51 protein-coding genes and 1 pseudogene (1 of these 52 only partly in view) are annotated in these 57671 nt (G+C 45.7%); 23 read left to right on the top strand and 29 right to left on the bottom strand.

All coding sequences use genetic code 11. From position 1 onward, the window contains the following. Positions 1-13 precede the first annotated feature (13 nt). From MKX30_RS23885 to MKX30_RS23860, 6 genes are all read left to right on the top strand, one after another. Positions 14-1609, top strand: a complete 1596-nt coding sequence (locus tag MKX30_RS23885) for a spore germination protein (protein ID WP_076295736.1) — start codon at positions 14-16, stop codon at positions 1607-1609. A 36-nt stretch (positions 1610-1645) separates the two neighbouring features. Then, a complete protein-coding gene (locus MKX30_RS23880; protein WP_023986603.1) occupies positions 1646-2851 on the top strand; it encodes a Ger(x)C family spore germination protein in 1206 nt (401 codons plus the stop codon). Between the two features lie 74 nt (positions 2852-2925). Beyond that, positions 2926-3177 carry a hypothetical protein gene (locus MKX30_RS23875; RefSeq protein WP_023986602.1) on the top strand — a complete coding sequence of 84 codons (252 nt, stop codon included), beginning with the start codon at positions 2926-2928 and terminating at the stop codon, positions 3175-3177. Positions 3178-3192: 15 nt separating this feature from the next. Beyond that, positions 3193-4344: a GerAB/ArcD/ProY family transporter gene (locus MKX30_RS23870; RefSeq protein ID WP_338533122.1), complete on the top strand. Its 1152-nt coding sequence runs from the start codon at positions 3193-3195 to the stop codon at positions 4342-4344. Beyond that, positions 4316-5455 carry a GerAB/ArcD/ProY family transporter gene (locus tag MKX30_RS23865; protein ID WP_308457640.1) on the top strand — a complete coding sequence of 380 codons (1140 nt, stop codon included), beginning with the start codon at positions 4316-4318 and terminating at the stop codon, positions 5453-5455. The genes MKX30_RS23870 and MKX30_RS23865 overlap by 29 nt, the downstream gene beginning before the upstream one ends. A 256-nt stretch (positions 5456-5711) precedes the next feature. Next, positions 5712-6110, top strand: coding sequence for a hypothetical protein (locus tag MKX30_RS23860; protein WP_023986599.1), 399 nt, complete (start codon positions 5712-5714; stop codon positions 6108-6110). Between the two features lie 129 nt (positions 6111-6239). Here MKX30_RS23860 and pyk read toward each other — a convergent pair whose 3' ends face one another. Beyond that, positions 6240-7655 carry a pyruvate kinase gene (gene pyk, locus MKX30_RS23855; protein ID WP_023986598.1) on the bottom strand — a complete coding sequence of 472 codons (1416 nt, stop codon included), beginning with the start codon at positions 7653-7655 and terminating at the stop codon, positions 6240-6242. Positions 7656-7834: 179 nt separating this feature from the next. Here pyk and MKX30_RS23850 point away from each other — a divergent pair, with 179 nt between their 5' ends. Then, positions 7835-8623, top strand: coding sequence for a helix-turn-helix domain-containing protein (locus tag MKX30_RS23850; RefSeq protein WP_028541943.1), 789 nt, complete (start codon positions 7835-7837; stop codon positions 8621-8623). A 98-nt stretch (positions 8624-8721) separates the two neighbouring features. Here the strand turns inward: MKX30_RS23850 and MKX30_RS23845 are convergent, their stop codons facing one another. The 7 genes from MKX30_RS23845 to MKX30_RS23815 all read right to left on the bottom strand — a co-directional run bounded on the left by MKX30_RS23845 (position 8722) and on the right by MKX30_RS23815 (position 16661). After that, positions 8722-9126, bottom strand: coding sequence for a hypothetical protein (locus tag MKX30_RS23845; protein WP_076295734.1), 405 nt, complete (start codon positions 9124-9126; stop codon positions 8722-8724). Positions 9127-9319: 193 nt separating this feature from the next. Next, positions 9320-9784, bottom strand: coding sequence for a hypothetical protein (locus tag MKX30_RS23840; protein WP_341063645.1), 465 nt, complete (start codon positions 9782-9784; stop codon positions 9320-9322). A gap of 467 nt (positions 9785-10251) precedes the next feature. Further along, positions 10252-11670: a sucrose-specific PTS transporter subunit IIBC gene (locus MKX30_RS23835; RefSeq protein WP_341063642.1), complete on the bottom strand. Its 1419-nt coding sequence runs from the start codon at positions 11668-11670 to the stop codon at positions 10252-10254. 67 nt (positions 11671-11737) lie between these two features. After that, on the bottom strand, positions 11738-13213 hold the full coding sequence (locus MKX30_RS23830; RefSeq protein ID WP_341063641.1) for a glycoside hydrolase family 32 protein: 1476 nt from the start codon (positions 13211-13213) through the stop codon (positions 11738-11740). A gap of 184 nt (positions 13214-13397) precedes the next feature. Then, positions 13398-14420 (bottom strand): LacI family DNA-binding transcriptional regulator, encoded by a 1023-nt coding sequence (locus MKX30_RS23825; RefSeq protein ID WP_023986592.1) that lies wholly within the window; start codon positions 14418-14420, stop codon positions 13398-13400. A gap of 170 nt (positions 14421-14590) precedes the next feature. Beyond that, the gene (locus MKX30_RS23820) at positions 14591-15433 is read right to left on the bottom strand and encodes an aldo/keto reductase (protein ID WP_053324431.1); all 843 of its coding nucleotides are present in this window, start codon (positions 15431-15433) and stop codon (positions 14591-14593) included. Between the two features lie 31 nt (positions 15434-15464). After that, positions 15465-16661, bottom strand: coding sequence for an MFS transporter (locus MKX30_RS23815; RefSeq protein WP_023986590.1), 1197 nt, complete (start codon positions 16659-16661; stop codon positions 15465-15467). Positions 16662-16848: 187 nt separating this feature from the next. Here MKX30_RS23815 and MKX30_RS23810 point away from each other — a divergent pair, with 187 nt between their 5' ends. Continuing rightward, on the top strand, positions 16849-17214 hold the full coding sequence (locus MKX30_RS23810) for a winged helix-turn-helix transcriptional regulator (RefSeq protein ID WP_028541937.1): 366 nt from the start codon (positions 16849-16851) through the stop codon (positions 17212-17214). A gap of 76 nt (positions 17215-17290) precedes the next feature. Here MKX30_RS23810 and adhP read toward each other — a convergent pair whose 3' ends face one another. After that, complete coding sequence (adhP, locus tag MKX30_RS23805; protein WP_023986589.1) at positions 17291-18307, bottom strand: alcohol dehydrogenase AdhP; 1017 nt, start codon at positions 18305-18307, stop codon at positions 17291-17293. A 217-nt stretch (positions 18308-18524) separates the two neighbouring features. On the opposite strand from adhP, the gene MKX30_RS23800 reads away from it, so the two are divergent. Then, positions 18525-19361 (top strand): carbonic anhydrase, encoded by an 837-nt coding sequence (locus MKX30_RS23800; RefSeq protein ID WP_023986588.1) that lies wholly within the window; start codon positions 18525-18527, stop codon positions 19359-19361. A gap of 111 nt (positions 19362-19472) precedes the next feature. Here MKX30_RS23800 and MKX30_RS23795 read toward each other — a convergent pair whose 3' ends face one another. After that, complete coding sequence (locus MKX30_RS23795; protein WP_341063639.1) at positions 19473-20759, bottom strand: Gfo/Idh/MocA family protein; 1287 nt, start codon at positions 20757-20759, stop codon at positions 19473-19475. 137 nt (positions 20760-20896) lie between these two features. Between MKX30_RS23795 and MKX30_RS23790 the strand changes: the two genes are divergently transcribed. Beyond that, the gene (locus MKX30_RS23790) at positions 20897-21733 is read left to right on the top strand and encodes a helix-turn-helix transcriptional regulator (protein ID WP_068938343.1); all 837 of its coding nucleotides are present in this window, start codon (positions 20897-20899) and stop codon (positions 21731-21733) included. Between the two features lie 79 nt (positions 21734-21812). On the opposite strand, the gene MKX30_RS23785 is transcribed toward MKX30_RS23790, so the two are convergent. From MKX30_RS23785 to MKX30_RS23760, 6 genes are all read right to left on the bottom strand, one after another. Next, complete coding sequence (locus MKX30_RS23785; RefSeq protein WP_023986585.1) at positions 21813-22916, bottom strand: hypothetical protein; 1104 nt, start codon at positions 22914-22916, stop codon at positions 21813-21815. A gap of 433 nt (positions 22917-23349) precedes the next feature. Next, entirely contained in the window at positions 23350-24078 is a 729-nt protein-coding gene (locus MKX30_RS23780) for a LytR/AlgR family response regulator transcription factor (RefSeq protein WP_023986584.1), read from the bottom strand. Positions 24079-24492: 414 nt separating this feature from the next. Beyond that, positions 24493-25791: an ABC transporter substrate-binding protein gene (locus tag MKX30_RS23775; protein WP_103744747.1), complete on the bottom strand. Its 1299-nt coding sequence runs from the start codon at positions 25789-25791 to the stop codon at positions 24493-24495. Positions 25792-26009: 218 nt separating this feature from the next. After that, positions 26010-28682: a pyruvate, phosphate dikinase gene (gene ppdK, locus MKX30_RS23770; RefSeq protein ID WP_053324425.1), complete on the bottom strand. Its 2673-nt coding sequence runs from the start codon at positions 28680-28682 to the stop codon at positions 26010-26012. Positions 28683-28953: 271 nt separating this feature from the next. Beyond that, complete coding sequence (locus MKX30_RS23765) at positions 28954-29511, bottom strand: GNAT family N-acetyltransferase (protein ID WP_053324424.1); 558 nt, start codon at positions 29509-29511, stop codon at positions 28954-28956. A 135-nt stretch (positions 29512-29646) separates the two neighbouring features. Further along, positions 29647-30675 (bottom strand): iron ABC transporter permease, encoded by a 1029-nt coding sequence (locus MKX30_RS23760; protein WP_068938346.1) that lies wholly within the window; start codon positions 30673-30675, stop codon positions 29647-29649. Positions 30676-30793: 118 nt separating this feature from the next. Between MKX30_RS23760 and MKX30_RS23755 the strand changes: the two genes are divergently transcribed. Both MKX30_RS23755 and MKX30_RS23750 read left to right on the top strand, forming a co-directional pair. Further along, positions 30794-31669, top strand: a complete 876-nt coding sequence (locus MKX30_RS23755) for a hypothetical protein (protein ID WP_231517208.1) — start codon at positions 30794-30796, stop codon at positions 31667-31669. Next, positions 31662-32276: a hypothetical protein gene (locus MKX30_RS23750; RefSeq protein WP_068938347.1), complete on the top strand. Its 615-nt coding sequence runs from the start codon at positions 31662-31664 to the stop codon at positions 32274-32276. The genes MKX30_RS23755 and MKX30_RS23750 overlap by 8 nt, the downstream gene beginning before the upstream one ends. Before the next feature lie 70 nt (positions 32277-32346). Here MKX30_RS23750 and MKX30_RS23745 read toward each other — a convergent pair whose 3' ends face one another. From MKX30_RS23745 to MKX30_RS23705, 9 genes are all read right to left on the bottom strand, one after another. Continuing rightward, positions 32347-32802: a hypothetical protein gene (locus MKX30_RS23745; RefSeq protein WP_076265107.1), complete on the bottom strand. Its 456-nt coding sequence runs from the start codon at positions 32800-32802 to the stop codon at positions 32347-32349. A 49-nt stretch (positions 32803-32851) separates the two neighbouring features. Then, a complete protein-coding gene (locus MKX30_RS23740; RefSeq protein WP_316243178.1) occupies positions 32852-33814 on the bottom strand; it encodes an ABC transporter ATP-binding protein in 963 nt (320 codons plus the stop codon). After that, positions 33807-34844, bottom strand: coding sequence for an ABC transporter ATP-binding protein (locus MKX30_RS23735; RefSeq protein ID WP_053324419.1), 1038 nt, complete (start codon positions 34842-34844; stop codon positions 33807-33809). Before MKX30_RS23735 ends, MKX30_RS23740 begins: the two co-directional genes overlap by 8 nt. Before the next feature lie 58 nt (positions 34845-34902). Next, positions 34903-35748 (bottom strand): ABC transporter permease, encoded by an 846-nt coding sequence (locus MKX30_RS23730; protein ID WP_013308329.1) that lies wholly within the window; start codon positions 35746-35748, stop codon positions 34903-34905. Positions 35749-35752: 4 nt separating this feature from the next. After that, positions 35753-36703, bottom strand: a complete 951-nt coding sequence (locus MKX30_RS23725) for an ABC transporter permease (protein ID WP_023986565.1) — start codon at positions 36701-36703, stop codon at positions 35753-35755. Positions 36704-36775: 72 nt separating this feature from the next. Further along, positions 36776-38395, bottom strand: coding sequence for an ABC transporter substrate-binding protein (locus MKX30_RS23720; RefSeq protein WP_023986564.1), 1620 nt, complete (start codon positions 38393-38395; stop codon positions 36776-36778). A 156-nt stretch (positions 38396-38551) separates the two neighbouring features. Beyond that, positions 38552-38914 (bottom strand): DUF1304 domain-containing protein, encoded by a 363-nt coding sequence (locus tag MKX30_RS23715; protein WP_023986563.1) that lies wholly within the window; start codon positions 38912-38914, stop codon positions 38552-38554. Between the two features lie 130 nt (positions 38915-39044). Beyond that, on the bottom strand, positions 39045-40556 hold the full coding sequence (locus MKX30_RS23710; protein WP_341063636.1) for a methyl-accepting chemotaxis protein: 1512 nt from the start codon (positions 40554-40556) through the stop codon (positions 39045-39047). A 257-nt stretch (positions 40557-40813) separates the two neighbouring features. Next, a complete protein-coding gene (locus MKX30_RS23705; protein ID WP_023986561.1) occupies positions 40814-42067 on the bottom strand; it encodes a cation:dicarboxylate symporter family transporter in 1254 nt (417 codons plus the stop codon). Positions 42068-42278: 211 nt separating this feature from the next. Here MKX30_RS23705 and MKX30_RS23700 point away from each other — a divergent pair, with 211 nt between their 5' ends. Together MKX30_RS23700 and MKX30_RS23695 are read left to right on the top strand one after the other, a co-directional pair. Further along, positions 42279-43583 (top strand): sensor histidine kinase, encoded by a 1305-nt coding sequence (locus MKX30_RS23700; protein ID WP_264454286.1) that lies wholly within the window; start codon positions 42279-42281, stop codon positions 43581-43583. Between the two features lie 5 nt (positions 43584-43588). Beyond that, positions 43589-44518: a response regulator gene (locus tag MKX30_RS23695; RefSeq protein WP_023986559.1), complete on the top strand. Its 930-nt coding sequence runs from the start codon at positions 43589-43591 to the stop codon at positions 44516-44518. Between the two features lie 203 nt (positions 44519-44721). Here MKX30_RS23695 and MKX30_RS23690 read toward each other — a convergent pair whose 3' ends face one another. Next, positions 44722-45225 (bottom strand): MarR family transcriptional regulator, encoded by a 504-nt coding sequence (locus MKX30_RS23690; RefSeq protein WP_076265112.1) that lies wholly within the window; start codon positions 45223-45225, stop codon positions 44722-44724. Between the two features lie 319 nt (positions 45226-45544). Between MKX30_RS23690 and MKX30_RS23685 the strand changes: the two genes are divergently transcribed. Then, the gene (locus MKX30_RS23685) at positions 45545-46042 is read left to right on the top strand and encodes a DinB family protein (protein WP_023986557.1); all 498 of its coding nucleotides are present in this window, start codon (positions 45545-45547) and stop codon (positions 46040-46042) included. A 203-nt stretch (positions 46043-46245) separates the two neighbouring features. Next, positions 46246-47445 (top strand): MFS transporter, encoded by a 1200-nt coding sequence (locus MKX30_RS23680; protein ID WP_341063635.1) that lies wholly within the window; start codon positions 46246-46248, stop codon positions 47443-47445. 23 nt (positions 47446-47468) lie between these two features. On the opposite strand, the gene MKX30_RS23675 is transcribed toward MKX30_RS23680, so the two are convergent. Then, entirely contained in the window at positions 47469-48290 is an 822-nt protein-coding gene (locus MKX30_RS23675; RefSeq protein WP_023986555.1) for an endonuclease/exonuclease/phosphatase family protein, read from the bottom strand. A 5-nt stretch (positions 48291-48295) separates the two neighbouring features. Next, positions 48296-49960 (bottom strand): PTS transporter subunit IIBC, encoded by a 1665-nt coding sequence (locus tag MKX30_RS23670; protein WP_023986554.1) that lies wholly within the window; start codon positions 49958-49960, stop codon positions 48296-48298. 242 nt (positions 49961-50202) lie between these two features. On the opposite strand from MKX30_RS23670, the gene MKX30_RS23665 reads away from it, so the two are divergent. The 3 genes from MKX30_RS23665 to pgmB all read left to right on the top strand — a co-directional run bounded on the left by MKX30_RS23665 (position 50203) and on the right by pgmB (position 54331). Further along, on the top strand, positions 50203-51210 hold the full coding sequence (locus MKX30_RS23665) for a LacI family DNA-binding transcriptional regulator (RefSeq protein ID WP_028541915.1): 1008 nt from the start codon (positions 50203-50205) through the stop codon (positions 51208-51210). 154 nt (positions 51211-51364) lie between these two features. Beyond that, positions 51365-53647, top strand: a complete 2283-nt coding sequence (locus tag MKX30_RS23660; protein ID WP_053324414.1) for a glycoside hydrolase family 65 protein — start codon at positions 51365-51367, stop codon at positions 53645-53647. A 24-nt stretch (positions 53648-53671) separates the two neighbouring features. Further along, positions 53672-54331 carry a beta-phosphoglucomutase gene (gene pgmB / locus MKX30_RS23655; protein ID WP_023986551.1) on the top strand — a complete coding sequence of 220 codons (660 nt, stop codon included), beginning with the start codon at positions 53672-53674 and terminating at the stop codon, positions 54329-54331. A 235-nt stretch (positions 54332-54566) separates the two neighbouring features. On the opposite strand, the gene MKX30_RS23650 is transcribed toward pgmB, so the two are convergent. After that, entirely contained in the window at positions 54567-55355 is a 789-nt protein-coding gene (locus MKX30_RS23650) for a DNA/RNA nuclease SfsA (protein WP_053324412.1), read from the bottom strand. 137 nt (positions 55356-55492) lie between these two features. Here MKX30_RS23650 and MKX30_RS23645 point away from each other — a divergent pair. The 4 genes and pseudogenes from MKX30_RS23645 to MKX30_RS23630 all read left to right on the top strand — a co-directional run. Further along, positions 55493-55570 (top strand): annotated as a pseudogene (locus MKX30_RS23645) (hypothetical protein); the annotation flags it as partial. A 157-nt stretch (positions 55571-55727) separates the two neighbouring features. Next, a complete protein-coding gene (locus tag MKX30_RS23640) occupies positions 55728-56678 on the top strand; it encodes a helix-turn-helix transcriptional regulator (protein WP_341063633.1) in 951 nt (316 codons plus the stop codon). A 64-nt stretch (positions 56679-56742) separates the two neighbouring features. Continuing rightward, positions 56743-57123: a nuclear transport factor 2 family protein gene (locus MKX30_RS23635; RefSeq protein WP_028541911.1), complete on the top strand. Its 381-nt coding sequence runs from the start codon at positions 56743-56745 to the stop codon at positions 57121-57123. A gap of 54 nt (positions 57124-57177) precedes the next feature. Next, a protein-coding gene (locus tag MKX30_RS23630) for a nitroreductase family protein (RefSeq protein WP_264454287.1) crosses the window boundary here: on the top strand, positions 57178-57671 show its 5' portion. It continues 157 nt past the right edge of the window; the window shows 494 of its 651 coding nt (coding positions 1-494); its start codon is at positions 57178-57180; its stop codon lies off the right edge, out of view.

Here is a 57671-nt window from a genome sequence, read left to right as displayed (position 1 = left end):
AGGGAGAACGTTCATGCGTTTTCGGAAAAGAACCCCCCCTAACAAAGTTAAAAAGCCGCCAGTCCAGCACAGCGAAAGTAAGTCTGAGCATTCAGGAGAGCAGCTCAGTGCGAATATCGGAAGCAATCTTCAGCAAATCAGACAAGCACTCGGTAACAGCACTGACATCATCATAAGAGAAGTTCGTATCGGCAAAGATGGTGACCAGCTCATTGCAATTCTCTATACGGACGGTTTGGCGGACAAAAATATAGTCTCCGACTTCATTATGGAATCGATGATGCTGGATAGTAGCTTGTCCAGAGACGTAGAGTGCAGGCTCCAGAACTCCTCTAGTGTCATGCAAGTATTGAAAGATTATGCCCTAACCATTGGAAGCATCCGGGAGATTATCGACTTTGAAACCTTATATAACGCGCTGTTGTCCGGGGATGCTGTCATTTTGATTGACGGTGAGACACAGGGAATAGTAGCCAGCGCACGTGGATGGAAGGATCGCGGTGTCACCGAGCCTGCCTCGGAAAATGTCGTCCGTGGGCCGCGGGAAGGATTTTCTGAGACACTGCGCACGAATACGGCATTGATTCGGCGTAAGATTAAAGATCCGAATTTGTGGCTGGAAACCAAACAAATCGGTCGTGTAACCCAGACCGAAGTCGCTGTCATGTATATCAAAGGGATCGTGAACCCTAAATTGGTCGAGGAAGTGCATGAGCGATTGAATCGCATTGATGTAGACGGCATTCTCGAAAGCGGTTATATCGAGGAGTTAATCCAGGACGAAACTTTCACCCCTTTTCCAACAGTATATAACTCCGAACGTCCAGACGTCATCGCCGCCGAGCTGTTGGAAGGAAAAATCGCGATCCTGGTGGATGGGACCCCGTTTGTGCTTGTCGTACCTGCGCTGTTTGTTTCCTTCCTGCATGCGGCGGAGGATTATTATCAGCGTGCGGACATCAGCAGCTTCATCCGGGTTCTTCGTTACACCGGAGTTTTTATCTCCCTGTTAGGTCCGTCCCTATATATTGCCATCACTACGTTTCATCAGGAAATGCTGCCGACCTCACTGCTGATCGGTCTGGCAGCACAGCGGGAGGCCGTTCCCTTCCCCGCCTTTATCGAAGCACTCATGATGGAATTAACTTTTGAAATATTGCGGGAAGCTGGAGTTCGTATGCCGAAGTACATCGGGGCAGCCGTCTCTATCGTAGGCACACTCGTCATCGGGCAAGCTGCCGTCGAGGCGGGCATCATATCTGCAGCAATGGTTATTGTCGTATCGATTACGGCGATTTCAAGCTTTGTTCTCCCTGCCTATAATATGTCCATCGCTTTTCGTATGCTGCGGTTCCCCTTGATGGGACTTGCCGCTTCCTTTGGGCTGTTCGGGATTATCGTTGGAGGCATTGCCCTGGTCCTGCATATGTGCAGCCTTCGTTCGTTCGGTGTTCCCTATATGACTCCTTTTGCACCTCTAATACCGACGGACACCAAAGACACCATATTTCGGTTTCCTCACTGGATGATGACTTCACGTCCACGGTTAGTCGATCAGAAGAATGTCAAACGTCGAAACAGCGCTCCACCTCGCAAATCAAGGGAATAAAAGAAAAGAGAAACAGTCGGAAAGGAGTGGATAATCATGAAGCGGAAGATAGCGATTCTGTGCCTGATTCTTGCACTCGTTTTACTTCTGACGGGCTGTTGGAATCGCAGGGAGTTGAATGAACTTGCCATCGCCGTTGGTATGGGGATTGATAAACAAGGAGATCAATTCCGGGTCTCTCTCCAAGTGGTGGACCCTGGAAAAGCATCGGCCAAAAAAGGAGCAGGCGGTGGTGCTCCAGCCACCTTGTATACAGAAGAAGCGGATACCATATTTGAAGCGATCCGAAAAATAACAACGATTAGCCCCCGGAGAATGTATTTTTCTCATCTGCGTATATGTGTAATCGGTGAATCGATGGCCACCGAAGGAATGGCGAAATCTTTAGATTTACTCTCCAGATATCATCAGTTCCGAACCGATTTTTATATTGTAGTGTCCAAGGGCACTAGTGCGGAGGATACGTTAAAAATCATGACACCTTTAGATCCGATTCCCGCAAACGACCTTTTCTCCTCTCTGGAAACATCACAAAAAAACTGGTCACCCAGTACGACAGTAACTTTGGATGAATTGGTATCAGCACTCACCAGTGAAGGAATGCAGCCTGTCTTGACAGGACTCCGAATCGTTGGCAATAAAGAAACGGGAGAAACAAGCGGCAATGTGCAAGAGATCGCCCCATCCGCCCGATTACAGTATTCCGGACTTGCTGTATTTAGAAAAGATCGATTAATCGGGTGGTTAAATGAAACTGAAAGTAGAGGCTACAATTTCATCCGCGGCAAAGTGCAGAGCTCTGTCGGCTTTGTAGCTTGCCCCAGAGGCGGCAAAGTCGTTTCGGAAATCATTCGTACCCAAACAACTATAAAAGGGAACGTTTATAGGGGGGAGCCCCAGGTCAATATAAAAATGCAGGTTGAGGCCAACGTGGGAGAAGTCGAGTGTAATGACCTGGATCTGACCCAGGTGGGGACGATTTATGACATTGAGAAGAAAGAGGAAGAAAAGATAGAAGAGATTATGAAAATGGCTGTCAGAAAAGCTCAAAAATCATACAAAGCTGACATTTTCGGATTCGGTGAAGCCATTCACCGCGCTGACCCGAGAACCTGGAAATCCATTAAAAAAAATTGGGATTATGAGCACTTTGCAGAATTACCCGTAAATATCAAGGTCAATTTCAAGATTCGGCGCTTGGGCACGATTGGCAGCTCATTTTTGAATGATATTAAGGAGTAAATCCCTTGTCAGATACGGCGGGGGATCTGGCTCCTGTATAGAACCTTACCCTACAAAAGAAGGTGTTTCCCAAGATGCTATCTCATATGGTGAAAGTTCTGGGCATATTACTAACCGCTGCTGCAATCAGCTTGATCGAGGTCCCCTACATGTGGAAAAAGGGGTTAAAAAAAGAGCTTTGGTTATTCTCCATCCTTCTCCTTTTTGCCGTCGGAATTTGCTGCGCCAAGGCATTAAACTGGCTTATTCCAACTCCTCTGGATTGGATAACAGCGGTATATAGACCTTTCAGTGATTTCCTGACCCATATCGGTCTAATAAAATAAGACGAGGTGAAATAGGTGCCCGGACAGATCAAAATCTCAGCACGCCAAATTATGATATTAACGGCTCTATTTACGATCGGGAGTGCAATCCTCATCATTCCTTCAGGCATGGCGTTGGTAGCCAAACAAGATGCGTGGATTGCCGCGCTCGTCGGGGTCGGGGCCGGGCTCCTTGTCTTGTATTTGTACAGCAAGATTGCAGCTCTGTATCCAGAGATGACTCTGATTGGGATTATGGAAACCCTGCTCGGAAAATGGTTAGGCAAAGCCGTCGGTCTTCTGTTTTTCACCACACTTTTCATCAATGCTCCCGCTCCCGTTTTATTTTATTTAGGGAATTTTATGACTACTCAAATGATACCAGAAACACCAATTCTAGCGGTAAATATCCTTTTTGCGCTTATTATATTGTTGGCTGTTCGGCTGGGGCTGGAAGTGCTGGTCCGTTCTGCCGAACTGATGTTTCCGTTATTTACTCTTCTTTATATTTCTTTTACAGGTTTAGTGGTGTCCAATATTAAATTAGAAAACATTCAACCTGTATTAGAGGCGGGATTGGGACCTATTTGGCCTGCTGCCCTGTCCTTTGTTAGCACTGTGTTTATACCTCATATTATTCTGCTCATGATCTTCCCGGCTTCTGTAAATCGTTCCGATCAAACCCGTAAAGCTTTTTTCATAGGCAGCCTGATTGGCGGATTAATGTTGGTCGTGGTGGTTGCACTGGCAGTTTTTGTATTAGGTCCTGATTTAACGGCAAGAAATATTTATCCTAGCTATGCGTTAGCCAAAAAAATTAGCATCGGCAATTTTTTACAGCGTATCGAAGCAATTATGGCTACCATGTGGTTTATTTCACTCTTTTTCAGAATCACGCTGTACATGCACACTACTGTGACAGCAATAGCCCAAATCTTTCGTTTGAAAAACGACCGGCAACTGGTGCTTCCTCTCGGGATGATTTTAGTCATCATGTCCGTCATCGTGTATCCCAATGTCCCATATCAACAAATCTATGATACAAAGACGTGGGTTCCTTATTCACTATCAATCGGGTTGTTTCTTCCCTTACTGCTGCTCAGTATACATGCCCTGAAAAGGTTGGGGACAAAGAAGAATAACAAGCCGGATGATAAACGTGAAGATAGAGGTGAAGATGGTGCCTAAGCAAGTTAAAATCTCCACACGGCAATTGTTGATCTTAACGATATTATTTACAATCGGCACTGCAATCCTCGTCATCCCTTCCGTTATGGCCGCCACTGCTAAACAGGATGCATGGATCGCAGCACTCGTCGGAGTGGGCTCCGGGCTGCTGTTGATATGGCTGTACAACACGATTACCATCCTGTATCCACAGATGACCCTGATTGAAATCATGGAGACCCTTTTGGGCAAGTGGTTGGGGAAGTCTGTTGCTCTGCTGTTTATGGTTATGTTTTTTCTGGGGGGTCCTGCTGCGGTGTTGTATGATTCGGGGAATTTTTTGACTACTCAAATGATGCCGGAAACGCCGATGCAAGCGGTCAACATCCTCTTTGCGCTCATTGTATTGATGGGCGTGCGCCTGGGACTGGAAACGGTAGCCCGTTCTGCTGAACTATTGTTTCCCTTGTTCATTTTGCTGTATACAGCTTTTGTCATTTTAGTCGTATCCAATATCAAACTGGAGAACGCCCAACCGATGCTGGAGAAGGGAGGCGGACCTGTTTGGTCTGCCGCCTTGTCCTTTATTAGTATTGCGTTTCTGACCCATATTGTTTTTCTCATGATTTTTCCGTTTGTCGATCAGCCCGATCAAGCGCGCAGGGCTTTTTTAACAGGGGGACTGATTGGCGGGTTGATTTTGGTTGTGGTCATTGTATTGGCCGTTTTGGTTTTCGGCCATGAATTAACAGCAAGAAGTATGTATCCGAGCTATTCATTAGCCCAAAAAATAAACATTGGAAATTTTCTTCAGCGTATTGAAGCGATCATGGCCGCTATGTGGTTTATTTCGCTCTTTTTCAGGCTGGCTCTGTATATGCAATCGATTATGATAGCCATTAGCCAAATCTTTAATCTAAAAGATGATCGTCCGCTGATCTTCCCTATCGGAATGATCCTGATCGTCATGTCGGTGATCATATACCCAAATGTCCCATACCAGCAATCCTGGGATGCAAAAATATGGACACCTTTTTCCTTATCTATGGGCCTTTTTCTGCCTCTGCTGCTGCTCTGTATGCATGGGATACGAAAAATCTGGTCAAAGAAAAAAATAGGGACCGAAGGATAGATCACATCCATCGTACGAGCCCTCCTACGAGCATCGATGAATTTTTTTTGCTGTTACCTGTTTACATCCTCCTCTTTTAGTTTATTTTAAACGAGTATTAAGCTGGCGCTAAGATTGGGTGTGTATGATGTATATTAGAATCTGGTAATTACATAAAGCCGGATCGGCTAAAGGCATAAACATTACTCCCGTTGGATATCCATATAAGGCTCCACCCTGGCAGAAATTGAATGAAACACAAAGGAGATTTACACTTATGAATCGAAAACGAATTATGGTCATTTGTACACTGTTGCTGGCGTTATCTATTGGGCAGTCTTCTACTTGGGGAAGTCGGGCTAATGCTGCTACACTGGCTCCAGAGAGAGCCCCTCAGGTACAGGATAATGAAGCTTCCAAGGATGATGAACTTTTGAAAACACTGGGCGCATCCTCGGATGAGCAATTGTATGATGCGCTATATAACGGTCAAACCTTGGCAGATATTGCACAATCCAATAAACAGGACGCACAGGCTGTTGTTGATTTACAGGTAGCTCAGTTAACGGAGCAGTTGGATCAACGACTGGCCAATAAGAGCATTACGCCTGAGCAATACGAAGCCCATAAGGCAGAATTGACACAGGTCGTTGCTAAAAGTGTGTTCGGGCTGTAAGCAGTGACACACTTGGCCCGCTTTACGCCGTAGTCCATGACCCCTCAGAGATGCTTCCGAATTCATGTCAAAAAGGCGCTGAACCCATGGAGGGCCAGCGCCTTTTGGCTTGTCTATATTTTTTTTAACTTACACTTGATATACTCGGATCAAGTTCGTAGTACCTGCCTCAGCGACAGGAACACCTGCCGACAGAACTACAGTATCCCCTTTATGGATATATCCTGCATTCAGGGCGTTACGGATGGAGGATTCAAACATTTCATCCGTTGTAGCTACTTTATCCCCTTTGATCGGGAATACACCGGATAACAGGCAAATTTTAGCGAATACCGTATTATTCGGAGTAACCGCAATAATAGGTGCCTTCGGACGATATTTGGATACCATACGTGCCGTGAATCCGCTGGCAGTCGACGTAATAATCGCTTTCGCATCCAGTTCCAGGGACGAACTCACCGCTCCCTGACTAATCACTTCCGTAATGTTGGTGCTTTGACGTGCTCTGCGCTTATCGAACTGCTCCTGATAATCGAATTGTGATTCTGCTCTGGCAGCTACAGCGGCCATAGTCCGTACAGACTCGACAGGATATTTACCTGCAGCAGATTCGCCCGACAGCATAACAACATCGGCTCCTTGCATAACAGCATTAAACACGTCACTAACTTCAGCTCTCGTCGGACGCGGGTTCACCTGCATGGATTCCAGCATGTGGGTAGCTACGATAACGGGCTTGCCGACCAGATTACACTTGTCTATCATTTCTTTTTGCATCACAGGCACATCTTGAATCGGCACTTCGACGCCCAGATCGCCACGGGCTACCATAATGCCATCGGAAGCTTCGATAATATCATCGAGGTTTTCCATGCCTTCAGCATTTTCAATTTTGGAATAAATTTGTACATGCTCAGCATGATGCCCCTTCAAAATCTCACGGATTTCACGGATATCGTCGCCTTTACGCACAAAAGAAGCCGCAATAAGCTCAACGCGCTGCTCCACCCCAAATTGGATGTGCCTCACATCTCGCTCCGTCACGCCTGGAAGGGTTGTATGAATCCCTGGCAGGTTTACACCTTTTCTCGGCTTCAAAATACCGCCGCTTACAATATTACAAATCATTTCCGTACCCTCGATGGAGGTTACAGTCAGATCAACCAAACCGTCGTCAATGAGAATGCGGTCGCCTGGTTTGATGTCCTTCGGCATATCCGGGTAATTCACTGAAATACGATGCTCGTCCCCTAGAATCTCTTCTGTGGTCAGAATGAGCTGGCTACCTGGTTTCAACAGACAAGATGCCTCTCTCAGCTTGCCAATCCGTATTTCTGGTCCTTTAATATCCATCATGACAGGTATAAAGGTATTCATTTCCTTCGCAGCCTGCCGCACATTTTCGATACGTTTAACGTGATCTTCCAGTTCACCGTGAGCCATATTCAAGCGGGCTACAGTCATACCAGCCTGAATCATTTCTTTTAACAAATGAATGGAGTCACAGGCAGGTCCCATAGTACAAATAATTTTAGTTTTAAGCATAGTAATGTCATCCTCCTGAATGTCTTTACTGTATGGTTTTCTATTCCACTTTGCTTCTCTATCTACATTAAACTTATATGGCTCTATTCTACCTGTACCCGTGCACCAAGACTATGAACTATAGTATGATGAATGTACTACAGTATAATGAATGTTGAAGACATCGGGGAGTGAGTTTCGTGATTACATTGGTGGATATACGGCAGGACAACGGTGTGGACTGGTATGAAAAGGCTAGTGCAAATAGCGACAACGATGACTTACTGTTCATTTTGGTCACCTTTGGCAAATGTGTATATTGGGTGAACGATTGCAAATTCATTCTCGGTAAGGGTGAAACACTGCTTTTACCCGGTCATCTGGATTACTATGGCAAGAGCATTCCTACGCTTTTTCATACCAAGTATGTGATACATTGCCGCAAAACATGTACGAACAGCACACTTCCTATACTGAATACTGACAAGCCGTTGTTGATCAAACCTGGATGCTACGATATGCTGCATGAACGGATCAAGTCGATGTACTATCAATGGACTGAACACCCAAGCTACTACACCATGATGGCTGACTGTCTGCTGACCGAGGCAATGATATATATGAATCAGGAATGGGACAAAGGCGCCATTTCTTGCGATCGAGAGCGACATGTAGAACATATGAAACAGTATATCCAGAACCATTACCGGGAAAAGGTAACCAAGGAGGAGCTTGGCGACGCCATCCGTAAAACCCCCAATTATGCCGCGACGCTGCTGCGTGAGGTAACACGCCAAACGATCAGTGAGCATGTACATACACAACGTATTAAAACCGCCATCTACATGCTGACCGAGTCCCGGCTAACGATTCGTGAAATTTCGGAGTATGTGGGATATAGTGATGTTTCCTATTTTCATCGAATCTTCAAACGGTTGACAGGCTGCTCGCCGTCCGAATTTCTGGATGAACGTTCCTCAATCGTTTAGAACTACAGAAATAGGATTATGGGAAGATGATACGAAGCAATTTTAAATTTGAAGCTAGAAAAAAGAACGCTCATTTTTTCGAGCGTTCTCTGGGAAAATTAGTTTTCTTCCTCTTTTTTTTCGTAGGTGAAATTTCTTAAAATGACCTGCTTTGTTTTAGTAGTTATTTCTTCCCCCTTATTATCCAAATTTGCAACCTGATCGCTTTGAAACTTGTTTGGGACCTTAACGGGATAAAAATCTCCGTGCTCAGTTAACAGGACATGGGGGTGTTTAGATTGAGCTAGATGCGTTAGTTCTTTCTTTCTCTCTGGTGAGAGCCAGTTAGAATCATCGGTTGCCTTAGTCTCAGTTTTGGTTACACTGGTTTTAGAATCGCCGGTTACTTTAACCTCAGTTTTAATTTCATTAGCAAAAGTTTGGCTTTGAATGACGGTTATAACCCCTCCGATAAGAACAGTTAGACCTAAGACAACAACACTTGTTCTTAGTCGCTTGTTCACACGCACACACCTCCCTTCCCAAAAGATGTATTACGTATTTTAAAAAATATTAGTATTACAACGAGTTCATAAAAAAACATAATAATCGTTAAATAAAATAGTATTAAAACGTAACGTATCCATTTCCTGAAATCGTATAATCATTGAGGTTAAGTACCATTACCTGATATTGTCCAAAACCTGGAGCTTTAATTTAAAAATCCCTATTTTCATCTGTATATCTTCCATAAACGGCAAAAACCTCTCCCAGATAATTTTTGTTCACGAGCAGGTAACCTACTTCAGGGCTAGACCAAGAACTACCATCTGCCCATTGTACTACATGGAAATTCAGGATAGCTGCGTTATTAACCGAAAACTTATTAGAGTAAATAGCCCCATCGTCTCGAGAATGGTGACTAAATGACCATGCTCCCAATGACATAGGAGAAATCTTTTGATCGAGTTGAGTCTTTTCTTTTTCAACAGCAATTGATTCTATGGGTTTCGCATTTTTGATAACTTCATTATATTCTTCAAGCGTCAAACCGCTCAATAGTGAATCCGAATTAGCAATTGAAGAATATGCTGGAAAAAAAGACTGTGGGGAAGATTCTTTAGCCGATGAAGAGGAATCTGCATAGGAGCTTGCTGGGGTCAATCCGATGGCTACCAGCATGACAACTAATCATAGTTACAAGAAATTTTTTTCACGAATAATTGAATCCCAAATACTAAATTTTAACAACATTTATATAATAACACGCAAAATACTCATAGTGTGCATACTATTTGTAATTTTTACCTCATTGACACAATATTTTGTCTCCTTCCAGAAGTCTGACAGATAAAAATGGACAACCATTCAGCATAAGGGAACATTTTCAGTCTATTGAGCGTTTGAAAACGGACTAACGTCCAAAGTCCATTTCATTGAGATGCTCTGAAACTCATTGCGTTATGAGCCGACTGTTGGCCAAAGTCAAATTACGTAACCGGATACGTAATGATAAAGTCTATAAAAAACGGTCTCCCCACCTGGAAGCTTCTCTAGCATCCCTTTTCAACAAGGGCCAAGAGCGCTCCAAAGTAGGGCGACCGTTATAGTTCATTCATATGCGTATCCGTGCTTATTTTGAAATGATATTAAGTTGAAGAACCCGCTGTTTTGACCTCTTCCAACATTTTATCGTTATAGCCAAACATCCAGGTCAGGACAAACGCTACAACCATAGCAGCCAAGTTCGCCAAAATGTAAAGCGGAAGCTGATGATTCATATAGAGCAACGTGCCCGGAATGACCGTAACTGCCATACCTGTAGCCGCCAAATGGAAGACTGAAGCGATAAAACCGCCAACCGCACCACCGATGAGGCCCATGACAAAAGGCTTCATGTATCTCAGGTTGACCCCGAAAATAGCCGGCTCCGTAATCCCTAGAAAAGCAGACAACGAGGAAGGAAGTGCTAACGCTTTCAGCTTGCTATTCTTCGTTTTCAGTCCAACCGCCAGACAGGCAGCACCTTGAGCAGCCATAGCGCAGGTAATGATGGCGTTAAAGGCGTTTACGCCGTTCTTTTCAAGCAGTTGAATCTCCAAGAAATTAAATATATGATGCACACCTGTAACGACGATAATCTGATGCAAGAAACCGATGACAATCCCTGCAATACCGAAAGGTAAATCCAGCACAAACGTTGTTCCGTGCAGCACCCATTCTTCGAGTGAATGGAAAATCGGACCGATGGCAAACAATCCCAAAGTGATCATGATTAACAGTGTTAAAAACGGTGTAAGAATCAGATCTAGCGCTTCAGGCACCCGTTTGCGCAGCGCCCGCTCCAGCTTGGCTCCGATCAAGCCCACGAAGAAAGCTGGCAACACTGAGCCTTGATAGCCCACCACAGGAATGAATCCGAACATCGTCAACGGGTGAGCTGAGCCGTCCGCAACACTATAAGCGTTGGGCAAGGCCGGGTTTACCAGCATCAGACCAAGAACGATACCCAGCACTGGACTGCCACCAAATACTCTAAAGGCTGACCATGCGACTAACGCTGGCAGAAAAGCAAAGGCCGTATCCGTTAATACTTGTGTGTATAATAGAAAATTGGGTGAAATGTCCTGTGGCGTCATGCCGAGTAGAGAGAGAATTTGCGGCTGAGTGAGCAAGCCACGTAGCCCCATGAACAGCCCCGTAGCAACCAGTACAGGAATAATCGGTACAAACACATCGCCAAAGGTACGGATGGAGCGTTGGAAGACGTTTCCTTCTTTTTTCGCCTGACTCTTCACCTCTTCTTTAGATGAACCGGTTACGCCAAGCTTTTCGACCTCTTCAAAAATTCGATTTACCGTACCCGTACCAAAAATAATCTGATATTGCCCGGAATTGAAAAAAGCACCCTTGACCTTGTCGATCTCCTCAACTTTTTTCTGATCAATCTTCTCCTTGTCATGCACCATAATTCGCAAGCGCGTCGCACAATGAGCAAAAGATGCAATATTTTCTTGCCCACCGATTGCCTGGATCACTTCTTTAGCTATTTCTCTGTTTTCCGCCATGATGTTCATCCTCTCGTTCATTCCGTTATGTTTGATGATTAACGAACCACTTGATGTTTTAGCCTACTCATGTAAAATCCCATTTTACCGCCTGGAAGAGAGCCTCTCCCTTGTCGGCAAAAAAGCGTATTTCGTCACTCTCTGGATGCGGAAAAATACGACTGGTGAACACCTCTTCCCCATCATTGACGAAAATCTCAACTGAAGACGTATCTACAAACAAATGTAGTTTGATATGATCTTTATCCCATGAACACTGCCGTACCTCACCATACGAAGTGGCTACAGGCTCACCTGATTGCGAACGGTCCAATATTAGTTTGCGGCTGACGGCATTATATTTAATCACCGTTTTCTCAGTCTCACTCGCACGGAATTCAATACCAAACACCTTAGCGCTCAAAAGATCTACCTCACAGATCAGCTCATAGGCCGTACCTGTAAATCCTTCATAGGTTTTGCTCTCTGAGAATAACGTGTCAGCTACCCGATCCTCACGATTTCTACGTAGCGTAGTTAGCTCAGGGATCGGCCGCTGCAAGAGTTTGCCCTCATGAAGCGTAAGCTCCCTTGGTAATGTCAGACAATGAGCCCATCCGTTCGGATCTGTGGGATATTCGATATCCGGCAGGCCCATCCATGCCACCATAATACGCCGCCCCTGTGGGTCAATCATCGTCTGTGGCGCATAGAAGTCAAAGCCTCTATCGAGCTCGTGGAATGCACCGTGCTCCAGTCTTCTTGTCCCGGTATCCAACGGCTTGCCGATTACATAGCCCGATTGATAAATATTGTGATTTTCATCCCCAGAAGGCTCCAAGCCCTGAGGAGAAAAGATCAAGACCCCCGCTTCGTTCAGTTCAAAATAATCTGGACATTCCCACATGTAGCCAAACGATTCCAGGCCTGTGCACAATTCTCCCTCAAACTGCCACGTACGAAGGTCGGTTGATCGGTAGAGGACGGCGCAGCCTGTTAAATTCGTTCTCTGGGCACCAATCACACAGTAAAAGCTATCGCCGTCTTTCCATAGCTTGGGATCACGAAAATGGTCTGTATACCCTTCTGGCACATTGGAAATAACGGGGTGCTCCCATTTAGTAATGTGACCATTCTCGTCCATAACAGCCATGCATTGATAAGGATGTCTGATCCAGTCTTCATCTCGTGCATTTCCCGTATACAGCATATATAACTTGCCCTCATGCTCCAGTGCGCTGCCCGAATAAGCCCCATGCGAATCAAAATAATCCCCAGGTGCGATGCCAATGCCGGCACTATTCCATGTGACCAAATCTTTCGATTTCAGATGATACCAGTATTTCATCCCATGATCCGTTCCGAGCGGAAACCACTGATAAAATAAGTGGTATTCACCTTGGTAATATGAAAAGCCATTGGGGTCATTGAGCAAACCTGTCGGTGGCTGGATATGAAACGCCTGCCGCCAGTGACATTGCTCCACTTTCTCCTCCAAGCTGGCTATTTCACCGGGCTCTGCCTGCTCGATCATTCGATACTTTTGTTCTCTTGTCATTTTCATAGGTGTACCTCATTTTTATTAAAACTTTCGCTTCAGGAACCGGTTCCAAATCAATGAAAAAAACATTCTATCGGAACCGGTTCCCATGCGATTAAAAAAATATACTCATCCATGGATTTGCAACCGATTCCATTTGTGCCCGAATGCTATGGAACCGGTTTCGAAGAAATTATAATCCACTTGTTCAGCGTTTGTCAACGCTTTCTCTTTCGATAAGGGAATAATTCATGACCGTCACTTTTTCTACCGATTTATGTTCTACCAGCCGCATAATATTTTGCGCTGCTACACGTCCAGCCTCCATATACGGATATTGAACGGTTGTCAGGGCAGGGTGAATGACCTCCGTAATATCGTATCCCCCAAAGCCAGTTACCGACAAATCCGACGGAATGACAATCCCTCTGGAATAAGCCGCATTGATTACGCCCAGCGCGATATTATCCGTAGCACACACCATTAACGATGGCTTGAAATGGTCCAAAATGGCGGATGCAGCAATCCGTGCATCGGACATTTTAAATCCGGTCTCATAGTATCTGATATCATACCCTGCTGCTCGCATCGCATCGTCCGTATGAGACTCAGCAGGCAATGCATCGCGAACAGCCTGCCTAAAGCCCTCCTTGCGCTGCACACCGACGGCAACATCCTTTTCAGTAACACCAACGTAGGCAATTTCGCGGTGTCCCTGTGACAAAACGTACGTGCCGATATCATATCCTGCACGATAGTCATCATGGATAAGGCTATGAAGCTGCTCGTGCTGCTGGCCCACCAGCAACACCGGAATACCGATGTCACGAATCGCGGTCAGATGGTCGTCTGTAATTTGAGCAGCCAGCAAAATGATACCCGAAATCTTTTGTCGGCCCAGCTCATAAATAGCTTCAATTTCACGCTGTACATCCTGGCTCGTATTAGAGATCAGCATCTGATAATGCTGAGAACGCAGCTCCTCATCAATCCCCATCAGCGTATGGGATGTCGCAAAAGAATCCAGACGCGGCACAACGGTGCCGATAATGTTGGTCCGCTTCGCCTTAAGACTCTGGGCAAAGGCATTGGGCACATACCCCGTGGCTTTAACCACTTTTTCAATTTTACGTTTCGTATCCACGCTGACAGACCCGCCGTTCAAAAAACGGGATACCGTGCTCTTGGATACACCAGCCATTTGGGCTATATCTGCAATCGTCTTATTCATGAAGTCCCCCGGAGATTTTTCATATTCATATGCTTCCAAAACGTCTCTTTTCACATAACCCTATAATACCATATGGCGGGATTGGATTGCTGTGGCTCCAGACCCATCATGGACAAAAACGCCGTCCCCTTCAATGAAGAAGAAAACGGCGTATCATGATGAACGTAATTTTAAAAATCAAAGTTATCCGGATCTGGACCTACCCGAAGATCGGCATTTAACGCCTGAATTCGTTCCATATCCTCGCGCGTCAGTTCGAAGTCAAAAATGTCGGCATTTTCGACGATCCGATGCGCCTTGGTAGACTTGGGAATGGTGACAACTCCCTGCTGCACATCCCAGCGTAAAATCACTTGCGCCACCGATTTGCCGTACTTGGTCGCTATGTCTTGCAGTACCGGATGATCGAGCAATTGGCCTTGCATTAACGGAGACCAGGCTTCCATTTGAATGTCGTTCTTTTGACAGAATTGCAACAGCTCGGCTTGGGTTAATTGTGGATGGAACTCCACCTGATTGATCATTGGCTTAATTTCAGCATCCTTCATGAGATCTTCCAAATGATGAATCTGGAAGTTGCTGACTCCAATCGCCTTAATCCGTCCTTCTTTATACAAGGATTCCAAAGCTCTCCAAGCTTCTTTATACTTTCCTTGAACTGGCCAATGAATCAGATATAGATCCAGATATTCCAGACCCAGCTTGTCCAGACTGGCTTCATAAGCTGCTCGTGTCTCTTCATAGCCTAAATCTGCATTCCACACTTTGGACGTGACGAACAGTTCTTCTCTGGACAGATTATTTTCCTGAAGGGCTTCCTGAATAGCCTGCCCTACACTGCTTTCATTCGCATAGATTGCAGCTGTATCTATACTGCGGTAGCCATGCTTTACAGCAGCCTTTATAGCATCGACCAGCTCCGAACCTTCTTCCACTTTAAATACCCCAATGCCAAACCAAGGCATGTGAACTCCATTATTTAACAATGTTGTGCTTTGTAAGTTTTGTGTCATTTTGTATCTTCCTCTCTATTTTTTAAAAGCTTTAACCTGTAATGGTGGTTGTATCCCTTTTTTCGAGCATACGACTCCAGCCTGTGAGCAGAACCGCAACGAAAACCATAATGCTCCCGATCCAGGCCGTATGAATGAGACCGAGTGAATCCGTTACAATCCCGCCTACATAAGCTCCGATGGCTATCCCTGCGTTGAAAGCTGCAATATTAACAGCAGACGCAACATCGACAGCTTTGGGTGCAAACCTTTCGGCCAACATGACTACATATACCTGTAGCCCGGGCACGTTCATAAACGCAAGCAATCCCATAAAGAAGATCGTAATCAGTCCTGCCGTTTTAAAAGGTGCCGTGAACAACAGGAGAAAAAGGATCACTGCTTGAATCAAAAACATGTAAAACAAAGCTGAAAGCGGCTTGCGGTTGGCTGCTTTTCCGCCAATAACATTCCCGATGGCAATCGCAATTCCATACAGCAAAAGTATAAACGTTACCGTACTTTGTTGAAATCCGGTTATGTCGTGAAGTAATGGAGATAAATAAGTAAACACCACAAATGTGCCTCCATACCCCAAAGCTGTAATGATAAATGCGAGTAGCAAGCGACCATTGGTAACCAGTTTGACCTGCTCGCGGAAAGGAGTCTTGTTCCCTTTGCGCAGCGTAGATGGCAGCAGAATCAGATTGGCGATGAGTGCCACTACACCGACGACCACAATCGCCATAAATGCAGCCCGCCAACCCCATTGCTGCCCAATGTAGGTACCCAAAGGTACACCTGTGACTGTGGCTACGGTCAACCCGGAGAACATAATGGAAATAGCACTCGCTCGCCGATCATCCGGCACAAGATCGGCCGCAATGGTGGAACCGATAGACATGAACACCCCATGGGCGAACGCTGAGATCACACGTGCAATCAGCAGCAAGGCAATTCCGCTAGAGACCGCAGCGAGGCTATTACCTGCAATAAATATAATCATGATCCACAGCAGCAACGTTTTACGGGGAACACTTGATGTTAATGAAGTCAAGACAGGTGCCCCGATGGTAACCCCTAATGCATATAGCGTTACAGTTAGTGCAGACATCGTTACAGATATATGCAAGTCTTCAGCAATCAGGGGAAGTAGTCCCACGCTGATGAACTCGGTTGTTCCAATCGCAAAGGCGCTTACGGCTAGAGCCAGTAATGGCCAGATACTTCGTTTTGATTCTGGCGACATGTTTTTCACTCCTATCTATAGAAATCTTCGACCAGCAGATGTTATTATGAGTTATTCAAGCAAATATGAACAGTACGTACTTTTTAGTGATATAGGTACTAAAAAGTACCCTAGATAAAGTTCTTTTTGATTAAAACAGGCTGTTAAGGTATGTATAACAGAAGTGATACACATGGGGGGATCTGCATTGGGGAAGAAAAAATACAACATCTCTGTTGAGGCTACGTTAGAGGTGATCGGCGGGAAATGGAAATGCGTGATTCTGTGTCATTTGACACATGGAAAGATGCGGACAAGCGAATTAAAACGGATGATGCCTTCCATAACACAAAAAATGCTGACTCAGCAGCTTCGTGAATTAGAGGAAGACGGCATTGTCAATCGGATTAGCTATAATCAGGTTCCACCCAAAGTGGAGTACGAGCTTAGTGAATATGGATGTAGTCTGAAAGGCATTTTAGATTCTCTTTGTGCTTGGGGAGAAAGACATATTATTAAAGAATACGGGGATAAATCTACGGTTTTGGAAGATAACATTCTGAATAAGCTGTAAAGCCAAAAAGAGCGCCTGCATACATCAGCAGGCGCTTCTCTCTCCGAATTCCAAGGGTTACGAATTGGACATCATTTTAATTTGTGAAATCGATGACCATGCGTCCTTGGATTTTGCCCTGCTCCATCTCCTCGAAGATCTCATTAATGTCTTCGATCGGACGTTTTTGTACAAGAGGGACGACTTTACCTTCTGCAGCGAACTGGAACGCTTCTTTAAGGTCTTCACGAGTGCCGACCAAGGAGCCAATAACTTGAATGCCGTCCAGAACCAGACGTGGAATGTCCAGATCCATCTTATCAGTTGGAAGACCTACAGCTACAACACGCGCGCCAGCCTTTACAACGTCGATGGCCTGGTTGAAAGGTGTTTTGGCAACAGCAGTAACCACGGTTGCATCCAGACCAGCACCGTTTGTTAGCTCCTTAGCTCGGGCGACCGGATCTTCTTTCATGCTGTTAACGATATAGTCAGCACCAATTTGTTTAGCCAGTTCTAGTTTTTCATCACTGATGTCAAAGGCTACAACTTTAGCATTGAATACATTTTTGGCGTATTGCACAGCCAGGTTACCCAAGCCGCCAATGCCGAAGATACCGATCCATTGTCCTGGTTTGATTTCACTTACTTTAACTGCTTTATATGTTGTAACCCCTGCGCAAGTTACACTACTTGCAGCAGCAGGGTCAAGACTATCTGGTACTTTGACTGCGTAGTCAGCTGTGACAATACATTGCTCTGCCATTGCACCGTCTACCGTATATCCGGCATTTTTAACTTCACGACACAGCGTTTCCCGCCCGGTTAGGCAATATTCGCAGTGACCGCAGCTTTCGAACATCCAGGCAATACTTACGCGATCACCAATCTTAAGACTGGTTACTCCTTCGCCTAATTCAATGACTTTTCCAATACCTTCATGCCCCAGAACTCTGCCTGTGACATCACCGAAATCTGCATTTTTCACATGTAAATCTGTGTGGCAAACTCCACAGTATTCGACTTGGACTAACGCTTCCCCATGCTTCAGGGAGCGTAAAGGTTTCTCTTCTACACTGACTTTCTTGTCTTTTGTAACAATTGCTGCTTTCATGTAGATCTCTCCTTTAATTAGATATGGAATTATTTTGTAATGCACACTTCATTATTATAGTAATTTTTGCCCAAAAAGGACAAATATAAATCTAACTTAAAACTATTTAATCGAAAAACGCTTCTTTCTAAGTCCTTGGACCCTTGTAGGAACTTTGTACAATAATTTACAATGTAAAAAGTTTCACATACTCTATTTGGAAGAAGGATAAAGAAACATGAAAAAAAACTGGAAAGGTTGCCTGTTCAGCATATTTGCCATTATCTTGGTCGTGTCGGTAACAGGATGTAATTCACAGCCCGCCATTTCTAGTACCACCAGCACTTCATCCTCATCGGCTAACAACGCTCATGCAGTTGTTCAGAAAGGCCCACACTGGTCCTATGCAGGAGAAGAGGGACCCGAGCATTGGGGAGAGCTGGAAAAAGATTTTGTTGCTTGTGGTAACGGCCACGAACAATCTCCTGTCAATATAGAGCATACCCATCTTGAAGCATCGCAAACGCAGCAACCTCTGCAAGTTCATTACACCAATACGAAAGCATCCATTTTAAATAATGGGCACACTGTGCAAATCAGTGTTGCCGATGCCAACAATAACATCGTGCTGGACGGTACTAAATTCACTTTAAAGCAGTTTCATTTTCATCACCCGAGCGAACACCAAATAGATGGTAAAAATGCTGAAATGGAGCTTCATTTTGTCCATCAAAGCGACAACGGAAGCACAGCAGTCTTAGGGGTCCTTATCCAAAGTGGCAAAGAAAACAAGGCTTTCAACCGCATCTGGTCCAAACTGCCGAAAGATATTTCCCAAGAAGCAGCTCTGGATGAAGAAATAAATCTCGCTACGCTGCTGCCAAAAGACCTGCACTCCGTTCGTTACAACGGATCGCTGACTACCCCGCCATGCACAGAACATGTCAATTGGACAGTGCTGGAGCAGCCTATTGAAATGTCCGCAGACCAAATCAACCAGTTTGCTGCCATTTTCCCCGATAACCATCGTCCTGTACAACAGCTGGGAACCCGGGAACTGACTGCCGATAAATAATAAAATAAAGTGCCGTAAGATGTAAGGTGCATTCTATATATAAATACAACCCAAAAGCCCCCTCTATTCATCTAGTTAGAGGGGGCTTTTCGGTATTAAATTTACTGCTCATTACAAGCGCACCAGTTCCTCCACCTTCACCGGCTGACCTGTACGCATAGAACGGTTGGCGGCGATGCCTGTTAAAATGGACCATGCACCGTCGATATGTGAGGCCGCACGATGAAACCGATCCTCTGCCGGCTTATCAAAAATATCACGCAGCATAACTGGATCTCCTCCGCCATGCCCCCCCTGGCCTTCCTCCACTTCGACCTCATAAGGTGCTGCAAAGTGGGGATAGATGGTGATGGTCTTCTCTTTTAGTGCACCCTCATCTGCCTTGCTGCCGCCGGAATTAACATAGGATTGCTCGGATACCCGAACCTCCATCCGTCCCTTTGTGCCGTTAAATACGATGATAAAGCCCTCCCAAGGCATGTAAGCATTCAGTGAATAGTTCATCACCGTCTTGTTCTGATACTTCACCATGACACTCAGCGTATCTTCAATGCTGATATTGTCGCCAAATACGCTTTGATCCCGCACATAGCCATCCTCATGCTCAGCATCCAGATACATGCTTTTTAGATGTTCGTTACGGTCCAGATGTAGCGCAAAGGGGTCATTTTCCGCTGCCTTGCTGCCGTAAGCCCGTTGATAAAACTCCGTCACGCCACGCTGCTCCGCATTTTCCCGTCCGTAAAATTTCAGATCCCCCATCGCATACACCGTCTCCGGTTTTGAGCCAAGCCAGAAGTTCATCAGATCAAAATGATGCGTCGACTTGTGCACCAGCAAACCGCCGCTATTGCGCTTGTCCCGGTGCCACCGACGGAAATAATCGGCGCCATGCTGTGTATTCAGCAGCCATTCGAAATTGACCGACAGCACCTCTCCGAGCCTCCCGTCCATGATCAGCTCACGGATTTTCGTATTATGTGGCGCATAGCGGTAGTTAAAGGTGACGCGCAGTTTCCGTCCCGTGCGGTCTATGGCATCCAAAATGTCTTGGCATTTATCTTCATCCACCGTCATCGGCTTCTCGGAAATGACATCACAGCCCAGCTCCATCGCCCGGATAATATACCGATGATGCACCCGGTCAATGGTCGTGACAATGACGATATCTGGCTTCGTCTCCGCGATCATCCGATCAAACTCGTGAGCTTTATAGGTCGGAATCGGCTCATGCTCGTATTTCTCCTGCAACAGCCGATTGGCATAATCCATTCTCGTCTGATTGACGTCACAGAACGCGATCAGCTCCGAGGTATCTTTGAAAACGGTAACAACTTCACCGTAAAAAAATTCGGCTCTTCCTCCGGTACCCACAAGTGCATATTTGATTTTAGGCAATTGGTTCACACCCTTTACATGAATTGCTTTTATTTTATAGTATAAGAAAGAGCGAAATCTTCGCTTTTATTATGATTTTTCCCGTAAAGTGTACATATATTATCCTTATGCATTTTTTATTAAAGGAGACTATCGATATGATCGCTACACCCCGTTTTGCCATCGAGCAAGCACTGCGGAAGGTGCCATTCAGCATGTCTGCCGACCATGTCCACCAAGCGCACGAAATCTATTATTTGCTGGCAGGAGAGCGCTACTACTACATTAATCAGCGGGTATACGCGCTCCAGAAGGGCGATCTGATTTGGATCAGCAAACATGATTTTCACCGTACGAGTAACAAGGGTAGTGGTAGCCATGAACGGATTTTGATTAACTTTGATGAAGAATTTGCAGCCTCGTCAATGAATGTCTCTCCCTCCAGCGATCAGAACCAGCTTCTTCTGCCAGAAAAAAGCTTTCTGCTTCGCCCCTCCGCGGAAGAACAATGCGAGCTGGAGCATCTATTCCGGCAAATGCTAGATGAATACCACCAAGAACATGCCTACCGCCAACTATATCTCCAAAGCTTGCTACTCCAGCTCCTTATCCGCATCCGGCGCATACAATCGGCCACTGCCGATACCATTGCACCGGAACGTAGCGAAAAGCAGCAGCGCGTGTACTCGGTCATTGCATACCTGCATGCTCATTATGACGAGAGCCTGTCGCTAGATCAGCTGGCTGAGCATTTTTATATTAGCAGCACGTATTTGTGCCGTATTTTCAAGCAGACAACAGGTTTTACTTTAGTAGAATATCTTCAGGATGTGCGGGTGCAGCAGGCTCGTGCGTATTTGAGAGAAACGAGCTGGAAAGTAACCTCCATTGCTGAAAAAACGGGCTTTGACAGCATTGCTCACTTTGGTCGTGTATTCAAGCATCTTACCGGGCACACCCCGCTACAGTACCGAAAAAAATACAAAAAGGAGTAGAGGAATGCCCCTACTCCTTAACTCCCATCAAGGTGATGCCTTCAATAATTTGCTTTTAGACAATGATGAAGATTTCGATTTAAGATATTTTTTGTAGCTTGGTAAGCGAATAGGTGCGGCCACCATCTGAAGTATAAAAATAATTGAATGGACTTAAGAACTCGCAAACCTGGAATGTATCCAAATTAATAACGATGTAATTAGGACCATACGAAAAATCGGCTTCCCCTGTTCCAAAGGTTCTCGGAGTTTGAAGACCCGAAGGATCGGTGTAATCCATAATATGGGTTACATCTCCTTTTACATTACGATAATAGCTGTTACTATACAGCCATGACCCCTTATTGATTTCAATCAGTAATGCATTTGGAGCAGAATAGGGTGCACTACTGGAGAACGACCCCAAATATACGCCCTTTACTTCAGCTACTGAAATGCTCATATCTCTAGCGGAATACCCATTTGGGGTATACCAAGTTTCGTGGTTTTCCCAATTGAGTCCCGTTAAGATATTATCTCCGTTGCTGCGGATCGTTGAAAGATCATAATACAATACGACTCTGGAAAGGTCAGCTGTACAATTGATAATGGCAGAGGCACCCGATGGATTGGAAGCATTCCACATCAATTTATAGCTGCCTTTTTCTTCACCTGTCGCAGAACCAATTACAATCGCATATTTACCTGCCGGGATATTAATGTATGCTTGACCTCCGTTTGCTTTAACACCCCATCCAGTAGAACTGCCTAACGAGCCGTTGGCATTGACATTGTACAGAATAGCCAACAGATTTGGATTGCTGGAATCCAGCTTTAGGAATGATAGCTGCTTTGCAGTGAGAGAAACCGCGTAGCTATCAAATGAATCACTGAGAGTGCCATCTCCTACAAATACAGGTTCAGAGATACCCCATGCGCTTTGCGGTTTAACGGTTCTGCTCTGGGTTGAATCTGTGGAAATCTTTTTCGCTTCGTCCGGAGATATTTCATCTAGATTTTCAAATTTTTGAGTATCCATTGCAGAATACGGTATCGAGGACATGGATTGAATTTCTGCCTTCTTCGTCTCTTCCTTAGCCGCTTGCGACGTTGTTTCACTTGCCGCGAAAGAGGGAACTACTGAAACACTGTACATGAGCAGTATTGCCAAAATAAAACTAACACTTTTTCTGACAAATTTCATAATGTACTCCTTTCACGATTGAGATACTTATTTTCAAAAAATTAGTAAGCTTCGTTCTAGGAAGTCATGTACATGATCATCTCTAAGATGCATAACGTAAAAGTCTATATCACTCGCATTCTCCTTTCGTAGTTTTGAATATGAGTCAATCGTTTCTTCTGTTGTGTCTAGATTATTAAATAGTACAGAAGAAATTTCAATGGACTGGCGTAGATAGTATGTTGATGTCGTAAACAGCATGAAATACGAGTAAATTTCCGTCCGGACAACTAAAAGAGGGTGTTGCAAACCAGCTGTAAATTAGCTGTTTCGCGGCACCCTTCATTAATTTGGGCATGCCTTTCTGATGATAGGACTGATTACGCCAAGGGTATCAGTACGACGCTACATTTCGTTCAAAAGACTTCAAGAAAGCATACTGTATTTATAATATTCACTGCAATACATCATCTGAATATACCTCAAGCAGGTTAGTAATATAATTCCTGCTCACAGGGAGATTGGTAATCTCATGACCATTAAAAATATCGACGGAATATGGATAAGTTATTTTTACTCTGTAGATTTTAGATTTTGCAATTACATACGACCTATGTATCTGGATAAAATTTTCACAGCCTAATAACTGCATCACTTTGTTTAAGGTTCCTCTAAGATAGATTTCCTCTTTTGTTGTATGATAGATTATCGTATGATTATTCACTTCCACAAAAACTATATCACTTTGACGAACACTATTTATGGTGGACTCTGCTATGATAGTGAACACTCGCTCCGGTTTTTTTTGCTTCACTACTCTATCCAAAAATAGCGAAAGTCGCTTCTCGTCAATAGGTTTTTTCAAGAAGCCCATTGCTTCCACTAAATATCCGTCAATAGCACGAGCAGAATCAACGGTAACAAAAATGATAGGTACCCGATTGCCCATTTTTCGGATATGCTTTGCTGTAGTCATCCCATCAATATCTTCTTCACTACTTAGCGAAATATCGAGCAAAACTACGTCTATATCTATGTGAGCATTAAGATATTGAATTAATTTCTGGGACGAATAAAAATCAGCACATTGCAGCTCTATATTTTTATTTAAAGCCCACCGAGATATAGACGCTTTTAACGCATCGCGCCAATAACATTCGTCTTCACAAATTACGACCTTCACGGCATACCACTTCCTTCATTTGTACAGTTAAGATACAAGTGTTGAAAATTTATGGTCGGTGGCTACAGCCTGCGGCGCTTTACCGAATTGCTTGATATGTGATTCTATGACGGGGACGGGCAATTCATCTTCAGACGGGTTTCCTTCATAATACGGCGTAGCACGAGACGACTTATTTGGAATCTTTTTTCCCTCGACAACAACAACTTCTACATGGGCGACTCGAATTCCTTGCTTGTTTTTAAGGCGAAACTCTGACTTTTTAAGGGGTAACTAATCAGAACCTGGAAAACAATTTTTAACAAAAGCTTAACAGACCCAGAAGCTGGGGGCCAATGAAAAGGCAGCCCCACAGCGCTTGATGCTTTTTCTGCATCTTGTCACCTTCCTCCCCGGTCATGGCCCATCCCGTGCCTACTTGACAGCCTTGGATATGATCTGATTCAACTTTTCAATGGTTGCCGCAGCATCCTGCTTGCCCAGGAACATCAGGTCGATGGTTTCCGTGATATCCGAGTTCAACCCCGGCACCTGAGCATCATAGGCCAGTGCAGATCCATGAGCATGCCCTATGTTACATCCCTCAGTCAAATAGCTTGAATGCTCAATTGTCGCCTTTTTCTTAATGCTCTCATCTGCCGCAGCAAGTGTACCCATGGCATTCCCGCCTTCAACCAGCCGCGCCTCCTGCCCCTTCACAGAGACGTAGAATGCTGCCAGCTTCATGGCCTCTTGCACATGCGGACTATTTTTGTTTACAGCTACATAGGCAACCGGAATGGCGACGGGCTCATTCTTACCGGTATTGGATGGCCAGTAGATATAATCGAAGTCGAGGCTTTTATTTTGACTAAACAAGGGCTCCAGCCATCTTCCCGCCGCCAGCATGCCGACTTGATTGGACACGAACATCGCGTCAGCCCCTTGCCCTTTGGGAAGCGAGCCGAGATATACCGCATTTCCCTTTTTCACCATATCGTACATAAAACTGAAGGCTTCCTTGCCCTTTTCATTGTGGTCCAGCACATATTTGCCTTGTTCATCAAAGATCTGACCGCCATTCGACCACACCCATGAATACCAGTGAGCCCACCAGTTTTCCGCAATATAACCCTGCTTTCCAGCTGCCTTCAGCTTGGATGTAACCTCCTCAAAAGCATCCCAGTTCCACTTGCCTTCGTCATAGTATTCTTGCGGCGTCTTCACGCCTGCTTCCTTAAATACCTTTTTGTTGTAATACATGACCATCGGGTTGGAGTCGGGAGTGACCCCATAGATTTCCCCGTCACGCTTTGCCGGTCCCCACAATCCTTCCGGAAAATCCTCAGCCTTCACATCACTCGCATCACTATTTAAAAACTCACCCAAAGGCTGCACCTGCTTCGCCCCGATCAAACGCGCAATCGTCGGTTCATACGCATAAAACACATCCGGTCCGCGACTTTCCTGAAGCTGTGTCAGCAGCTTTTGCTCATATTGGTCTCCCGGCACAGGCACCAGCTTAACCTCGATATATGGGTTTTCCTTTTCAAATGCATCCAGCGCCCGCTGATACACCTTCACCTCCGCAGGATTACCCCAAGCCAGCATCGTAAGCCGCACTTTTTGCCCGTCTGTGTTCTTTATTTTGGGAGAGGTACTGCATGCCGCTGCAAGCAAAAACAGAACGCTGAGGAAAAATCCAATCTTTATCCAGCTCATGTAATTGTCCACCTTAACCGCCTCCTGTAGCTTCACTTGGTTGTATGTCTTCTTTTTTTGAAACGCTTACAAAACTTTCCCTATCATCATATGTAGGAGGGCGAGACACGATATCCCCATTTTCATTTCTATATAAAATTTATTGTTCTCGACGAGATCTGCATATCAATGTTGCTGTAAAACGAACAAGGCAGCCTTTGAAGCAAGGCTGCCTTGAATATGCTAATAAGCTACAAAGCGGACAACGATCCCTCAGGTTGCTCCGCTCTGACAAGCAAAGCTGCTTGGGCAGCGGCAATGCGGGCAAATGGCACCCGGTACGGTGAGCAACTGACATAGTCCAGTCCGCTGCGGTGACAAAAGAGAATAGACTCACTATCCCCGCCATGCTCGCCGCAGATACCTGTCTCCAGAAAAGGCTTTTTTGCCCTGCCTTTGACAACAGCCCATTCGATCAGCTTGCCTACGCCATCCTGATCCAACACCTGAAAAGGGTTCGTTTCCAGTATGTTTTTTTCCATATAGGAGCCGAGGAATTTACCTTCAGCATCATCTCGACTGTAACCAAAGGTCATTTGCGTCAGATCATTGGTTCCAAAGGAGAAAAAATCCGCGTACTGGGCCACGCTATCTGCCAGCAGGGCTGCTCTTGGAACCTCAATCATGGTGCCCACCCGATACTTGAACCACTTAAATTCCTCGCTAAGCACCTGAACGGCTACCTTATCAACCAGTTCCCTCATTTGCTTGAGTTCATTGGAGTGACCGACCAGCGGAATCATAATCCCCGGTCTCACATCCACGCCCCTGCGTAGTGCCGCTTCCGCGGCCTTAAAGATCGCTTCAATCTGCATGTCGTATATCTCTGGAAACAGAATGCCCAGCCGAACACCGCGCAGACCCAGCATAGGGTTAATTTCCCGTAGTTCATGAACCTTGGAGATAGTGCTTTTAAGACGCTGGAGCTCCTCCGCATGGCCGCCGGAAAGCACAAGCTCCCGATGTCGCTCCTGAAGCTGTTCCAGATTCGGCAGGAACTCATGTAACGGCGGGTCCAGCAGGCGAATCGTCATCGGTAAACCGTCCATCGCACTGAACATAGCCTCAAAGTCAAATTGTTGCATTTGGAGCAGACGATTCAAATGAAGAATCCGCTCCTCCTGATCATCGGCCAAAATCATCGCCTGAACGATAGGTAGACGATTGCCAGAGAAAAACATATGCTCCGTCCGACATAGCCCGATGCCTTCGGCTCCAAATTCACGGGCTTTGACTGCGTCGAGTGGCGTATCCGCATTAGTGTAGACCTTTAACGTCCGAATGCCGTCCGCAATCTCCAGCAGCTTCAGTAACTCCGGTGTAATAACCGGCTCATTGAGCGACAGACTGCCTTGGTACACCTGTCCGGTGGTCGAATCGAGTGAAATATCCTCCCCTTCCTGAAAGGTCAGGGTACCGATACTGACGCTCCGACTGCTCAGATCAATGCTCAGCGCGTCACAGCCGCAAATGCAGGGTTTACCCATGCCCCTTGCAACCACAGCAGCATGGCTGGTCATCCCACCTCGACTCGTCAGCACCCCTTCGGCGGCAATGATTCCGTGAACATCATCGGGTGAGGTCTCCACACTGACCAGGATGACTTTTTGCCCATCCTTCGTCCAGTTCACTGCCGTATCCGCGTCGAATACAATACGCCCACTCGCTGCGCCAGGCGAGGCTGGCAAACCTTGGGTAATTGCCTCCAGCGGTGTGGAAGTATCAATGGAGCGATGCAGCAGCTGGTCCATGTGGGACGGTTCGATCCGCTGGATAGCCTCCTCTTTGCTGATAATCCCTTCCTCCACCAGATCCACAGCTATTTTTACAGCCGCCTGCGCCGTTCTTTTGCCGCTGCGCGTCTGTAGCAGATACAAATTGCCTTTTTCAATCGTAAATTCGATATCCTGCATATCCCGGTAATGACACTCCAGCAATGAGGCCAGCTCTTCCAGACGATCATAGACTAGCGGCAGCTCTTCCAAAAGTTGTGGAATAGGGTTAGGCGTTCTTATTCCTGCCACGACGTCCTCTCCCTGAGCATTTACCATATACTCACCGTACAGTTCCTTCACACCTGTGGAGGGATTGCGAGTGAAGAGCACTCCGGTTCCGCTATCGTTGCCGAGATTGCCAAACACCATGGCCTGAATGCTCACTGCTGTTCCTTGTTCATCTGGAATGCCGAAAGCCTTCCGGTAAACCTTGGCACGCATATTGTTCCAACTGCGGAATACAGCCTCCACCGCCAGTTGCAGTTGCTGATACACATCCTGTGGAAACGGCTGTCCACTCCGCTCTGCGACAAGATCTTTATAATTTGCGATCAGTTCCTTCCATTCTCCTGCGCTAACCTCTTGGTCACTGACACGCCCGTTGGTTTGCTTGCTCTGCTCCTGAAGCTGATTAAAATGGATGGAGTCTATCCCTAGCACGACCTCGCCGAACATTTGAATAAATCTGCGGTAACAGTCATAGGCGAAGGTTTCATTTCTCGACTGTTCTGCCAATCCACGCACGGTTTCATCATTCAGACCCAGATTCAGAATCGTATCCATCATACCGGGCATTGAGGTTACCGAGCCTGAACGGACAGATACCAGCAAAGGCCGCTCCGTATCTCCGAATATAGCCGACTGCGCTTCCTCAATGTCGTGCAGGGCGATTACGATCTCCCCCAATAAGCCCTCCGGAAGCTTGCCGCCTGAAGCAAAGTAGGCTCGGCACGCCTCGGTGGTCACCGTGAAGCCGGGAGGGATCGGGAGACCCAGTGTCGTCATTTCCGCGAGATTAGCGCCTTTTCCTCCTAGTAGCGCTTTCATCCCCAACTTACCTTCGTTAAATGAGTACACTCTTTTCAGCATTAAATTCATTCCCTCCACTTATCGAGATACATGCCTGAATTAATCTATATGTCTATTTAAAGTTGTAACACAAATCAGGAGGAAACTTCAATATATATGACGTAATATATACCTATAACATTCATTTATGATGTTTTAATCAATGAATAAACTTATTTATAAAACACTTTAATTCGGAATTAGACGTATATCGGGATAGAATGACACGACTTAAAAAAACAAAAAGGACATCTATTTAGACGTCCCTTTGCTCAGCTCAGATTTTATTTTTCTACATCTCTGTTAGCATCTTTTCAAAAATATTATAGCCGTTCGTTTCGCCTATATACGTATAACCGCATTGTGTGTAAAACTCGCTAAGCTTGTCATTGCCCGCAATACAGTCTAAACGGATTCGATCCTTGCCTGTGAAGTGGATGCCTTGTCCAATCCATTGCATCAGCTCACGGCCTAGCCCTTTCCCAGTGCTATCGCGATCCACAACCAAACGATGCAGATATACTGAGGTTCCTCCTTCAGAATCCGTTTCGTCTAGTCCCCACAACTTACGGTCCCATGCACTGGGCTGCTGCTGCAAGATCACTGCGCCTGCCAGGCTATGATCCTCTGATGCTCGGAAAATAACCACTTCTCCGCGTGCAATAGCGCCGCCCAAGTTGTGATCATCTTTTCCTTTTAGTAAGCGTCCCCATTGTGTGGAGCCTTTGCTGTGCAGCCATCTGGCCGTCTTTAAAATTAACTCCTGAACCTCAGCCTGATCTTCAGTGCTTGCCTGAAAAGCCATTAATTCTGGTGTGACGGATGATTTGACAATAGTCATTGATGTCATGCTGCACCTCAACTCTCAAATTTTCCTTATGTATAAAATATAGCATAAAAAATGAGCGTCTGATGATCTGGCAGAGCACCTATGATAACAGTCCAGTAATCTGGGACAAGTTTTCTCGTTCAAAATCTACTGCTTTCAAGCAGGGAGCTTCTTTTTCCATTCTATCCATACCATAAAGATCAAAAAGGGTATGCCGATACAGGCCAGCACCGGGGTTACGGGAAACCCAACAGGCTCGTTGATTTTAGCGGAAATGACTTTGGCTAGCATCAACAGACCTCCCCCCCAAAAGACGGAGCCCAAAATGAGAAGCCGTGGACGGTTTCCGATCATACAACGCATGAAATAAGGCACAATAAGTCCTATATATCCGATGGTACCACATGCCCATACAGTAACGGCGGTCAACACAATCGCGAAGGGAATGTATAGCGGACTAAGCTGCTTGGGGAATGCAAAGACAGAGCACACAACGAGAATTGTAAGCAATGCAAGCCAAAACGTGAATGATCCTTCTCTTATTCCCCAACCTCCCTGAGAGATTGCCCACTCTTGCTGATATTCTCCATATTCTCCAAGTAACACAATAAATCCCGACGCTGAACGAAGGACAACATCAATAATGAAACCAATCATGAATAAATGAACTCCCGCAGACCTTCCTCGAATGAAACGGACTTTATTCAATGTAAATACAATGAATCCCCCAAATACCGCTCCTGCAATACAAAGAGCCATACTACCAAAAGAGTCTATGTCCATCCCAAGTAAAAGGACAACACATAGCCCTACCATTGCCCCAGGCATAAGTCCGGTTAAGGTTGGTGATGCAAATCGATTAGCTGTTCGTAATTGTAAAAGAGTTCCTGAAACGGCCAGACATCCCCCAAGCAACAACATATCCAATGCAAATGGCATACGAGTATGGTATACAACTTCCACAAGCATAGGATTGGGATTTGAAGAAAACAACACTTCCAATACCTCTGCATAGCTGATAGGAAATATACCTGTGATTAGCGACAGAAACAAACCAAGGATCAATAAAATAAATCCTGCAACCAAGGTCAAAACAATTCTTTGTGGACGTGATGGAGCTGCGTTCGGTTCAGCAGCAATCGTCCCACCTCCACGTTCACCCACATGTATTTCTTGTTCACTCATCAGATTTAAAAGATCCCCTTTCCTCATTTACCATAAAATATGAATATCACTATACTCTTATCGGTCATTTATGGTGAAAAATGTAACCTTTCTAATCATTTTAACCGATGATATCCGTATGAGAAAAGATGGAAAGGTTGTGAATGAGGTGCCAAGCCGTAATCCATATCTCCTCAAAAAGATATTTGGCATAAACAAAGAACGTATACTCATCTTCGCGCTGCTGCTGATCCCGGCTATCGCTGCCTTTATTGGAACACGGCCTATGCCTGCACAGTATATTTTGCAAGGAGAAATGCATCCGGTCAAAGATCTTGGCGTTCAGGGAAGCGTGTTTTTTGCGTCTGTTCAAACGGGTATTGCTAACAATCTCCTGGAGCGTTGGAATGTATATTCCAGTGAAAATGTATCCGGGGGAGCGATTACATTTGAACCCCTTGCCCCTGATGAAGTGGACTCTTATTTGAAGGACCTCACAGAGACGGACACGCTAAAATATTCTGCCATGCAAGCCGTACATGCAGCGACGGAATTAAGCGTAGACAGCGACACAGCTGAGGCTACGGCGACGTTCTCGAATCTTAGCAAATTGGAGGATGCTCGCTATGCGGAGCTATTGACTCATTTGCAGGATCTTTCGGGAAATTCCTTGGGTCTGATGACAGGCATCGGACTGTATGAGGAAGCCAATAACATCGACTTTTCAGATGGCGGACGTCACAAAATCGCAGGCTCTGGCACGATGGAAGAATACGGAGATGTCGGATCGGTCGGTGGACTGGAGCAAAAGCTGCTGGGAGCCGAGGCTGCAAAGGTTGATCTATTTTTCGTACCGGCAGATTATGAATGGTACGGTGAGGAAGGCAACGAAGCAGAAGCTGCCCGAGTCCAAAAGGAGCATGGACTCAAGCTACGCATTATCCCCGTAGAAACACTGGAGGATGCTATCGTGTATTTGAAGCAACTAGACTGGGAGGAAGTACATCTTGAATGATTCAGATTCCAAAGCATTCCCGTCCAAGACAGCTGGCAGTGTACATCAAGCCTTACTAGCAGTGGGCACTATGGGTGAATTTCTCATCCTTATTTTTACGTTAGTGTATATTTACGCAAATGATTTTTATTACGATCATCTATACGAGCTGGAGCAAAAATTTACAGTTTTTAGCTTTGTTTTATACTACATGTGTTTTGTAACCTATCTGATCTGGCTAGTTCAAGTACATAAAGCCATCCGGCAAAAGCATTCCGATTATCCGATTCGTACCGTGGGAGCCATTGCTCGCATGATTCCTTTTATTAACTTGTGGGGATTCTCCAATACATTCACCCATATTTATAGGTACTTTGCGCTCCACCCCGAATTGGAGCGCAAAGCCCGTTATATTCAAAAGATGATTGTTCCGCTATATTTTGTCTGGTTTGGTGAAGGGATTATTAACCGGATTCTTATCTTACATTTTTCCCATATGGAGTCGATGTCCATGTTGCTGGGAGCTATCATGCAAACCACCAGAATGGCCTTCTTTTACTGCATGACACGGGTCATTCACAATAGTCTGGTCATGCTGAATAAAAAAGATGAAGAAGGATTGCATTAAAAAAACGAGCTGACCTCCACGGTCAGCTCGTTTCAATTTCCGGTAAAGTGCGTTACTCCATAAACAATATTTAATTCGTCTGTGCAGCAGGTACAATTCGGTATAATCCTGAAGTCTCGCCAGCCGCGGGACGTAATTCCTGGATGAACCATCCTAACGACAGCACTCCCTCCAGCCGATCATACTCAGCCTTCGTCAGTTCGGATGTAACAGCTTCGCTTCCTTCCTCCAGTGACAGCTCAGGCTCCCGCCCGAACGCAACGGCAATCCACGAACGGATGCCCCGGATCGTATTGTACTTGATCTGATATCCGTCCGTTACCGCGCTGACAAACACTTCCGGCTCTTTGGACGCCAGCCCGGTGACAAGCTCTGTATAATCAAAATCGGATGGTCCGTCCGTTGGCAGCTCATTTTGCTGCACCCGACGGATTAATTCGTCTTGGGACCAGCCTAAAGAGCGTAATGATTCCAGCAAGAGTGCGTCCCATTGGGAAATACGTACTCTTTTCGTCAATTCAGTCATCGTTTTTTACCTCCTTTGGGTCATGCACATCGTACAACCGCTCTTAACCCTAACGGTTAACCGGGTATGCTACATAATGGCCGGGACTGATTTCTCTCAGCTCGGTTGCATTGTTGTTATCCTTGTCCCATACTAATGAGCCGTCTGGTTGGGCCAAGCCCCCCTCCAGTCCCTCCCGCTCTCCGACTGCTCTCGGATCAGGCACAGGGATGGAGGACAGCAGCGCCTGCGTATAAGGGTGAGCGGGCTGCTCATACAACTCATCTGCATCAGCTACTTCTACCAGTCGCCCATGGTACATCACACCGATTCGGTCTGAAATATGCCGCACCATCGACAAGTCATGGGCGATGAACAGGTACGTCAGCCCGAACTCCTGCTGGAGATCCTCCAGCGTGTTAATGACCTGCGCCTGGATGGACACATCCAGTGCCGAAATCGGCTCGTCACAGACGATGAACTCGGGGTTCACGGAGAGAGCACGAGCGATGGAAATCCGCTGGCGCTGCCCGCCGCTGAACTCGTGCGAGTAGCGATACAGATGCTCCCGCTTCAGCCCTACCTTTTCAAGCAAAGCCACTACAGCATCCTTACGCTCACTCCCCTGATGCAATCTGTGAATATCCATCGGCTCACCGATCAGGTCAAGCACGTTCATACCCGGATTAAGAGAGGAATATGGGTCCTGAAAAATGCTCTGAATGCGCCGACGCAGCGGCTTGAGCTGTTTGTCGTTCAGCTTGGAAATATCCTGACCGTCAAAGCGTACCGTACCTTCTGTATAATCGTATAACCTTGTCAGACAGCGTCCAACCGTTGATTTCCCACTACCTGACTCACCGACCAGTCCGAACGTCTCACCACGCTTGATTTGAAAGCTCACGCCATCCACCGCCTTGAGCACCTCAGAGCTACGCCCTAACAAATCCTTTGCGGTCACAAAATGCTTCTTAAGCTGGTGTACCTCTACCAAGGGCTGATGCTCACCCAATACATCGTTTGCTTCACTCACCGTTATTCCCCCCTTCCGCTTGCCCCGCTTCGGGCGTCTCGTAGACTCCAGCAGGCACTGCGTCCGGCTCGTTCAACCAGCAGGCTGCTCGCTGATCCGGGCGCAGCTCCACCATCGGCGGCCGCTCCACACAGCGGGCAAACGCATGCGGGCACCGTTCCATGAACGGACAGCCCGATGGCGGGTTCAGCAGGTCTGGCGGCGTGCCCTCAATCGGCACCAGCCGCTCGCGGAAGCCGTTCGTGCGCTGGGGCACAGAACGCAGCAGGCCCTGCGTATACGGGTGGCCCGGACGATAAAAGATATCGTCCACGCGCCCCTCCTCCATCACCATACCGCCGTACATGACGATGACACGGCTACACACCTGGGCGACGACGCCCAGGTCATGGGTGATCAGAGCAATCGACATGTCGGATTGCTGCTTCAGCGTCTTGAGCAGCTCCAAGATTTGCGCCTGAATCGTCACGTCCAGCGCTGTAGTCGGCTCATCTGCAATCAGCAGCTCCGGGCTGCACGAGAGCGCCATGGCAATCATCACCCGCTGGCGCATCCCGCCACTGAATTGATGCGGGTATTGGTTCATTCGGCGCTCCGGCTCGGTAATGCCTACTTGTCGCAGCAGTTCTACAGCTGCTTGCGTAGCCGCTTCCTTGCTCAGTCCTCGATGTCTGCGGATCACCTCAACCAGGTGATAGCCAACCTTTTTGACCGGATTCAGTGAGGTCATCGGGTCCTGAAAGACCATCGCAATCTGGTTTCCGCGTATTTTGCGCCATTGCTTTTCCGTCAGGGCGGTCAGACTTTGTCCCCGATAACGGATATCGCCGTTCAGCCGCTTGCCCGGCGGGGCGATCATCGACATGATCGCTTTCGCTGTAACACTTTTGCCGCTGCCGGATTCTCCTACGATTCCTACCGTTTCTCCAGCATCAATATGAAAACTAACCCCTCGAACTGCCTGATTTTCCCCTTCACGAGTGAAAAAGGAGACCTCCAGCTGTTCGACGGACAGTAGATGTTCCGTCATTGTGTTTCGCTCCTTCCTGTCGCTCCTGGAGCCATTTGTAATGGATCTGTGCTATGAATCATCGTTTTACTAATTTGGGTTCAAAGCCTACACGCAACACATCTCCCAAAACATTAAAGCTCAACACAGTCAGTAAAATAAGTAGACCCGGGAATAATGCCATATATGGGGCCTGTGCAATATATCCTTGGGCATTATTCAGCATACTGCCCCACGTAGCGTTCGGTAGCTGAACACCAAAGCCGAGGAAGCTCAGTGACGATTCCATCATAATCGCTGAAGCGATATTGTTCGTCGCCCCTACGATAATTACCGGAATCAGATTCGGTACGATGTGCTTCATAATAATACCAAACGTACTTTGTCCCGAAGCTTTGGCGTATAGTACATACTCCCGTTCGCGCAACGTCATTGTCTCTGCACGAACCACCCGGGCAATGTTCATCCACATGAGCAGGGCGATAATAACAATGATATTGCCGACGCCCGGCTTCAAAAACACACTCAGCAGCAAAATAACCAAGAAAGACGGAATCGACATGATCAGCTCCAAAACCCGCATAAGCAGATTGTCGATCCATCCTCCAAAATATCCGCTCACAATACCTACCACTGCACCGATACTGGTCGCAATAATCATGGACGCAAAACCTACCAGCAATGATACACGTCCACCGTACAGTGCTCTTGTAAAATAGTCCCGCCCATAATCATCCGTCCCAAACCAGTGTGCCGCTCCCGGCGGTTGGAGACGCTCCAGCACGTTCAACTTATTCGGGTCCTGCGGCGATAAAAATGCGAAAATCGCCCCCAGCGAGAATACGATCAATAGTATGAGGGCGACGGCGCCCATTTTGCTCGTCATCAGCTCGATCCCGATGTTGCGCCATTTGCTCCGATTCATGAATTCACCTCGTTGATTTAATTCTCGGGTCCGCAATGCTGTATAAGATATCTGCAAGCAGATTACCCAGGATCAGCAGCAGAGCGGAAAATAAAGTAATCCCCATGATGACGGGATAATCCATTCCTTTTACCGCCGTCATGCCCAGCGAGCCAATGCCCGGCCAGGAAAATACCGTCTCCGTCACAATGGCTCCAGCCACCAGGTCCGCAACCGACATTCCGAGCAGCGTAATGATGGGCAGCAGCACATGCTTGAGCACATGTCGAAACAAAACCAGTCTTTTTCCAGACCCAAACGCGTATTGAATCTGCACATACTCTTCCTTGAGCTGCGTAATCGTGCTGGAACGGATGTACCTCACATACACAGACAGAAAGCCGAAGGCCAGTACAAAACATGGTAAAATTCCATGCTTAATCACATCCAGCACCGAATCCGTACCGATGGTACGCATCCCTGTACTCGGAAGCCAGTGCAGATAAATCGCAAATAAATAAATAAGTAAAATACCGAGCCAAAACAGCGGAACAGAAATCCCGATGTACGACATCAGATTAATGAGCTTGTCGATCCAGCGATTCCGATTAGCCGCAGCCGTCAAACCGAGTGGAATTGCAATCAGCACAGCCAGTATGATAGATGCGCCCATTAACCCGGCTGTAGCCGGTAGACGATCGAGAATCTGATCCAGCACAGGCTGGTGATTAATTAGCGAGTAGCCGAGATCACCCGTTAGGCTCTTTTTAAGCCATAATATGTACTGCACATAAGCGGGCTGGTCCAGCCCCAAGCTATGCCTCATTCGTTCAATGTCTTCCAGATGCATATTCGGTGTAACAAAAGAGAGAACCGGATCACCTGGAGCCAGCTTGATCAAGCCGAAGCAGACGATGGACACAAAAAATAGCATCGGTATAACTTGCAGCAACCTTCTGGCGATGAGTTGTCTCATACGTTTCCCTTCCCCTTGCTGTTTTCGAAAAAAATAAGCTGGTTAGCCCAGCTTATTTTTGAAAACCCTGTCTTATTTGTGATAAATTTTGGACAAATCCTCGAAAATCACGACCGGCTTCAACACAGCCTGATCAATACCGCCATACTGCTTGTCGAAGGCTACAATAGTCTTGGTGTAAGCAATCGGGTAGATGACAGCATCCTCAGCCAGCAGCTCCTGTACCTTTTTATAAATTTCTCCACGTTTAGTCGTATCCGACTCACCCGCGCCCTCTTCCAGCAGCTTATCCACTTCTTTATTTGAATAATGCGAATAATTGGAGGACGATCCGGTGCTATACAAAATACGATATGCATCAGGGTCATACCCCATGATATAGCCGCTGATCGCCAGATCGAAGTCCTTGGCATTCGTATCGACGAACTTTTGTGACCATGCTGAGGAATCCATGCTGTTCACGTCCAGCTGAACGCCTATGTCCTTTAACTTCTGCTGGATATAGAGCGCTTGTGCTTCCTGTACCTTGTTCCCGCCCGGAATGATAATGCGCAGCTTCAGTCCTTCAGCTCCAGCCGATTTCAGCAGCTCCTTCGCCTTGTTCACATCATTATTGAAAAATGCAACGTCGTTCGTGTGATACAGTACATCCTGTGTCAGAGCAGATTTCGCAGTATCTGCATAATCCTTGGAGCCATAGGAGACTTGAATCAATTCATCCTGATTCAATGCATAAGAAAGCGCCTGACGTACTTCTTTTTTGTTCAACTGCTTCGTATCACTGTTTTCATTAAACATCAGATAAGCCAAGCGACCTTCGCTGTAAGGGAAAATGTCAAACTTATCTGTTGCTTTAATGGTCTCTACATTTTGCGGATCGAGATAGTTTACATTGATCTCACCATTTTGAAGGGCCAAATTCGCAGCATTCGAATCTTTAACAATCCGGTATGTTACTGAATCCAGATGCGGCTTGCCGCCAACATAGTTATCGAACCGTTCGAGTGTAACGTACTCACCAGTTTTGTACTCTTTAAATTTGAAAGGACCTGATCCAATCGGAGAGTTGTTTTTCGTGCTTTTCTCAATATCCGCTTCATTCTCGAAAATGTGCTTCGGAATCGGGGATACCTGTACCAGTGCTGCCTCAAAAGCAGGAGCTGGCTGAGGAAGCTTAAAATCGACCGTTGTATCATCAACCTTGCTCGCCTGTACCGGTTTGCCATTAACCATAAAATTACTTCTCAAAAAGCTGTGCTGCTTCTCGTCCAAAATTTTGTTAATGGTGAAAACGACATCGTCAGCTGTCAGCTTCTCGCCATCATGCCAAGTCAGATCTTTTTTCAGTTTTAGTGTATAAGTCAGCTTGTCTGCTGAAGGAGTCAGACTGTCTGCCAAATAAAATGTCTTTTTGCCATTGTTCACTTGAAACAATGGTGCGAATATCGCCTGGTCTATCGTCAGACTTACCCGGTCACCCGCATAGTTCGGATTCAGCACCACCGGATCAGCTTGTACGCCAATGATCAGGCTGCCGCCATCTTTAGGCTGTCCGTTATCAGCTGTTGTGGTAGCTGTATCGGGCGTATTCCCATTCGTCTCAGACGTAGATCCAGAATTCCCGCCGGAGCATGCACTTACAACCAACATTAATACAATTAATACCAATACACCAGTCAAATTACGACGCATCGCTCTAGCCCCCGTGTCCTCTTAGTATGTAATAAATTTATTATAAATCGGAATAGTCGGATTTACAATCGGTCAAAAACTGTTTATTCCCCTTGTCATTAGCATTCCAGACATTATGTGATCGAATCTAGAAAAAAACACCCGGTAAGGGTGTCTTCAGAGTATCCACAAACTGATCAGTGCCAGGATGGCAGGCAGGCCTTGCTTTAATAAAATAGACTTATTAGCAGTTAATGCACCATACAACGCAGCCACTACCACACAAATGACAAAGAATAATTGGATTTGCCGCCCGATCACAGTATCCGGATAGAACAAGCCCCACACCAATCCGGCTGCCAAAAAGCCGTTGTACAGCCCCTGATTTGCAGCCAAGGATTTGCTTGCTTCCGCCAGCTCCTTCGAGGTGCCGAACGTACGCATCGCCCGCGGAGTCGTCCACAGAAACATTTCCAATATTAGAATGTACACATGCTCCAGAGCTACAATTCCGACCAATATTGAACTAAGTAAGCTCAAGTATATTCCTCTTTTCCACATAAAGTTACTATGAGGTGATTTTTAGATCTATTCTCGAAAAGTATAGTTCATCTTCCAAAAACAGTAAAGAGACCGAGCCTAAGGCCCGGCCTCATTTCTACATGAAGCCTTACATCGTTCTTGCAAAATCCAACAAAGATTTGGACATGCTGTTAATCTCGTCCGTAGATGCATTCACTTGCTGCGTTAGCGCGGCTTGTGTCTGTGTCAGCATAGACATATTACCGATATTGTGCAAAATCCGCTCGATGAGTGTCTTCATTTCGTCCAGACTGGTCTCGATATTTCCGGTTGCATCAGCACTGTGAATGGCAAGTTTTCTCACTTCATCTGCGACTACCGCAAAACCCCGCCCCTGCTCGCCCGCACGCGATGCCTCAATGGCAGCATTCAGACCCAGCAGATTTGTTTGATTCGCAATCTCTTTAATGAAGTTGGAAATGTTTTGGGTTTCTTCTGCACTGACTTTGGCTTGATTCGCTGCCTCTGTCGATTGCTCCTGAGCCGTTGCCAGCTCCTGCGCCTGGTTACTAACCGAGTTAACGCCGTTCACCATTTCCGTAATGGAATCGGAGAGATGCTGGATTTTGAGCGTAAGCTCATCCGCGACAGCCTGCTTCTCCTTTTCCACTGTGATATCACGAATGGTCCCGGCAATACGAATAGGCACTCCCTTGCTATCGCGTATGCTTCTTCCACTGTTTTGATACCAGCGATATTCACCATTTTTACTTTGCAAGCGACACACCATGTCATATGGCGTACGATCTGAATAGTCATTTAAATGATCAACTACAGCCTTAAACGCATGCTCGGCATCGTCAGGATGTATACGCGAACTCCAACTGCTTAGTACACTCGGGAAGTCCTGCTCATCCTTAAAGCCCAAGGTGTGGCGGAATTGCTGGGACCACCAAAATATATTATCCGGGTTCTCAATGTCTCCATCAGCCAGAATGACATCATATGGAGCTTCCACCAAAACACGATTGATGAGATCATATCTTGTAACTAGAGCCTGCAACTCCTCGGACTTAATCTTCTGGTCGTGCACATCCAATAGAGCACCCGCAATTCGAAGCGGCACTCCCTGCTGATCGCGGATCGTCGTTCCGGTAGCCCGGAACCAGCGGTATTCTCCATGCTTCAGCTTCAAACGATACTGTACGTCATAAGGCGTCTTTCCCGTAAAATCCAGCAAATGATCTGACAAAGCCGCCAATGACCTGTCATGATCTTCGGGGTGCAACCGGGATGCCCAGCTGTTTAATACATTGGGGAAGTCCTTTTCGCTCTGATACCCCAGCATAGCACGAAATTCTTCTGACCATGTGAACGTATTACTTGGATTGACGGGATCACCCGCAACTACCTCCATGTCCCATAAGCCAATCTCTATAGCCTTGGTAACAAGCTTCAGACGGATGTCAACATGTTGAGCATCCTTTTTCATGGACTCAAGCGCTTGGTTTACATTGTTTGCGATTTCTTGAACCTCGGAAGATTTGGTTGAAACTTGTATTGCGGCGGAATAATCCTTCTGCTGTATTCTTTGTGAAAGTTTGCGGCTTTCTTCTACTAAAGGAGCAAGTGAGTCGGTCTCATTTTTTTTAAAAAACATATATGCTCTTCCCTTCTAAGCCAATATATAAAACGATATAGTTTAATATCGGAATTTTATTAAGAATCATTATAAATAAATCTAAAATTGCATAGGTAATAAGAATCATTTTCATGTCCATATACCTATATATTCATACAAAAAACATCGAAAAATGTCGAAAAAGGAAAGGTCTTAATAAGTCTGGAAACGAAAAGAGCACCTTCGCAATACTTCACAAAGGTGCTCTTTCTGTCAACTATTCAGTTCGTCGCATCTTATTTAATTGAAGCAACGTATTCTTCGCCCTTTTCTTTATCATATTGGCCTTCCCATTTGGACATGACCACAGCGGCAAGCGAGTTGCCTAATACATTGACTACCGTACGCGCCATATCCAGAATGCGATCAATACCAGCGATAAAAGCCAAACCCTCCAGCGGGAGGTTCACTGCTCCAAGTGTAGCGAGCAAAACGACAAAGGAAGCACCTGGCACCCCTGCAATACCTTTGGATGAAATAATCAAAACTAGCACCAGCGTGATTTGTGTCGTGATTGGCAGGTCAATGCCGTACATTTGGGCAATGAAAATCGCAGCCAGTGCCTGATACAGGGTGGAACCGTCCAGATTAAAAGAATACCCAATCGGAATGACAAAGGAAGTAATTCCTTTAGGACATCCGAACTTCTCCATCTTCTCCATGATCTTAGGCAGAACACTTTCCGAACTGGCCGTCGAATATGCAAGCAACAGCTCACTTTTCAAAATTTTAATCATGGTCCAGAGTCGGGTACCGCAAAGCTTGGCAATTATTCCAAAAACAATCACAATGAACAGCGCCATGGAGCCGTACACCGACAAAACAAGCTTCAATAATGGCCATAACGAGGCCAATCCAAACTTGGCCACTGTCGTTCCAATCAGTGCGAATACTCCGAACGGAGCCAGGCGCATGACCTGATTGGTTACCCAGAACATGGCGTCGGCTACGCCTTCAAAGAAATTCAGCACGGGCTTGCCCTTGTCACCAATCGCCGCTACCCCTAGTCCAAACAGTACGGAGAAGAATATAATAGCCAGCATATCTCCCTCGCCCAGAGCTTGAATAATATTGGTAGGAACAATATGCACAATCGTATCTATAAAGCTATGGCCTGACTTCTCTGCAGTCTCCACATAGGAATGAATATCACTCTTGGCCAGGTGGGACATATCCACGCCGTCACCCGGTCGAACCAAGTTGGCAACAAGCAGTCCGAAAAGGATGGCGATTGTCGTTACAATCTCAAAGTACAGAATAGACTTGCCGCCAAGTTTACCTAGTTTTTTCATGTCTCCCACGCCGGCAACGCCGATAATGAGCGTCGAGATCACAATAGGCACGACAATCATCTTGATCAAGCGGATGAAAATATCGCCGATTGGCTTTAAGTAGACTTCCACCCCTGAATTGCCGTAAAATAAGGCACCAATAATAATACCTAAAGCCAGACCGATAAAGATTTGCATCGTCAAATTAATCTTTTTCACTTCGTGTCCCCCCTGGCTGATTTGTATATTTTTGCAGTATGCTGTTCTTAATATTCAAATGATGTTATTTATACTACAATCTGATCTATAAAAAACGACAATTATCTACAGCCACATTTATTTTTTTCTATAAATTCACAAACTTTAACGGCGAGCCTGTGAATTTAGCTCACATTGCCTTTCTGACTGAATACCCAGGAGGTGAATATGGATGAAGTTGAATACGCTCCTTTTCCTGCTCATGCTTGTATTTGTACCGCTCGCAGGTGAGCTGAATATTCACCCGTTCGCTAATACATTCCGTCTCAGCTTTGGTACGCCTGTATTTTTTTTCTTTCTGTTATCTATTCGTCATATTCCGCCTGCATTATCAGGAGTGCTTGCAGGGATAGCGGTAGTCGCCTTTCGCATCTTACTCAATCATTACACTCAGCCCGGTCTTCCCTTCGAAGAGTTGCTGACACTGCACGGCCCTACCTTTTTTTATTACATGGTCTACGGGCTGCTCTTCCAGGTCCTTAACATTAATGCTGAGCCTTACCGCGCGCTCCGCGTGGGCATCCTCTCTGTAGGGATTGAGGTTGCCGCAAGTGTGTCGGAACTTAGCGTCCGGTGGAGCATTGACGGCGATTTCTGGGACATCATTAAGATCAGCAAAGTAGCTTTCATGGCTATGATCCGCAGCTTCTTCGTGCTTGGGTTTTATAATATGATTCGGTTAAATCAATCGGTTCAGCATGAAGAGGCACAAAGGCAGCAGACAGAGCGAATTTTACTCCTTGTATCGGACTTGTATGAGGAGTCGGTCCAGTTAGGCAAAACACTATCACATGCAGAACAAATCACTCGTGAAAGCTACGAGCTGTACCGTGAGCTACAGCAGGATGAATCTCTGAAGGATAGAGAACATTACGCCAGACAGGCACTTCGTATTTCCGGACAGGTTCACGAGATTAAAAAAGACAGCCAGCGGATTTTTGCTGGTTTGTCCAAGCTGATTGATGCCGAAAGCGGAGTCCATTACATGGCTTCTCAAGAGCTTGGGGAGCTAATCATCCGAACGAACAGCAAATATGCCCAATCGCTGGACAAGTCTATTCGTTTTACCCTAGATGTCGATCCTTTGTTACCCAAGCTACATGTTTATACCGTTTTGACACTTATTAATAACCTGACAGCCAATGCGGTTGAAGCAATGAGGGACAACGGAAGGATTGACGTTTCCATTCGTTGTCTCCCGGGAAAAGAGGATATAGCCTCCTTTAGTGTTACCGACAACGGTCCGGGTATTCCTCAGCGGAAACGGGAAATGGTCTTCACACCGGGGTATACGACCAAGTATGATGAGGAAGGACAGCCGTCGACCGGTATGGGATTGTTTTATGTGCGTGAGGTCGCGGAGAGCCTTGAAGGAACGATTGAACTGCAACAGGATGAAGAAGAGAATACAGATAGATTACAGACCACTTTTAGAATTACATTGCCTTTACGGAAACTGACGGAGAAAGGAAGATAGCCCGGATGCGTTTTTATATTGTGGATGACGATCAGGGAATTCGTTCTATGCTGGCAGATATTATTGAAGACGAAGGTCTAGGGGAAGTCATCGGGGAAGCAGAGGATGGTACCTACGTGAATAGCGGCCTCCTGGAGTTGAACCGGATTGATGTATTGCTGATTGACCTGCTGATGCCGCTTCGTGACGGCATTCAGACCGTGCGTGCACTCGGCGATCAATTCAGCGGCAAAATCATTATGATTTCTCGCATCGAATCCAAAAACATGATCGGCGAGGCGTACTCGCTCGGTATTGAATATTATGTGGCCAAGCCTTTGAATCGACTGGAGATTATTGCAGTTATTCATAAGGTGGCTGAGCGTCTGCGCATGCAGCAATCGATTACGGATATCCAGCGCACGCTTCAAGGGTTGTCGATGTTCACATCGAATAACCCAACGGCAACAATTGAACCGACCCGAAACATCGTAACTTCCGGGCAGTTTCTGCTCTCTGAAATGGGGATGATCGGGGAAGCCGGGAGTATGGATCTACTGGACATGCTGGAATTTCTGGACCAGTATGAGGAGGAAACAGGCAATCTATCTCCCTATCTGTTCCCGCCGTTGAAGGATATATTTGCCAATGTGGCGTCCAAACGGTTGGGGGCTTCAGCCTCAGCAGTAGAGCTGAGTAAGGAAATCAAAGCATCGGAGCAACGTGTCCGCCGCGCTATTTTCCAGACGCTAAGCCATATAGTATCGCTCGGATTGACCGACTATACGCATCCTAAATTTGAAAATTATGCATCCAAATTTTTTGATTTTACAGAAATCCGCAAAAAAATGCTGGAGCTGCAAAACAATGTGGAGCCTTCACTGTCCCAAGCCCGCATTAATACGAAAAAGTTCGTACAGGTGCTCTATATGGAAGCAAAACGGCTATTACACTAAGCATTTTGCATAAATCCCAAGAGTATTCACAAATCAGCAATATATAGATCGGAACGGGTTAGTCCGTCTAAATATTGTACCTTCGAGCGTTGGGAATCGAATTATGCAAACTGCTGACATTAAAAGAAAAGCACCTGCATCTCCCCATGTATCTATTACTCGGAGATAAAACAGGTGCCCATCGTTGATGATTCGATATCCCTTTAGTCCAGACTCTTGTCCTGCCACTCCATAGTTTCCAAGAGATCTACACCATCGGACAGCAGACGTTTCAAGACATTCAGTTCTTCCGAGCTATAACGATTTAAAAATTCAAATAACTGCTGCTGTACCTTAACATGCAGTCGTTCATGCACAAGAAAGAGTCTTTTCCCCAACGGGGTTAACCGAAAATAAATTTCTTTCTTGTTGTCGTTAAGCTGGGTTCTGCGAATCCAGCCTTCCTTGATCAGCTTGGTGCTGACTTTCGAAACTGTACCCTTGCTCAGCTCAATTCGATCCGCTAATGTCGTAACATTAATCGGCTCATGCCTCCCGATACAGTCAATGACGTGCACATCCGTCAGATTGAGCGAAGCAATTCCATCAAAATGCTCGTGGATTTCTTCGAGAATAGTCATGCTCTCTCTCTGCTGATGCTGCTCCAGCTGGTGATTCATCTTAATGAGCAAATCATAAACATGCTGAACTGATGTCGCTTTCTCCATACGAACAAATGGTCACTCCTTTGGCATACTCCTCCTTTCATTATAGCCCATTTTTGTTTCATAGAAAACAATATATGTATACGAAAAGCTCCCCTTTAACATTTCCGTATATATACAAAATATATCTAGTGTAGATACTTTGTTTCCCTTGAAACAATTTTATTTTAGTGAAATTGAGAATGATTATCAACCCTTTTTTAAAAGTTATTTCTGTTTCACTCCAAACTAAGTAGGTATTTTCATTTTGAAAAATATAATTGTATAATCGTAAAATGAGAATAAGCTAGAAACAAGTTCTCCATAGAAGGGATGATGATACATGTCGGATGCAAACCAATTATTCGGTCAAGCACTGGTTAAATCACTGGTCGGGGAACGTGGACATATTCGAGTAGCTCGGGCTTTACCAGACATCGACGTCGAGCTGGCAGGGAAGAAAAATGCAGAAATGCCTTACAGCATTTACCAACTGCTGAAGCATATGATTTACTGGCAGCAATTTATGTTGGAGCATTTGGAAGGACGGAAGCCCCAGCTTCCGGGGAATGTCATGGAAAGCTGGCCCGAAGAGACTGGACCGCAAAGCGAAGAGGCATGGCAGGCTGTTATTAATGAATTTTTACAGGGCGTGGATCAGGCTGTGCAGATTGCCGAAACCGCGCAACTGGATGATTCACTAGCTCATTTCCCAGGTGAAACGAAAGCAGGACTTCTGCGGAATATCGCTTCCCACAATTCATATCATTTGGGTGAAATCGTACTGCTACGCCGGATTTATGGAGCTTGGCCACCACCAGGAGGCGGCTTTCCCGCTTAAGGCAACACCACGCTCTAATCAAGATTTCCCCCATCCGCTGCTTCATACCTCCATCATTGCATTGGGATTTAGGCACCACGAGGAACTCGCTTGCGTACCCTATATGGGAACCCGCTAACTCGACCTGAAGCCGTTTATCCGTAATCAGGTGCAATCCGAATAACGGTTCCCATGATGCAAGATCAAAGAGAGGTTTCGAGGTTATGGTGAGACACTTATATTTAAATCGTAATATCGCCTGTATGATCGTGATCAGCCTTATTGCTAACATGAGTGGGAGTATGATCCTTCCACTCTTTGCTATTTATGTAGAGCAATTCGGGATATCTACACTCGGCATGAGTATTTTATTTTCTCTGTTTTATGTGGGAAGATTTCTTGGTGGAGGCATGGCAGGACGAATTTATGAAAAGATTGGCGCAAAACGCTTGGGGTTGAGCCTACTCATTGCCGAAATCGCTTGTATGCTCCTGTTTCCGATTGCAACAAGCTTCATCATTCTATCCATACTGAGACTCCTCCAAGGCTTGGTAGCTATAGGGCTAACCGTCTTTGTAAGAGTCACGATCAACCATATGAGCACCGCAGAGAATCGAGGCACGCTCAATGGATATATCAGCAGCAGTGAAGGTGCCGGTATGATTTTAGGGCCTCTTATGAGTGGAGCTATTGTTTCTTATTTTTCTTTATCCATTCCGTTTTATTTCGTTGCTATTTTTGCATGTATATCCTTCTTTGCCGTTTCAAGAATGACTTTCGCTAATTCTCCCCTAAAGCCACAGCAACAACATTCCCCCCTTCAAAAACCGCATAGAAGAACCACATTAACAAAACAGTTGTTGCTTTATTCTACCGTTCATTTTCTTGAAATGAGTGCATTCGCTATATTTTTAACGTACTTCTCTGTATATGCAACCTACAAGCTCCATTGGAGTCCCGCAGAAATTAGCTTAGCTTTTACAATTATCGGCATATCAACCTTCATATCAGCACCCTTTATTGGCAAAATATCTGATCTACTTAAGGATCGCTTGATGCTTTGTATCATCGGTCTATTGTTGATCATGGTGGAAATCATCTTATTTCTTTGGTTCACAGAACCATGGATCGTATACTTAGCGATGTTCATCGGAGGTATAGGAGGAGCCAGCTATCTGGATTCCTTTTACTCGCAACTAGGGGATGTTATTCCTGAGGAAAATAGAAGCTCATTTATCGGCAACGTCGTATCTTTGTCCGAATTGGGGGCCATTGTGTCTCCGATCATCGCAGGTGCACTCATGGAACGGTTTAGCATCAACACTCCCTTTTACTACAATTTGATTTTGGTGTTGATCGCTATAGTTATCCAATATGTCATTCGATTTAAGTCGAAATCTATAAGAAAAAGGCCAATTGCATAAGCAACTGGCCTCCTTTCTTCTCATCACAGCTCCAACTCAACTGCAACCCCAAAATGATCCGATACAACTGGTCCTGTTTTTCCGTTCAGTACAACGGTTGAGGATTGTACCTGTGCAGCCTTATTGGAGAAGATAAAGTCAATGCGGAGCGGCTCCGCATTACTTTCCCAGCCAGCAATAGCTTTAATCACCGTGTGGCCTTCATCACGTACTGCTGCATTCGGATAGGTGTCCGACCAGCCGGATTGCAGTACATAGTCATATCCTTCTCCGCGTACTTCAGCCGCGTTGTTGAAATCACCCATCATGAACACAGGAGTCGGAGCAAAAGAATTTAGCACTTTTGTTGTACGATCCCATAGTCCACGGAAGGATTCTTCATCATTCCACCAGTTATAATGTCCACTTACAAACCAGGTCTGCACTCCGCCCACCACAGTTTGAATGCCGACAATTTTACGCGAGCGGTAGTTGTCATAATCCTGTAGCGAGGAAACATATTCGTTCACCGTAGCTGTAATTGGTGTTTTGGACAGAATCGCCAAACCCTCGTCGTATTTGGCAAAACCAACATGCGCGGGAGCCCACGTCCAATGATAGCTATCAGACAATAGCCCGTTCAGCACATAAGCATAGTTATCACGCTTAATGACAACTTCAGGATCTGCGCTATAGTAAGCGCCCAAATCGTCCGGCGACAAAGGAGTCTCTTCCATGGACTGGTTCACTTCCTGCAAAGCAATGACATCAAACTGCTGTTCATCAATAAAAGCAGCCAGTTGCTTTAGCTTATCGTGCTGGTTTTCTTCCATCCAAGCATGTGCATTTAAGGTTAACAACTTCAAAGTAATCACCTGTTGAGTATGTCTTGTATATCTGATTTAAGCACATCGGCCTTCGGTCCGTAAACCGCCTGCACCCCATTATCTACTTTTATCAAGCCCAAGGCACCCAGCGCTTTCCACGTCTTTTCGTCCCCAACGGCATCTGTATCCTTCACCGTCACACGCAGACGGGTCATGCAAGCGTCCACCTCGACAATGTTCTGCTCACCCCCAAGCGTCTTGATGATATCCGTAGCCAGTTGATTTTGAGTGGAAACAGCTGCCACACCTTCTGTCTTCGTATTCCCCACCTCGGAAGTGCCCTGAGGCTCCTCATCCGTATAGTTCCCCAGTCTTCCCGGCGTAGCCATTTTGAATTTACCGATCATAAAATAAGCGATAAAGTAGGTTGCTACCGCAAACACCACACAAGTCAGCACGAAGTTAATAATATCCTGCACCAAACCCGCATTTATAGACAACGGCAATCGGGTCAGCAGTTCAATCATACCAAACGAATGTAAACGCAAATGTATGATGTCGGCCATTCCGAACGCAATACCGGTAAGAACAGCATAAACCACATACAGCACAGGTGCTACGAACATAAACATGAATTCCAGTGGCTCCGTTACCCCTGTTAAAAAGACAGCTGCGGCTGCCGAAAAGATCATCGACTTGTACTTGCTGCGTTTATCTTTGTCTACACGGCGATACATAGCCACCGCTAGTCCCATAAGGATTCCTGCTCCACCGATCATTTGTCCTACCTTGAAGCGGGCAGGCGTCACGCCTTCCAACAAGCTATTGTAGGCTGTCGGATCGGTACCACGAAGCGCACTCAGGTCACTTGCCCAAGCCAGCCACAGCGGGTCTTGCCCGGCAACGACGCTTCCTGCCCCGGAACCCGTAAGTGTCGTGTAAACGCCACCAAGTTGAGTATAGTTAATAGGAACAGTCAGCATATGGTGAAGTCCAAAAGGAATCAGTAGTCTTTCCAGTGTACCATAGACAAATGGCGCTACAAAAGGAGCCGACTCTCCCGAAGTCGCCAACCAAATACCGAACTGATTAATCCCCCCCTGAACAAATGGCCAGATGGCAGACATGATCAAACTTACGATGACAGACCATAAAATCACGACAAAAGGAACAAAACGTTTACCGTTAAAAAAGGCTAAAGCGTCTGGCAGCTTACGGTAATTGTAGTACTTGTTAAATACCACGGCCCCGACAAATCCGGAGATGATACCGACAAACACACCCATATTAAGTGCAGGCGCCCCTAAGACAGAGGTAAAATAGCCACTAACCGGAATGGATGCACCAAAAAGAGTGTGGGTGGTGGCACCTTCCTGGGTTAGCATTTTCGAGGACACACCCAAAATCGTTCCTGTTGAAATATTAATGAGAATAAAGGCAATTAAGGCAGCAAAAGCCCCGCCCGCTCGTTCCTTAGCCCAGGAACCACCAATCGCCACTGCAAATAGAATGTGTAAATTATTGATAATACCCCAACCCAAATTCTCCATGACCCCGCCGACAGTCAACCAGAAATGGATATCGCCAGCCAACATCGCCACTACTTTACCGAGCGAAATCATAATCCCTGCTGCCGGCATGACAGCAACAACCACTAGCAGTGCTTTCCCGAGCTTTTGCCAAAAATCAAATGATAGAAGTTTTTTCATGCTCCTTCAATCTCCATCCCTTATAGTATGTACAGCGTTGTTCGTACCCTATAAACATTATGCAATCGGTTGCACAATTATTATAATGATATCGCTTTCTATTGGCAATACCCTAATTGTAAATATCTTGGTTAATGATGATGTAAAAACTCGAAAAAGCCGCGAATTTGTTGATTTTCGAGCAATATCGTATGATAGAACATAATATTTCCTGCTTGAGATAGCAAAAGGAGACGAAGACGATGGCAGTAACCATCAAAGATGTCGCAAAACGTGCTAATGTTGCTACTTCCACCGTATCCCGTGTCATTCAAGACAGCCCCAAAATCAGCGAAGCCACCAAGGCACGTGTCCGTAAAGAAATGAAGGCGCTTGGCTATGAACCCAACTATTCAGCTCAGAGTCTAGCTAACCGTGTCACACAGTCGATTGGCATTATTATGCCTGAATCGGATGTGGCAATCTTTCAAAATCCCTTCTTTCCGGAAAGCCTTCGCGGGATCAGCGAATGGGTGAATGAGCACAACTATACACTGTCCATTGTCACAGGAAAAACGAGTGATGAATTGCTATCCCGCGTGAGGCTGATGAGCCGGACCGGACGTGTTGACGGCTATATTGTTCTGTACTCCAAGCAAAAAGATAGCATCGTGGAGTATCTTCATCAAGAAAAAATACCTTACACCGTAATCGGTAAGCCTCAGCAATTTGTCAGTGAAACTACCCATGTAGACAACGATAACTACCAGGCTGCTAAGGATGTGGTCACTTATTTGACTGGGCTGAATCATCAGCGCATTGCTTATGTTGGCGGTGATCATGAACAGATCGTGAATATTGAAAGACTCCGAGGCTACCAGGATGCGCTGCGAGAGGCGGGCTTGCCTCTACCCAAGGAATACGTGGTCAGGGAGCCATTTAATCTAGAGGACATGCGCACATTATTGCAGGCTACCCCGCCGCCTACCGCGATGATCGTTAGCGACGACCTTGTAGCCATGGCAGTACAGAAAATGCTCTCTCAGCTCGGCGTGTCCATGCCAGAGCAGTTATCCATGGTGAGCTTCAATAATCTAATGCTGGCTGAGCTGATGAATCCCCCTCTCACTTCCGTGGATATTGATATCTTCACTCTAGGTTATCAGGCAGCCAAAAGCCTGATTGAAAAAATCGAAGACCCCAAAGAGTTGACCAAACACATCATTGTTCCCCACCGAATTGTGGAACGCGAGTCCAGCCAGGTACTATGATTCTCTGAGGAATGAACAAGAACTGATTTTGTGGAAACCCATAAAATCAGTTTTTTTGCGTTGACAGGGCAAACGGTTGCACTATATACTGAACTCGCTCATATACTGGTTTCGTTAAAACAACGATCTCATTTTCCGAGAGGGGTACACAATCATGGTTTACAACCGATTATTTGACGTAGATAGCTGGAAGCTGACAACACACACTCTACATAGCACACACATGCGATTACAGGAAAGCATAACGTCCATAGGCAACGGTTATATGGGCATGCGCGGCAATTTTGAAGAAGCTTATTCAGGTGATCATCATCAGGGAACTTATATCTCCGGTGTATGGTTCCCCGACAAAACAAAGGTCGGCTGGTGGAAAAACGGCTATCCTGAATATTTTGGCAAGGTCATCAATGCCATGAACTTCATCGGCATCAGTCTGATCGTAAACCAAGAGGAAGTAGACTTATTTACGGCACACATCAGCGATTTTGTGCAGGAATTGGACATGAAACAGGGCATCCTGCGACGCACCTGCACCGTGAACGACCAGGTTCGTATCACTACGGAGCGTTTTCTGAGCCTCACCACTCGTGAGCTATGCCTGATTGATTACCAAGCAACGAATATAAGCGAGCAGCCTCTAACCATAGAGCTTGTCCCCTATTTGGACGGCAATACGAAGAATGAAGACACGAACTATGATGAGGTTTTTTGGTTGGAGGAGGCCCGAGAGGTTCAAGAACAATTCATCAGCCTGTCCACAACAACTATAGATAATCCCTTCGGTATTCCGCGCTTTACCGTAAACGCTACCATGGGTATTGTGACCGAGGGACAGGAGCAGCAGACGACGGAAGAGAGCTTTTTGTACGCTGCACGCCACTATCAATACAGTGTCGCTCCGGGCGACAGTATCCAGCTGCAAAAGATTGTGGCTGTTACCACCTCACGGGATATGGAAAAGGATGCACTGATTCCACAAGCTGAACGCATCGCCGTGGAGGCTGTGAACAAAGGCTACACTTCGCTCAAGCAGGAGCATGTCGCAGCTTGGGCCAGACGTTGGGACAAAGCCGATGTAGAAATCGAGGGAGATACAGAGGCCCAGCAGGGAATACGCTTTAACATTTTTCAGCTGTTCTCTACGTACTACGGCGAAGATGCCCGTCTGAACATTGGTCCCAAAGGCTTTACAGGTGAAAAATATGGCGGTGCCACCTATTGGGACACAGAAGCATATGCCGTACCTATGTACCTGGCGCTCGCAGACCCGGATGTAACCCGAAATCTGCTGCTGTACCGCTACCAACAACTTGAGGGTGCCAAGCATAACGCAGCCCAGCAAGGGCTACGGGGTGCACTATACCCTATGGTCACTTTTACAGGTGTGGAGTGCCATAACGAATGGGAGATTACCTTTGAGGAAATTCACCGTAACGGGGCCATTGCGTATGCCATCTACAATTACACCAACTATACGGGGGACCTGAGCTATTTACGGGAATATGGAATAGATGTACTGGTCGAAATTAGCCGCTTCTGGGCCGACCGGGTTCACTTTTCCAAAAGCCAGCAGCAGTATATGATCCACGGGGTTACCGGGCCGAACGAATACGAAAATAACGTCAATAACAACTGGTATACCAACACGCTGGCTGCATGGGTTTTGAAATATACATTATCGGTCTTACCTCAAATTTCAGCAGAAAAATCGGAGCATCTAGCAGTTACGGCTGATGAGCTTGCACATTGGCAGGATATCATCACTCACATGTATTATCCCTATGATGAGGAGCGGGAAGTCTTCGTACAGCACGATACCTTTATGGATAAGGATTTGCAGCCTGTATCCTCCCTTGATCCCAGCAACCTTCCACTAAATCAGAAATGGTCATGGGATAAAATCCTTCGTTCCTGCTTCATTAAGCAGGCAGATGTGCTACAAGGGCTGTATTTCTTTGGAGACCAGTTCACGCTGGAGGAAAAAGCACGCAATTTTGCATTTTACGAGCCAATGACTGTTCATGAATCCAGTCTGTCCCCGTCCATTCACGCCGTGCTGGCTGCCGAACTCAAAATGGAGGAAAAGGCAGTCGAGATGTATAAGCGGACGGCCCGTCTGGATCTGGATAACTACAATAACGATACCGAAGACGGACTTCATATCACTTCCATGACGGGAAGCTGGCTGGCGATTGTACAGGGATTTGCCGGGATGAGAACGTATCGTGAAACATTAAGCTTCTCCCCCTTCCTGCCACAGGGCTGGAACAAATATACGTTTAAAATCAACTATCGCGGTCGCTTGTTAAGTATTCTCGTACAAGAAAATGAAGTGATCATTACCCTGTTGGACGGAGAACCGCTGACGCTGGAGCTGTATGGAGAGCCAACGCACATTACCAGTGGGCAGTCGTTAATGACGAACAGCGTTTCATAAATCGGGCAGACAGGGGGAAACCAAATGAAAGCAGTCATTTTTGATCTGGACGGAGTCATTACAGATACCGCCGAATATCATTTTCAGGCATGGGGCAGCTTGGCGGCAGCGCTGAGCATCCCTTTTGATCGGGAATTTAATGAACAGTTAAAAGGAATCAGCCGTACGGAATCGCTCGACAAAATACTGGCGCGCGGTAACCTGTCCGATAAGTTTTCAGAAGAAGGCAAGCAAGAACTGGCCACACGGAAAAATACGGAGTATCAGCGGCTCATTTCAGCTGTAACGCCCTCGGACATTCTTCCAGGCATTAAAGCGCTACTGACAGAACTTCGTGAAGCCCGAATCGGCATCGCGCTGGCCTCTGCAAGCAAAAATGCAGCGTTTATCCTGGAGCGACTGGAGCTAGCCTACTATTTTGACAGTGTGGTGGATGTTACCGCCATTCGGCATGGCAAACCTGACCCGGAAATTTTCCTCACCGGAGCCGCAAATCTAGGCGTTCAGCCTGCCGACTGTATCGGTATAGAGGACGCACAGGCTGGCATACAGGCGATCAAGGGCGCCGGGATGTTCGCGGTCGGTGTAGGAACACCTTCGCAAATGCAAGGTGCGGATATCGTGGTAGCCACTACTGCCGAGCTTTCTCTGAGCATGTTGGAGTCACATTTTATCAGAGGATGAAAAAGAAAAAAAAGATTATAAGGATCATAAAGACCGACTCTTAATGAATCGGTCTTTTTTGTCTGCTCCAAAAACCAGATGAGATCCGCCGCTAGGTCACCGTCTATTTTCTGTCTGTAAAGGTATACTCTTTTTAACAAACAATTAACGGTTGCTTGGTGAAGTGAATAGCAAATATCATTTTCTTCAGTAGCATCACTATATTGGAGTTTAATTGACAAAAGTGTGTCAGTAGCTATTTGTATATTTCTTCAGAAATAATATCGCCTGTTAAAAATTGATTGGTAATGTTGTAATAGCCCGTCAGGCTAACTGCATCGGGATTAATTTGTAAATCAACTTGCCAGATTTCAACTCCATTTTTGATGGAATTTTGAACGGTTTGCATAACATAACCGCTGTGTTTCCCAGAATTCCCAACTTTGAATCCATTGTTTTCATAAACTAAACAAACAATCAAAATCGCACGTTCATTTATAGATAAACTTCCACTGAGTTCACCCATGTGCTTGATAAAACGTTCAAAAGAATTAAATTCAGCGTTTTTTTTGATTACAATATGATCGCCCATCTCGACATGTAAAGTGGTTAATGGCGTTTTGACCTCTACATAAGTTTGATCCACCAGAAAATCCAGTTTTGAATTACCAAGCTTCGTTTCCCGGATGACTGTCTGGAAATCGCCAATCATATCTTTAAATTGACCACTTGAAATGAAATGTTCGATATACCGATTGGCCGCATTTTGGTTAATCCCAATCCATGACTTCGATTCAACGGATGGTAGATCCAGTGAAATGGCTTCAATGGTGAACTGTGTTTTTCTTTTAGGGTCATTACTACGCGAAACAAGACATGGGATATCATGAAAGACAATGTTTCCTATACTGCCTGTAGCAGGACAATGGCAATCGTGTAGCTCCCCATCCAGTTCAACCATCATAACAAATCGATTTTTCTTTTTTCGAATTACACCCTCAAGAAGAGGAGAAGCAAAATGAAAATGACTGCTTATATTCTCCATTACAGTTAAGCTCCTTCATTTCAGCGATTTTGGATCGTCTACAGAAACCACATGGAACTGTGTACCCCTCATAAAACTATACTGCTCGTCTCCTGACAACAGTGTGTCAGGAGGGTGATGGTAGGACGTATTTTCCGGCGGTGAGGACTGCACTATTGTTACCTTTGATGTTCAATACCGTTTTAATTATCTTTCCGTTTAAAAAGCGCGGGGCAATAATAATCTAGGATGATAACCGGGAATCATTACTTTCTATAGACCAAATTCTGATGGAGAGAACACTACTGACATACAAGTGTCAGTAGTGTTTTTTTATAGTGATTAAAAACAATTAGGTTTATAAATACAACTGAAACACAGGAGGGATGGAAATTGAATAAAACCGAACGGCAATTAGCGATTTTATTGGAGCTACAGCGTAGGAAGGTTCTAAAGGGAGAAGAACTAGCGGAGAAGTTAGAAACCAGTGTACGTACGATTTATCGAGACATTCAGGCTCTTAGTGAATCTGGCGTTCCGATTATCGGTGCACCTGGACACGGCTACTCTTTAATTGAAGGGTATTTCCTACCCCCGATTAGCTTTACGGTGGAGGAAGCGGTCTCCCTTTTACTTGGAGCCGAATTCATTGAACAGCGATTTGATAATCAATATAGTCAAAGTGCTCAGTCCTCTCGGGGAAAAATTGAAGTGATCTTACCTGACCCCATTCGTCATGAAACTGATCGAATCCGCAGTGGTATTCGTTTTCGACTTCAATCTGAAGACCCTGAATTAGGTGAAAGGGAAAAATCCAATATAAAAACGATTCGTATTGCCATGATGGAGGGAAAGAAAATACATTTTAAATATACGAAGCGAATATCGGAATCGGAGAATAGTCGTGAAACGATACGAACAGCCGCACCTTTAGGATTAGTTCTTGTGCAAGGAGGGTGGCTGCTTGTGGCTCAGTGTGATCTCAGAGGAGAGCATCGACATTTTAAAATATCTCGCATGAGTGATGTGAGTACAATGATCGAAAGTTTCGAATTACCTCGGGACTTCAATTTGCATACGTATCGTCCGGCAGATGATCGACATGTAACCATTCGAACCGTATTTAAGCCCGAGGTTGCAGATAAAGTCGATGAATCAAAAATATATTTTATGGAACATGCTGAGCTTCTTTTGAGTGGCTATTATGTAGACTTCCGTGTTCGATATGCTGAGGAATTATTGCATTGGATTTTGAGCTGGGGATCTAATGTTAAAGTATTGGAACCTGAATCCTTTCGAAGTCGTGTCAAAAAAGAAGTGGAAAGTATGTTGAAGAACTACTGACAAACTGTTGTCAGTAGAAGGCTTGTATATTGTAATTATTCCAACTGAAAGCGAGGTATTCAACATGAATACAAATGAAAACAACAATGCACTGGTGATCGCAAAAGCTTATTTTGAAGCGATGGCAAATAAAGATATCGAAAAGCTGATGACGCTGGTTTCGGACAAAGTCACTACGACCTCTCCCTTAGGTAACCTTGAAGGTAGAGAATCATTCCAAAATTTTGCAGAAGGATTTGCCCGGATGATTAACAAGCTAACACTCATTACAGCATTTGGAGATAATAAGGAGGCTGTGATCGTATATCATTCCAACACTATTCCAGTTCCGGATGCAACGGTTGCCGAATACATCGTCGTAGAGGATAACAAGATTTCCTCCGTTCAAGTGATCTACGATGGAACACCTTTTGCTGCTTACGCTGCAACTCAATCCAAACACTAAACCATTGGATCTATATAAATAATAAGCTTTGATACTTGAAAGGAAGAACCTACTGTGAACCAAAATAATACATCTAATTTTGAGAACGCGGAAGAAGTTATTGAGAAAATATTGCGTGAACGACATGCTACCAAAGAGTATAAAACAAACGTAATCATCCCAGAAGAAACGTTGAATGAAATTTTTGAACTTGCCGCGACAGCTCCTTCAGCCTGGAATCTTCAACACTGGCGCTTTCTGGTTATCCAGAATCAAGAACAAAAAGATCGAATCAAACCGATCGCCTTTGGACAGCAACAGATTTCAGATGCTTCTGCTGTTGTTGTCATTCTCGGTGATCTTGAGGCAAACCGAACTGGCAGAGAAATGTATAACCGTCTTTATGAGTCAGAATTCATCTCGGAAGCAGTGCGAGACATCTTGTTATCCCAAATCGAAAGAGGCTATCAAAGCCCTCAATTCGCTAGGGATGAAGCAAACAAAAATGCTGCTCTCGCAGCTATGCAACTCATGTTAGCTGCCAAGTCGAAAGGCTACGATAGTGGTCC

The sequence above is a fragment of the Paenibacillus sp. FSL P2-0173 genome (assembly GCF_038008045.1).
GTDB lineage: Bacteria > Bacillota > Bacilli > Paenibacillales > Paenibacillaceae > Paenibacillus > Paenibacillus polymyxa_B.
Note: the sequence above shows the minus strand (reverse complement) of the source record. Positions and strands in the feature narration are given on the sequence as shown.

What these genes read in the sequence shown, in the direction of transcription:
- MKX30_RS23875 (WP_023986602.1), top strand. Translation starts at nt 2,926, where the DNA reads ATGCTATCTCATATGGTGAAAGTTCTGGGCATATTACTAACCGCTGCT.
- MKX30_RS23800 (WP_023986588.1), top strand. Translation starts at nt 18,525, where the DNA reads ATGAAAAAAAACTGGAAAGGTTGCCTGTTCAGCATATTTGCCATTATC.
- MKX30_RS23825 (WP_023986592.1), bottom strand. Translation starts at nt 14,420, where the DNA reads ATGAATAAGACGATTGCAGATATAGCCCAAATGGCTGGTGTATCCAAG.
- MKX30_RS23840 (WP_341063645.1), bottom strand. Translation starts at nt 9,784, where the DNA reads ATGCTGGTAGCCATCGGATTGACCCCAGCAAGCTCCTATGCAGATTCC.
- MKX30_RS23700 (WP_264454286.1), top strand. Translation starts at nt 42,279, where the DNA reads ATGAAGTTGAATACGCTCCTTTTCCTGCTCATGCTTGTATTTGTACCG.
- MKX30_RS23760 (WP_068938346.1), bottom strand. Translation starts at nt 30,675, where the DNA reads ATGAGTGAACAAGAAATACATGTGGGTGAACGTGGAGGTGGGACGATT.
- MKX30_RS23785 (WP_023986585.1), bottom strand. Translation starts at nt 22,916, where the DNA reads ATGAAATTTGTCAGAAAAAGTGTTAGTTTTATTTTGGCAATACTGCTC.
- MKX30_RS23635 (WP_028541911.1), top strand. Translation starts at nt 56,743, where the DNA reads ATGAATACAAATGAAAACAACAATGCACTGGTGATCGCAAAAGCTTAT.
- MKX30_RS23660 (WP_053324414.1), top strand. Translation starts at nt 51,365, where the DNA reads ATGGTTTACAACCGATTATTTGACGTAGATAGCTGGAAGCTGACAACA.
- MKX30_RS23745 (WP_076265107.1), bottom strand. Translation starts at nt 32,802, where the DNA reads ATGACTGAATTGACGAAAAGAGTACGTATTTCCCAATGGGACGCACTC.
- MKX30_RS23860 (WP_023986599.1), top strand. Translation starts at nt 5,712, where the DNA reads ATGAATCGAAAACGAATTATGGTCATTTGTACACTGTTGCTGGCGTTA.
- MKX30_RS23880 (WP_023986603.1), top strand. Translation starts at nt 1,646, where the DNA reads ATGAAGCGGAAGATAGCGATTCTGTGCCTGATTCTTGCACTCGTTTTA.
- MKX30_RS23650 (WP_053324412.1), bottom strand. Translation starts at nt 55,355, where the DNA reads ATGGAGAATATAAGCAGTCATTTTCATTTTGCTTCTCCTCTTCTTGAG.
- MKX30_RS23670 (WP_023986554.1), bottom strand. Translation starts at nt 49,960, where the DNA reads ATGAAAAAACTTCTATCATTTGATTTTTGGCAAAAGCTCGGGAAAGCA.
- MKX30_RS23755 (WP_231517208.1), top strand. Translation starts at nt 30,794, where the DNA reads ATGAGAAAAGATGGAAAGGTTGTGAATGAGGTGCCAAGCCGTAATCCA.
- ppdK (WP_053324425.1), bottom strand. Translation starts at nt 28,682, where the DNA reads ATGCTGAAAAGAGTGTACTCATTTAACGAAGGTAAGTTGGGGATGAAA.
- MKX30_RS23680 (WP_341063635.1), top strand. Translation starts at nt 46,246, where the DNA reads ATGGTGAGACACTTATATTTAAATCGTAATATCGCCTGTATGATCGTG.
- MKX30_RS23720 (WP_023986564.1), bottom strand. Translation starts at nt 38,395, where the DNA reads ATGCGTCGTAATTTGACTGGTGTATTGGTATTAATTGTATTAATGTTG.
- MKX30_RS23790 (WP_068938343.1), top strand. Translation starts at nt 20,897, where the DNA reads ATGATCGCTACACCCCGTTTTGCCATCGAGCAAGCACTGCGGAAGGTG.
- pgmB (WP_023986551.1), top strand. Translation starts at nt 53,672, where the DNA reads ATGAAAGCAGTCATTTTTGATCTGGACGGAGTCATTACAGATACCGCC.
- MKX30_RS23830 (WP_341063641.1), bottom strand. Translation starts at nt 13,213, where the DNA reads ATGAAAATGACAAGAGAACAAAAGTATCGAATGATCGAGCAGGCAGAG.
- MKX30_RS23765 (WP_053324424.1), bottom strand. Translation starts at nt 29,511, where the DNA reads ATGACATCAATGACTATTGTCAAATCATCCGTCACACCAGAATTAATG.
- MKX30_RS23885 (WP_076295736.1), top strand. Translation starts at nt 14, where the DNA reads ATGCGTTTTCGGAAAAGAACCCCCCCTAACAAAGTTAAAAAGCCGCCA.
- MKX30_RS23690 (WP_076265112.1), bottom strand. Translation starts at nt 45,225, where the DNA reads ATGGAGAAAGCGACATCAGTTCAGCATGTTTATGATTTGCTCATTAAG.
- MKX30_RS23725 (WP_023986565.1), bottom strand. Translation starts at nt 36,703, where the DNA reads ATGAGACAACTCATCGCCAGAAGGTTGCTGCAAGTTATACCGATGCTA.
- MKX30_RS23815 (WP_023986590.1), bottom strand. Translation starts at nt 16,661, where the DNA reads ATGTCGCCAGAATCAAAACGAAGTATCTGGCCATTACTGGCTCTAGCC.
- MKX30_RS23685 (WP_023986557.1), top strand. Translation starts at nt 45,545, where the DNA reads ATGTCGGATGCAAACCAATTATTCGGTCAAGCACTGGTTAAATCACTG.
- MKX30_RS23835 (WP_341063642.1), bottom strand. Translation starts at nt 11,670, where the DNA reads ATGGCGGAAAACAGAGAAATAGCTAAAGAAGTGATCCAGGCAATCGGT.
- MKX30_RS23730 (WP_013308329.1), bottom strand. Translation starts at nt 35,748, where the DNA reads ATGAATCGGAGCAAATGGCGCAACATCGGGATCGAGCTGATGACGAGC.
- MKX30_RS23820 (WP_053324431.1), bottom strand. Translation starts at nt 15,433, where the DNA reads ATGACACAAAACTTACAAAGCACAACATTGTTAAATAATGGAGTTCAC.
- MKX30_RS23710 (WP_341063636.1), bottom strand. Translation starts at nt 40,556, where the DNA reads ATGTTTTTTAAAAAAAATGAGACCGACTCACTTGCTCCTTTAGTAGAA.
- MKX30_RS23665 (WP_028541915.1), top strand. Translation starts at nt 50,203, where the DNA reads ATGGCAGTAACCATCAAAGATGTCGCAAAACGTGCTAATGTTGCTACT.
- adhP (WP_023986589.1), bottom strand. Translation starts at nt 18,307, where the DNA reads ATGAAAGCAGCAATTGTTACAAAAGACAAGAAAGTCAGTGTAGAAGAG.
- MKX30_RS23735 (WP_053324419.1), bottom strand. Translation starts at nt 34,844, where the DNA reads ATGACGGAACATCTACTGTCCGTCGAACAGCTGGAGGTCTCCTTTTTC.
- MKX30_RS23695 (WP_023986559.1), top strand. Translation starts at nt 43,589, where the DNA reads ATGCGTTTTTATATTGTGGATGACGATCAGGGAATTCGTTCTATGCTG.
- pyk (WP_023986598.1), bottom strand. Translation starts at nt 7,655, where the DNA reads ATGCTTAAAACTAAAATTATTTGTACTATGGGACCTGCCTGTGACTCC.